Raw genomic sequence first — 57671 nt, 5'->3', positions numbered from 1 at the left:
AGCGGAAAGCAGCTTCGAGTAGATCGCGGGCCAGCTCACGTAATTTTCCAGGCAGCCGATGTTGCCGCAATCGCAGCGCATGCCTGCCCGATCAATCGTCGTATGCCCAAACTCTCCGGCGCCGCCTTTGTAGCCGCGATAAATCGCTCCGTCCATCAACAAGCTCGCGCCCAGCCCGTCGCCAATCGTCACGTACAGCATGTTTTGATAATGCCGGAAATGTCCGAGAGTCTTTTCCGCGAGCAAATAAGCATTCGTATCATTGTCCACCCACGTGTCTACGCCGAACCGCTGCTCAACCATTTCCTTCACAGGAGCGTCCCGCAATCGCAGCTTTGGATTGTAGCGAATCACACCCTTTGCCGAGTCCACGATTCCTTGCGTCACAATCGAGATGCCCATGCAGTTGTCCAAGCTGCCTGCCTGGGACAAAAACCGCTCTATGACGTCCATTAAAAATGCCAGCACGCTGTCGCCTTGATTCAGCTTGATCGGATAAGCTTCCTTTTTCCTGATCTGGGCCTCCAAATTCATCTGGGCAATCGTCAGCCTGGAGCCGGAAATCGAGATTCCGATCAAAAAGCGGCTGTCCGGCGAAAACTGAACCAAAATCGGCTTTCTTCCCCCGTTCGATTCACCGACTCCAACCTCGCTCACCAAAGCGTCGCGGATCAGCTCGCTGACAGCCGAAGTGACCGTTGTCGGGCTTAGCTTGTTCCGCTTCGCGATTTCACTTCGGGAAATGGGGCCGTATTGACGGATGGTGTCCAAAATAATCGATCGATTCAACTCCTGGATCAGCTTCAAGTCGCCCGTCCTTCGCTTGACTCCATCCCTTTTATTCATCGCTATCTCCCCTGCCGCGCATGCCGCTCACAGATGGCACGCGACCAGATGATCGTCTTCGGCCGCCTTTCGCAAATCTGGCGGAGTTGTCCGGCAAATCTCCATCGCGTATGGACAGCGCGTATGAAACAGACAGCCGGACGGCGGATTGACCGGGCTTGGCACATCCCCTTGCAAAATGATGCGCTCCCGCTTGGCACGCGGATCGGGGATCGGCACGGAAGACAGCAACGCTTTCGTGTACGGGTGCTGCGGGTTGGCAAAAAGCGTTTCTTTGGGCGCGGACTCCACGAGGCTGCCCAAATACATCACGCCGATTTTGTCGCTAATATGCTCTACGACACTCAGGTCGTGCGAAATGAACAAATACGTCAGTTGGAACTCTTCCTGCAAATCTTTCAGCAGATTGAGGATTTGCGACTGAATGGACACGTCCAGCGCGGATACCGGCTCATCCGCCACGATCAGCTTCGGTTTCAGGATGAGGGCGCGGGCAATCCCGATGCGCTGGCGCTGCCCCCCGCTGAACTCATGGGCGAACTTTTCCGCGTGGTAGCTGTTCAAACCGACGACTTCTAGCATCTCGGCGACAGTCCGCTCCCGTTCCTTGACAGACAGCTTCGAATGAATGATCAGCGGCTCCGCCACGACATCGCGGATTTTCATCCGTGGGTTCAGTGACGCGTACGGGTCTTGAAACACCATCTGCACTTGCTTGCGCACCTCGCGCAGCTTCGTCTCGTTCATTTGCGAAATCTCTTCGCCGTTGATCCAAATTTTGCCCTCATCCGGGGTCAACAGTCGCGTAACCAGCCGCCCTGTCGTCGACTTGCCGCAGCCGCTTTCGCCGACGAGACTGAATGTCTCGCCCTCCTTGATTTCAAAAGAAACGCGGTTGACCGCCTTCACGCTTTTCTTGCTGGAGAACAGGCCGCTGTCAATCGGAAACGTCTTTTTGATCCCGTCTACCACAACCAGTGGCTTACGCATTCGCCCCCCTCCCTTCCTCGTCGTAGAGCCAGCAACGGCAAAAGCGGTTCTCGCCCACGCCGGCAATCGCAGGCTCCTGCTCCCAGCAGATCGACATGGCCTCCTTGCAGCGCGGGGCAAATTTGCAGCCTTTGGGCATGTTGTTCGGCGTCGGTACGTTGCCTGGAACGGAATCCAGCCTGTCGCGTTTTTGCCCGATTTTCGGCACAGAGCCAATCAATCCTTTTGTGTACGGATGCTTTGGCTCGTCAAACAGGTCGTAAACGGACGCTTCCTCCACTACCCGCCCGGCGTACATGACGACGACGCGATTGCACATCTCCGCCACCACGCCCAGATCGTGCGTAATCAACAGCATCGACATATGCTCATCTGCCTGGAGCTGCTTCATGACGTCCAAAATCTGCGCCTGGATCGTCACGTCGAGCGCCGTCGTCGGCTCGTCGGCAATCAGCAGGTTGGGGCGGCAGGACATCGCCATCGCGATCATGATGCGCTGCCGCATCCCCCCTGACAACTGGTGCGGATACTCTGCCAAAATTTCTTGGGGGCGGGGAATCCCTACTTTGGTCAACATGCTGACCGCGTGCTCCCGCGCCAGCTTATCCGAATAGCCGAGGTGCAGCCGGATCGCTTCTGCCAGCTGCTCGCCGATTTTCATCACCGGATTGAGCGAAGTCATCGGCTCCTGAAAAATCATCGAGATTTCTTTTCCGCGAATCTGCCGCATGTCGTTCTCTGACATGGACAACAGGTTGGTGCCGTTATAAACAATCTCGCCTTGGGTGATCTCGCCCGTCGTATCCTTGAACAAACGCATGATCGAAAGCGAAGTCACGCTTTTGCCGCAGCCCGATTCTCCGACCAGACCGAGCACTTCGCCCTTTTTTATATGAAAGCTGACGTTGTCGAGTACGACCGTCTTGCGGTCATCCCTCGTGAACTGTGTTTGCAGATGCTTAACCTCGATGATGTTTTCACTCATCTGCCCCAACTCCCTCGTTTAGTTCTTCGTTTTCGGGTCCAGAATGTCACGCAGGCCATCCCCTACCAGGTTGAACGCCAGCACAGACAGGAAAATCGCCAGACCGGGAATCATCACCACGTGGGGAGAAGTCGCGAGGTAATCGCGGCCCATGCTGAGCATCGCTCCCCAGTCGGGACTTTCCGGCTTTGCGCCCAGACCGAGAAAACTGAGACTGGAAGCTGCCAGGATAGACGTGCCGATCCTGAGCGAAAAGAAGACGATCATGCTGGATACCGTCTCCGGAAAAATGTGGCGAAAAATGATCCGGCTGCTTTTGGCCCCCATGGAGCGCGCCGCTTCCACAAAGACGGCTTCTTTGGCTGCCAGCGTATTGCCGCGGATCAGCCGGGCAAAAGACGGTATGCTGAACACAGCCACGGCCACCACGACGTTTGTCAAACCGGGGCCGAGAATCGCGACGATGGCAATAGCCAGGAGCAAGTCAGGAAAAGCGAACATGACATCGCTGCCGCGCATGATCAGCCGATCGATCCAGCCGCCGTAGTAGCCGCTGCACAAGCCCAAAATCGTCCCGATGACAGCCCCGACAAAAACAGAGGTAAAGCTGACGCCGAGCGAAAGGCCCGCCCCGACAATAATCCGGCTCAAAATATCGCGCCCGTACTCATCCGTTCCCGCCCAGTGCGCCAGGGAAGGCGTCTGGAGCGTTGCATCGTAGTTTGGCTCGTACGGATCGTAAGGAGCGATCACTGGTCCGAAAATCGCGACCAGCACTAAAAACAGGATAAAAAATCCGGCCCAGAACGCCGTCTTTTGCTTTTTCCACTTTTTCCAAAACTCGCGCGCCCTGGAGCTTTGCTTGTCCAGCGTGACAACAGTCGCCTGGCCGACTTCATTTACTACCTCCATTTCCTTCGCTCCCTTCGCTTAGCTTTCATAACGGATTTTCGGATTGAGCGCCTTGTACAGGATGTCTACCAGCAAGTTCACGAGGATAAACTCCAGCGAAAACAGCAAGATGACAGCCTGCACGACCGGATAGTCGCGAAAAGCGATGGAATCGACCAGTAGCCGCCCCATGCCCGGAATGCTGAACACCGTCTCGACCACGACCGAACCGCCCAACAAAAATCCGAATTGCAAGCCAGCAATCGTCACGACGGGAATCATCGAGTTTTTCAGCGCATGCTTGCGAACGACGACCGACTCCTTCAAGCCTTTCGCCCGACCTGTACGGATAAAATCTTCTTTCAATGTTTCAAGGAGAGACGAGCGGGTAAACCGGGCCAGCATCGACATGATTCCCGCCCCCAGCGTCAGCGAAGGGAGAACGTAGCTTTTCCAGCCATCCACTCCCCCGGTCGGAAACCAGCCGAGCGTGACGGAAAAAATTTGTATGAGAATGAGCCCCAGCCAGAAGCCGGGCAAGGAAATGCCGGAAATCGCGGTCAGCATTCCGACGTAGTCCGGCCATTTGTTGCGAAAGACTGCGGAGACGGTTCCGATGAGCAGCCCCAGAACGAGCGCCCAGCCCAGGCTCATAAATGTCAAATTCATCGTGATGGAAAAACGGTTGGCGAACATGTCGCTGATCGGCAGACCTGTTTTCAAGGAATGGCCCAGGTTGCCCGTGAGCAAGTTCTGCATATAGGTGGCGTACTGGGAAAGGAGCGGCTTGTCCAGCCCAAGCTCCTGACGGACGCGGGTGATCTCTTCCAGCGTAGCGTCTTTTCCAGCCGCCAGACGCACAGGGTCGCCCGGCACGAGATGGATGAAGAAGAAAATCAAGAGAGACACGACGAAAATGATCGGGATGATCTCGATGAGCCTTTTTACGATGTAACGGAACATTGAGCGGTTCCTCCTAATGGATGGGAAAGCCACGCGGCATGCAGCGTCATGGCATTCCTTCTCCCCAAGACTTTTCTTGCAACCAGGACGTAATAGGAAAGCAGCGTTGGGCTGTGAGCAGCGACCCAACGCTGCCAGAAAAACCTTATTGGAATGCCGCTTCCCTCACATAGATGCCGCCGCTTGGCGTGATGTAGACGCCGTTTACGTTGGCGCGTTTGCCGTACAAAATCTCGTCGACAGCCAGGAAGATCCATGGCGCATCTTTGAATACATTTTCCTGAACGGCTCCGTACAGCTCTTTTTGCTTGTTCTGGTCAGACGATTGGGTCGCTTCCTTGATGCTCTTGTCTACGATGTCACTCTTGTAAAAAGCGGTGTTCGCTCCTGCTGGCGGGAAGTTTTCGCTGCTGAACAGAGAGCGCATCGCGTTGTCCGGATCAGCGGAAGACCAGCTTACGTACCACATGTTCATCTTCGCTTCTTCCGGAGACTTGATGCCGTAGATTTCATCCGAGAGCGTCGCTTCCTCCATCGACTTCACCTCGACGGTTACGCCGATTTTTTGCAGCTGTTGCTGAATGAATTGCATGCCTTTCATCGTATCGGAGTTCGTGTTGCCCCAGATTTCCGTGGTGAAGCCATTTTCGTAGCCTGCTTCCTTGAGCAGTTGCTTCGCCTTTTCGATGTTGTACTCATAAACACCCTGCTTGGCGTAATGCGCAATCGTCGGCGACATGATCGATTCGAGCTGCGTGCCGTACCCGGCTTTGACGACTTTGATGAACGCGTCCTTGTCGACGGCGTAGTTGATGGCTTGACGTACACGCAAATCATCGAACGGCTTTTTCAGCATGTTGATCGAAACGTAACGGGTGATCGTGGAAGGCGTGCGCTCTACCTTGACGCCCTCTGCTCCGCCCAGCGTCTCCGCTTGCTGTTCAGGCAACGGATAGATGACGTCTGCTTCGCCCGTTTTCAGCATCGCTACGCGCGAGCCGTTTTCCGGTACGGGCTTGTAGACGATTTTTCCTACTTTGGCTGCACCTTTGTTCCAGTGATCCTGGTTCAGTTCGACGGTCAGATGGTCGCCCTGCACCCATTCCACAAATTTGTAAGGGCCGGTCCCGACCGGATTTTTGGAAATTTCCTTGCCGTACTTCTCCAACGCTGCCGGGCTGATGATCCCTGTCGTGAACTTGTTGATCATCGCGGAAAATGGCTGGTTCAGCGTCACTTTTACCGTGTAGTCGTCCACCACTTCTGTGCTCTTGATGTATTTGTAGTTGCGGTAAGCCCGCAGGTTGTTGTCTTGGTTGCTCATGCGGTCAAAGTTGATTTTGACAGCTTGCGCATTGAACGGCGTCCCGTCATGGAACTTGACGTTTTGACGAAGCTTGAACGTATACTCGGTGGAATCTTCGTTCACCGAATATTCAGTCGACAAACCCGGTATAAGCTTCAAGTCTTTGTCGTAAATCAGGAGTCCTTCAAACATGGCCGACTGCACACCGCTGGACAAGGCGTCTCCGGTGTTTTGCGGGTCCATCGTGATGAAGTTTTCGTTTACGGCGATCACCATCTGATCTTTCTGCGGTGCTCCCGTACTCGCCCCTGAGTCGGGCGACGATGCTGCCGGAGTCCCTCCCCCTCCTGAACTGGAACATCCAAAAAGTAATGCCACTGAAAAAAGTAAGACAGATGCTGCTCGCAAATACGCTGCTTTTTTCATTTCCCTTTTCCCCCTTACAAGGTTCTCCTTATGGTAGCAATCTGGATGTCCGTCATTGGGTACAGCATGGATGCGGTTTCACGATTTACGGCGTGAAAACGACTTCGCGGCCGGTCTGTGCCGACTCGTAAATGCCGCAGAGAATTTTCATCATCTCTACGCCGTGCGCAACTGGGCTGAGCGTCTCTTTTTCGCCCAAAATGTATGCGATAAAATGATCGATTTCATTTTGAAAGCCTTGCTTGAAGTCAAAAGACAGCTTATCCATTTGCGGAGTGACATTGAGGATGGTGTTGTGTTTTTCCGCAATGATGGACAGCTCCGGCTCTACCTCTGCTCCGCCCTTGTCGCCGTACAGCTTGACGGACAGCTCTTCTTTTTTGGCGTGCAGCGTGTAGCTCACATCGACGAACAGGGACGCGCCGTTTTCAAAGCGGATCAAGGCGTTCGCCATGTCTTCCACCGTGTTTTTGCCGGGATCGTAGTCGGCCGCCTTGTAAAAAGACAAATGCTTGACGTTGGCCCGGTTGCCGAGCTTGTTGTATGTATTGCCGCTCACCGTCGCAACTTTTGGACAGCCCATCATGTACCAGCACAGATCAATTACGTGGACACCGAGGTCAATCAGCGGCCCGCCGCCCGATCTTTCCTTGTCCGCGAACCAGCCGCCGGGATTGCCCAATCGGCGAAGGCAAGACGCTTTGGCGTAATAAATCTCGCCCAAATCTCCTGCATCGATGAACTGTTTGAGCAGTTGAGCGTTCGTATCGTATCTTCTGACGAAGCCCACCTGGAGCAGCTTGCCGCTTCGTTTGACCGCTTCTTCAATTCGCAAAGCAGATTCAACCGAGATGCTGAGCGGCTTTTCCAGCAGTACGTGCTTGCCAGCGTCCAGCGCAGAGATGGCGAGGTCTGCGTGTGTGTTGTTCCAGGTGCAGATGCTTACTGCGTCGATTTGCGGATCGGCGAGCGCTGCCTCGATGTTGCTGTAGTAAGTCGCTGCCTGGTACTTTTCCGCTTTTTCCTTGGCGCGCGCTTCGTTGAAGTCGACAACCGCGTGAAGCTGCACGCGTTCATTTTGCTGATACGATTGCAAATGCATGTCCGAAATGGAGCCTGCCCCGATCACCGCAACCTTTACTTTTTCCATGCGGATGTATGCCTCCTTGCGTTAGCAAATTGCTAATTTATTTTTTCAGTGGAGTTATTAATTGAATGATACGAAATAATCTTAATTTTGGCAATACATATTCTGCTAGTAAGCAGGAAGTTTTCCCTCGGACTGCTTCGCTGCAAACAACAGACCTGCTGCCCCGATTGCTCCAGCCTGAATCCCGACTTGCTGCCGCTCGATTCGCACCTGCCGCGCCATGGACTGGATGCCCCGCTCCCTGACGCTGCGCTTGACCTCCCGGAGCAAAATATCCGAAGCGTTCATCACGCCGCCGCCAAAAACAACCACTTCCGGATTGAACAAATGAATCAGACTGGTCGTGCCGATCCCCAGACAATACCCGGCACGCTCGATAATCTCCACGCTGTAGCGATCTCCCGCCAGCGCCGCTTCCCCGATTTCTTTTGCCGTCGGAAAAGCGCCCGCCGCAAGCGAACCGCCTGTCCACTCGCGCTGCTCCTGCTCCAGCTGGTGTTTGACCAGATGTTCGAGCGCCGTACCGGAGGCATACAGTTCGAGACAGCCCCGATTGCCGCAACTGCACAACGGACCGTTCCAATCGATCGAGATGTGTCCGAACTCCCCGGCGCTGCCGTCTTTCCCCTGCACCAGTTGGCCGTCACTGATGATTCCTGCACCAACGCCTGTGCTGACTGTGACGTAAATCATGTTTTGCGCGCCCCGGCCCGCTCCCCACATCCACTCCGCTACTGCCGCGGCATTGGCGTCATTGATGAGCTGCGCCGGAAGAGCGAATTTGTCTTCGATCAGCTTGCCGATCGGAACGTGCTCCCAACCGAGATTGCCGGCGAAAATGACCTCCGCAGCCTTGCTGTCGATGACTCCGGCGGAAGCTATGCCGACTCCGCGCACCTTTTGCCGATCAGCATTCGCTGTCCCAAGCACGCCTTCAATCGCCGCCAACACTCTGTCGATCACGGCCCGCTCGCCGTCTTGCGAGGAAGTGGGCAGCACTGTGCTGTTGATCATTTGCCCGCTCTTGTGCACCAAGCCCGCCAATATTTTCGTCCCGCCCAAATCAAGCCCAACCGCATACTCGTCCTGTTCCACGCGAGTCCACTCCTTTTTGTTGCTGCGTCTGTTGCAAGATGATTGCTGGCACTTTATTATTTTCTCCATTGGCTTTATAAAGTTACTCACCTCTAGTTGTATCACAAGCGAAAAAGAAAATAAAGGATTCGCACTTTTTAAAATATTTTTTGTGCGCAAAAAAACCCCTTCCTGCCAGACCGCAGAAAGGGCTTCCTTCGTTGCTGTTTACTTGAACCAGCCTTTTTCCTTGAAGTGCATGATCGCTTCAATCCGGTTGCTCACGCCGAGCTTGTCGAGAATCACGGAAATGTAGTTGCGCACCGTTCCCGTCGTAATGAACAGCTGGCTGGCGATTTCCTTCGTGTTTTTGCCGTCCGCAATCAGCAAAAGCACTTCCTTTTCCCGCTCTGTCAGCGGGTTTTCCTGCCCATACGCTTCATCGACCAATTCCGGGGCATAAATTCGTCTGCCCGCCATGACGCTGCGGATCGAGCTTGCCAGCTCTTCGCTGGGGCTGTCCTTGAGCAAATAGCCGTTCGCTCCGGCCTTCAAGGCGCGCTCGAAGTATCCCGGACGGGCAAAGGTCGTCAAAATCATCACTTTGCAGCCGCTGCCCTTCAGCTCCTCAGCAGCGTCCAAACCGCTTTTCACAGGCATTTCGATATCCATGATGCAAATATCCGGCTTATGCAGGTGGACGAGCTTGACGGCATCCTCACCGTTGCTCGCCCTGCCGACGACCTGCATATCCTCTTCCAGATCGAGCAGAGAAGCCAGAGCACCAAGCAGCATGCGCTGATCCTCTGCAATGACGATGCGAATCATGCTCACGCCTCCTTTTCCGGTTGTTTGAAGCTGTTGGGCACCCGCAGTACGACTTGTGTCCCGGCCTCCGATGATAAAATGTCCATGCTGCCGTTCACAAATTCCAGCCGCTCACGCATCCCGCGCAGTCCATTTCCGCGGCAAGCCGCTTGCTCCACCATTCCGCTGCCGTTGTCCGCCACGCGCACAATCAGATCCGTACGAGACGGCTCGATGGTGATGGAACACCGGCTGGCGTTGCTGTGCTTGATAACATTTGTCACAGCTTCCTTCAAACACATGCTGAGCACCGTTTCCGTCATCAAGGACGTATTGTTCAAATCCGGGTCGCCTTCCAGCGCAAACTCGATTTCAGCCGCCTTGAGAATTTGCCTGATCCGAAACATTTCCTCGGTCAGCCGCGTCCCGCGCATTTGCGTAACCATTTCCCGCACTTCTTTCAACGCAATTCGCGCCGTCTGCCTGATTTCCTCCAGCTCAGTCTGTGCCCGAGCCGGATTTTTGTAGATCAGCTTGCTGGCGAGATCGCTTTTCAGCCCGATCAAAGACAGCTTTTGTCCCAGCGTATCGTGCAAGTCGCGGGCAATCCGCTGGCGTTCCTCCAGCTTGACCAGTTCGGAAATCCGCTTGTTGGCGTGATTCAGCTCACCTTGCAGCTTCTCCCGCTTGTTCCAGTTGTACGTGGTCACTGGCAGCAAAATGACAGCGATCAGGCTGACGAGCACAAACGGAAGCTGGTTGAAAAGCTGCGCATTTTTCGAAAGGAAGCCCATGTTGATCGTCGCAAAGGTGCTGATCAGATGGATCGTATACAGCGTGATGAACCCGATCTTGTTCTGGATGTTCCCGATGAAAAAGGCCAGGAACAGCGCGAAGTAGACGTAGCCGAACATGACGGTCATCGCGATCGAGATCACGATCTGCAAACTGGTCCAAAAGTAGATCAGCCACCCTTTGGAGAGAAACGACAGGACGTAGCAGACGAAAAACAAAAGAATCATCACGATTCCGCTTGCGACCTCGTACGTAGACGACGAGCGGAAAATGAAGTAAAACGGCAGGATGTAGAAGACAACCCACACATAAGGGCTAAGGCCCGTGTTTTTTTGCAGAATGTGATACCACTTTTGCATGTATGCCCACCTTTTTCTTCGCCACTACTTATCAGTGTATCGGAATGAAGGAGTTTCGGGCAGGCTTATTTTCCTTCCAGACTCGTTTTTTGGCTGTGCAACGCGTCCATAATCGCCCCGGTCGAAGCTTGAATCTGCTTGATTTCCTTGAAGCTCACAAACTGCTTTCTCTCTTCGTCCCACAGGCGGAAGCTCAACGATTTCAGGCTGGAAGACAATGTAATCGTCGTCGCCATTTGCAGCGGCGGCGTCCCGTTATGTGCCTTTTCCAAATTGTAGTTTGGCACCTTTGGACTCAAGTGATGCACATGGTGAAAGCCGATGTTCCCCGTGATCCACTGCAAGACGCGCGGCAGTTTGTAGTACGAGCTGCCTTCCACAGCAGCTTTGACGTAGCTCCACTCTTCTTCGTTTTCAAAATACGAATCCTCGAACTGGTGCTGCACATAGAACAGCCAGATTCCGAGCAACCCCGAGATAAAAAAGACAGGAACCTGTATGAGCAAAAACGCTTGCCAACCGATCGCCCAAGCGAGAAGCGCATACAAGCCGACCAAGAGCACGTTGGTCAAGTACGTGTTCAGCCGCTCTTTGCGGCGTGCCCCTTTGCGATTGAAGCGATATTGCAGCGCGAAGACAAAGAACGGGCCGATCCCGAACATGACGAGCGGATTGCGGTAGATGCGGTACGCGATTTTGCGCCAGAGCGGAGCCGCGAGGTATTCGTCCACGGTCAAAATCCAGATGTCGCCGACACCGCGCTTGTCGAGGTTGCTGCTCGTGGCGTGGTGAATCGAATGGCTTTGCTTCCACTGTTCGTACGGCACGCAAGTAATCACGCCCGTAATCGTGCCGAGAATGTCATTGGCCCGCCGGCTTTTAAAAAAAGACTGATGGCAGCAATCGTGAAAAATGATGAAGGTGCGAATGACAAAACCAGCTGTGATGATGACCAGCGGCAACGTCAGCCAGTACGAGACTGACAGGCTGAGATAGGCACCGTACCAAAGAAAAAGCAAGGGAACAATCGTGTTGATCATTTGGCGAATACTCGATTTCGTATCCGTTTTTTCAAAGGGAGCCACATTCTTTTTCAACTGGGCGATGTTCGATTGATGCATCAATTGGTTCCTCCTCGATATGAAGCGCGTATGACTGGATGACCAGACGCAATTTTCTATCTTTATTGTAGAAAATGCGCTCGGTTCGCTGTAGTCATAAACGTCAAGTCGAGGGTATGACAAATGTCATGGTTGAACAAATCAACTGGAAATTTTAGGATATGTGAACACTCACGAAAAATACTCCAACAAATAAACCGTCTGCTCTTCCGGCTTGAGCAAAGCAAACACCGTTCCGCCGCCGATGACCGACATGAAGCGGAAGCGCTCTGTCGCGCCGCATACCATGCTCTCCTCGATCCCGTAATCGTGGGTGACATTCCACTGCAAGTTCATGAAAAACTCTCCGCTCATCTCCCGGGCTGTCTCCTGATCGATCAGGACGTCGGAATCGTCGTGCCCCCAGTCCTCCGTCAGCTCCGTGATGTGCCGAAACTCGCCAGTCAGCTCGTAATGGTACTTCGTAAACTCATAGCTGTAGAAGCCTTCGACATAATAGTCCACGTCAAAATCAGCCAGCTCGGCCAGCCCGTCCATGATTCGTTCCTTATACGCCTTGAGCGTTACTTTATCCTTCAAATATTCCTGCTTGTTTTGGGCAAAATCAGCCTGCAAATAGGCGTGGACTTCCTCCACATTTCCTCCGCCGAAGACGTCCAGGTCGCCGAGAAATTCGTACTTGCCCGCCACGTAACGGAAGCCGAAAAAGTTGTTCTCGGCGTGTTTGTACTCTTTCTCGCAGTAAAGGCCATCTGTGCCGAGCAGATGAAGCTGGTAGACACTTCCCTCGTGCAGATGAGAAAACGTGAGCAACGGCCGGAAATAGCAAGCGAGCCGCTCATCCACAAAAACCTCGCTCGCTTTCGGATACATGATCACTTTTTGTTCCTGCTGATTTTTCTCCATGTTTCTCTCCTCCACTTCTCTCTTTGGCATTTTTGTCTCTATCTACATCCACTTACCGAAAAGGTCTTGTACTGCCTGCCTGGAATAGCCATCCTCGCCCCGCCAGTTGACTACCGCGAAAAAGTCGTTTTTTCCGCCGCGGCCCGGCCTGTCTTTGGTCGTCGCCAAAATGCCTGCCGACGCGAGAATTTCCATGAATGCGTCCCGCTCATTTTTGCTGGACGGAAAAAGCCCGGCAAGCCGCTTCTCCAGTTGACGTGCAGCATCTGTAGGCTCGCAGCTTTCAATCGCGGCAAGCATCTGGCGCCAGATCGCCACGTCTGCCACTGTGACTTCCAGCTCCAACTCCGGCTCCTTGCTCATGAGCTGCAAATCTTGCAACACATACGGAAGGTAATTCAAACGAACGCCGCCCCACTTGTGTCTTTCAAAATTCAGCACGTTCATATCTTCGTCCGTGTACGATTCCAGACCTGCGATATGATAGCTGTCGCATACATAGCAATCTCCGTACATGGCGTAGGCAACCCCGTTTGCTGGAGCGGTGTAGCGGCCTGCATTGCTTTCAAACGAATGCTGCACAAACTGACGGGTCAATACCCAGCTTGCGAGTGCGCTGCGCAAGTGAATTTTTCGGGTGTACAAGCTGTGCAAAAAGGCTTTCGCCACCTTCTCCTTCGTCACTTGTTCGTGCAATTCCACGATTTGCCGCACCGCCTCATCGTGATGAATCGTGAGCGGATCGAACATCATCCCTTTGCTTTTTGCATAAACAAAATCTTCCCCCTCGTATACATAAGGACGGTCTTTCCAGCCTTGGCTGCTCCAGAATGTCTTCAGCAAAATTTGCTTCGCTTTTTTATCCATAGAAGGTTTCCTCCGATTTCTTTTTCCCTTCCATATTTTAGCGCATAATTTGTTCCTGACTATCAGACTATAAGCCTCATTTTCCAAAATTTATCGTCTGGAACTGCCATCCCCAAAAAAACACAAGACCCCATCCAACTGACGGATGAGGTCTTGTGTTTTTGTTTTGGCTTTAAGCCGCTATTATTTTACGTCGAGGCGCTTCATGATGTCGTCGAGCAACAAGTTGGCTGCTTTGACGCCGCCTGCTGTGTTCCAGATCGTTTCGCTTACTTGGAATACTTGATTGTTTTTCGCCACGTTCAACGATTTGAATACCGGGCTGTCCATCCATTTTTTCGACATTTCGGTGATCGCTGTGTCGCCTTTCGCTTCCGATACCCAGTAGAACAGGACATCCCCGTCCATTACAGACATGCCTTCTTCGGAAACAAATTCCGCGAAGTTGTCTACATTTTGCGAGTCTGGACGCGCTACACCCAACTGGTCGAGCAAAACGCCGCTGAACGTATCTTTTTGATAAATTTGCACGCCTTTTTTCGAGTATTTCACTACAGATACTTTCGTTGCGATCTTGGAACCGAGCTTCTCTTTCGCAGCTGCTACGCGATCGTCGAACTCTTTGAGCACTTTCTCGCCTTCTGCTTGCTTGTTCAACGCTTCTGCGTACAGCTTGAAGTTGGTTTTCCATCTGCCGGACAGCTCTTCGGAGAACACGGTTGGCGCAATTTTGGACAGTTGATCGTACACTTTCTCGTGACGAACTTTGTTACCGATGATCAGATCAGGGTTCAGTCCGACGATGGCTTCGAGGTTCGGTTCATTTTCAAAGCCCAAAGCCTCTACTCCTGCCATCTCATCCTTGATGTGATCGTACCAAGGCTCGCCATCCCACGATTGCACAGCAGCAACTGGTTTCACTCCCAGCGCCAGCAAAGCTTCTGTACCTTCGTTGGTCAGGATGACAACGCGTTGCGGTGTCCCTTTGATTTTGGTAGTACCCATGGCGTGCTTGACTTCGCGCTCAGCGTTGGCATCTGCTGCCGGAGCGGTTTGAGCTGGCGCTGTGCTTGTTTCTGTCGTCGCCGCTGGCTGGGTTTGCGTTTGTTGCGCCTGGTTGGCTCCGCCTCCGCAACCTGCCAGAACAACCAACATGCAAAACGCGAACAAGCTGGTCATAATATGGCGCATGGAACGTGCGCTAGTCTGTCTTTTCATAACGAGATATGCCCCCACTTCTATCGTTCACTTGATTGATAACAATTATCAATTGATAGTATATAGAGACTGCTCGCGCTTTTCCATGCACGCCATTGTCCGTTTTATATGGACGGGATTGCCTTCAAAAAATACGACATGCAATTGTGGATCATGTACTCCCTGCCGAGCGGTCCCCACGGGTCCCAATCTCTTGTTTCCGGATAGTAGACCTGTTTCTCGCGCACGGCGCGCAAGCTTCTCCACAACGGATTGTGCCAGAGACGCTCCACGTGTTCTTTTTCGCTCCAGAACAGGATGATTCTCTCCGGGTCCAGCTCAAGCAGCGTCAGCAGGGCATCGGGTTTGTACGAAGCGTGCGTCACGCGAGGATCGGGCTGGAAGCCGAGCTTGTAGTAAAACAGGTCAGTCAACGCATGGCCTTCCGTTCCGTACAGCCGCACCTCGTCTTCCAGCACTCTCACGATCGTCCAATGACCTTTTCGCGTAACCGGGAGCAGCGCGTCTTTTGCCTGTTTTTCCACTTTGTCTACATGGTGGATCACCCGTTCGGCCTGGCTCTCCTTGTTGAAGACGGTCGCAAGCTGAAGCTGGTACTCGTACCATTTCAAATAGCCGTTGAAAATGACTGCCTCGCCCAGCTTCGACCACTGCCGCTGCTCCTTCTCCGCGCCCGTGTCAATCTGCACGATCACATCCGGCGACAAGGACAAAATATCTTGCGGCGTAATGTTCTGCTCCGCATTGAGCGCCTTCGTGCCGCGCAGACGCTGCTGCAAATAAATCGGGAATCCGGTTCTCGTCGAAAAATAATTTGGAAAAGAAGGAGCCGCAATCGGCTGGATGCCAATCGCCAGAAAATGATCCTGCAAAAACAGCTTGCTCGCCACAGCAACTCGCTGTCCTGCCTGCTTCATGTAGATTTGCGGCGACAAGCCTTCGCGCTTTTTGAACAGGCGGCTGAAATACAGCTCATCCGAGAAGCCGACGCTGCGCGCTACATCCTTGACCCGATTGGCGGAGGAAGATTCGCAGAGCATCGCTTTCGCCTCGTCCATTCTCAGCTGCGTCAAATACTCTCCGGGCGTCATTCCCACCGCCCGTTTGAACGCGCGGCAGTACGAGCTTGGCGTAAGACCAGCCAGCTTTGGCAAAGCGCCAAGATCCAGTGCTTCGCGAAAATGCTTTTTCATATAGTCAATCGTCGCGGCAACAGAGGTGTCGCCTCCCTGCTGGCGAGCTTTTTGCTCCTCGCAGGCGGTTGCAAGCAAATCGCAGAACAGCGCCTGCGCACGCAAATACGAGACGCAATCTTCTTCCGCTTCCTGTCCCAGCCGGAACAGCTCCTCCAGCTTCGCCGCGAACGACACCGCCGAAGAGACAGGGAATACTTCCGCTCCTGTCCACTGTTTGGCTGGATGCGGCTGCTCTGTGTGCAGCGCCACTTCCTCATCCCTGCCAGTGCTCGTGACAGCTCCCAGCGCTCCCGTCCGTGCGTACTGCAATCGGTATATGTGAACCGACCCCGCGTGGAAAACCAGCTCGTCTACGTGCATCGCAGGAGTCAGCATGATGAGCTTGCCTGCTTCCAGCACATGCTTTTTCGCGTTGACGGTAATTTCCCCGCTTCCCTCCGCCACGTAGCACAGGACGTAATCACTCACTCGCAGCTGCTCCAGACGAAACCCTTTTTTCAACCGATGCTTGCGAAAAGCTGTCCATACATATGCATGACAATTCCGGCCATTCCTCATCAGACTCACATCCCTGCTTTCGTCTCAACATCGGTCCTATACAAGAAAAAAGTAGACAAGCATGATTGAAAATCTTTTGCCTGTACTACTTTTTCCCGTTGGATCATGTTGGGTTTCTATTAGCGTATCTTTGCTGCACGAAACATCAAGATGAACAAATACGGCGCTCCCAGCAGCGCAACGACGATGCCGGAAGGGATGTCTTTGGGGATCATCACGACTCTCCCCAACAGATCGGACGCAGCCAGCAATACCGCACCCAATAATGCGGAAACGACGACGGCTTTGCGATGGTGGGCACCAACCAAAAGCCGCGCCGCATGAGGGGCGAGCAGGCCGATAAAGCCGACGGCCCCCACGCTGGCGACTGCCGCAGAAGCGAGCAATACCGCAATCGTTGCTACGGCCAGCCTCGTCTGGCGCACTTTCAGCCCCAAGCCGACTGAACTCTCGTCGTTAAAAGCGAGCAAATCGACACGTCGTCCCAGCCACCACGCGAGCGGCGTCAGGATGACGATTGCAGGGAGCAGCCGACTGATTTCTGTCCAGCCGCGGCCGTATGTACTGCCTGCCATCCAGGCGAGCGCCGGAGCCGCCAAAAGCTGCGCTTTGACAATCAAAATATTAATGAAGGCCGCGCCAGCAGCGGCTACCGCGATACCTACCAATGTAAGAATAACCGGGTTTAACCCTCTGCGCCACGATACTGCGTACACAATCGCAGCGGCGGCGATCCCGCCGAGCATGGCTCCAAGCGGCATCCAGGAAGAAAACTGCGGGAACACAAGTAGCAGCAAAATCGCCCCTACGCCCGCACCGCTCGTCACCCCGACGATTTGCGGGTCTGCCAGCGGGTTGCGCACAGCGCTCTGCATGAGACTGCCGCTGATCGCCAAGGCTACTCCCGCAAGCATCGCTGTCAATAACCGCGGCATTCTCAACTCAAACAACAGCTGGCTGTACATCTCGTTGCCTTGCCCCATGAACACGGCGATAATCTCGGACCACGGCAAATACAGATTGCCGATCGCCAAACCGGACATCCAGACGATAGCAAGCAGCACACAGAGCAAAATTACAATTAGCGGATATGGAACAGAGCGCTGCCAGCCACCTACGCTCATCGATGTCTGCGCCCCGGAGCCAGTGCTGCCGCTCAGCTTGCGAGATACTCGCATAGCCAGCCAAATCAGCCACGGCCCGCCAATCGCTGCCGTCACAGCGCCAGCTGGCAATTCCCCATAGGCGTTGATAAAAGTACGCGAGATCGTATCGGAAGCAACGAGAAGCGCTGCCCCCCAAATCGCGCTGATCGGCAACAGCCAAATGTGCCGTGTCAATCCGCTAAGCCGCACCAAATGCGGAGCTACCAGGCCGATAAAGCCGATCGGCCCGACCACGCTGACGCTGACACACGTAATCAAGATCGCGATGAGCATGGCAAAAAGACGCGTTTTGCCTACTTTTTGCCCAAGCGATTGAGCCGTTTCTTCGTTGAAGCTGAGGACGTCGAGTTGTCTTGCCATCAGACAGCTTAACATAATTCCAAGCATAATCAGCGGCCAACTGAACTGTACCCCTGACCAGTCGTTTTGCTTCAAAGAGCCTGATCCCCAGATGAAGATGCCTTGTGTCGTTTCTTCATTAAATAAAATGATGGCGCTGGTCAACGATGAAAACACGAGAGTCACGATCATCCCGGATAACGCCACGCGTATCGGTGTTCCTTTTCGCCCGCCAGCCATGTAGTACACAGCGGCGGCAGCCAGTATTCCCCCTGCCATGGCAAAAGGCAACGGATACTGGTGCAAAATCGCGGGCCAGAAAACCAGTCCGCAAACGACAAACATGTAGGCACCCGCATTGACGCCCAAAGTCGTTTCCGAAGCAAGCGGGTTTCGCGTCACGGTTTGCATCATCGCTCCGGCGACCGCCAAAGCTGCGCCTGACAAAAGCCCCATCACCGTTCTGGGCAGTCGTACGCCCTGAATCATCTGATGGTCCGCAATATCCTTGGGAGCAGTGATCGCCTCAATGACGGTGCGCACCGAAATATCCGCCAAGCCTTGCGTCAGGCTGACAAACGTGAGCAGTACCAACAGAACGAGGCCGCCAAGCAGCATCCATAACGGCCTCAAGCCTCCTCTTGAAGAAGAAGGGGCTTGATGGACGCCGCTTTGGGCATAGCTTTCACGCTTGGCGAGACTCATTTCGCCAGCAAATCAGCAGCTTTTTTCGCCATGATCTGTGCGGACAACGGACCGCCGTATGGCCACATGTCTCCGCCCAATGCGTAAATGCGGTTTTCTTTTACAAATTTGAGACCGTTCCAGACGGGATTGTTTTTCAGCTGGTTCTCGATGACGTTATCATCATCTTGAATGATGTGTAGGAAGTTCGCATCCTGGAGCGCAGGCAGAGCCTCGACATCCGTCGTGGTCATTCCGTTCATTTCGAATTTCTTAGCTTTGTAAGCGTTGGTCAGACCGACGCGGTTCAAGATTTGAATCGCTGTGGAGTTGTCTGTGGATAGACGAAATTCTACGGCATTCTGGTTGCTGTAGCCCATCGCCAGTACGATTGGCGTTTTGTCCATGCCTGCTTTGACGATGCGCTCTTTTGCTTCGGCATACGTCTTGTCGAGGTCTTGCAATACTTTTTCTGCTTCGGCGTTTTTGCCCAAAATATCCGCGATTTCTTTGAAAGTGTCGATCATGCGGGTATACTGATCGCCCTGGCCTTCAGCCGGATTGGAATCAAACGCGATCGTCGGAGCGATTTTGCTCAATTCGTCGTAGTTGGCTTCCACATTTCGTTTCATCCCGATGATCAGGTCAGGCTTCGCCAGCATGATCGATTCCAGGTTTGGTGCGACGCGGCTGCCGACATCGACTACCTCTGGGGCAATTTCCACAGGGAGTTTCACCCATTTTTTCATATTCGGAATATCTGCAATCCCTACAGGTTGCACGCCGAGAGCCAGCACGTGCTCAGCGCTGCTCCATTCCAGTGCGACAACGCGTTTAGGAACACCTTTGATTGTTGTTTCTCCCATCAAGTGCTTTACCGTACGTACTTGCTCGGCAGATTTGTCTGCTTCCGGCTGCGGCGTTGCCGCGTTTGGCTGTGCCTGTCCGGAACCGGATTGCGTATTTTGGTTAGCGGCTCCTCCGTTCCCGCACGCTGCCAGCAAAAGCATAGCCGACAAAAAGACGAGCAGGATCGGCAATTTCATGAAACGCATGTAATGACTCCCCCTTTTTCTTTGCAAGCATTCTAAAGATGATTACTGGTGATGGTCATGTCTTCCACTATGCATGATAATGATTATCATTTTCCTTGTCAATATTAGAATATGCAAATATGTCTCTCTTTTTGGCCAAGCAAAAAATCCCCCTCGAATGAGGAGGATTTTTCCGGATTTTACGCTTCTTTCGGCAACACAATTCCCCGGTAAAGGCGAACCGTAATCAAATAGTACAACGCGTAGATCACAACGAAGATAGATGTCGGAATCCAGATGTTTTTATACGGCTCAAGCAAAATGATCGAAAACATCTCCATCCCGATCAGCACATGCAACAAACCGATGACAGCCGGGAAGATGAACACGATGAACAGCTCTTTGTAAATGGAGCCGACGAGCATTTCCTTGCGAACGCCGATCTTCCGCAGCATGCTGTAGCGGTCTTTGTCACGAGTCGCCCCGGACAAAATCTTGAACATCAGGCAGCTTGCCATCATCGCCAAGAAGGCTACGCCGAGGAAGAAGCCCATGAACAGCGTTCCGCTTGTGAATGCATACGCTTGCTCATAGACGCTGTATTTAGTCTCAAGCGAAAATTCCTCGTCGTTGTCTGCATCCTTGTCCATATACTCAGGCTTGAGCAGTTCCTTTTGCCGGGCATCCATGGCCTTCAGTTGTTCTTTGTACTTGACAAATTCGTCCAGCTTCACCAAAACAACTTTGTGCTCGCTGCCCTTGACTTGGTTATAAATCGAAGGGTCTACAACTTGCACAGCGTGCGACCTTTCCATTTTGTAGCTGCTCATAAATTCTCGCGAGATTGCCTGGCTCCACTCTTCTGGAAGCTCTTTAGGCTGTTGCTTGTCGTCCTCATCGCGGTACATGATATATGCTTTTTCCGTCAAAGGCTGACTTGCCCGTTTCAAGCTATTTTCCGGCGAGTAGCTCTCCATCGTGTTGGCAGAAATCAGCGGAGGGTGCGCCAGCAAATCATCCTTGAGGTAATAGATGGTTTTTCCGTCTTTTTTGTAGCGGTACTCGTTTTGCTCCAGGACTTGCATGGTAGCAAGCGCCTGAAAATCTTCATGGCCCGGGTCTTGCAGTGTAACGTCGTAGCCGCGTCCGATGCTGGCAACCAGCTCTACGTTTTGCTGGAAAGCCATACCGCCCGCCATCGCTCCGACCCCGAGTGCGATCAGCATGGCGACCGTACCCAAAATTTTCGTCAAATTGTTCACGCGAAAACGCAGTTGGGCAAACGTGAAAGCATTCAGCTGACGGTCGTTCAGCTTTTTGTTGTTTTTCAAAATTTGCACGAATACCGGAAGCAACGAGATGAAGACGAGATAAGTTCCAATCGTCGTCACGACCGCCCCGACAATGAAGCCTGGAGCGACATAATCTCTGAGATGCGTCAGCAAATAGTAGCCGAAAGTGACCAGCAAAATGCCGAGGATCGCAACTACAATCGTCCCGATGCCTTTTGCCTTGACCTGGTCGTTTTGCTGATCGGCGCGAATCAAGTCCAGCTCGGTCGCCCGCGCCAGCCGAATGGCGTTGATCGTCGAGGTGAGCAGAAACAGCACGAGGAAAAAGCCCCATGTCATCAGCAAAGACGGTACGTAAAATGGAAAGTACCCTTCTGTGGAAATATCGAGCAAGCTCATCAGCAATTGCCCGATTCCGCTGGACAGCGCGATGCCGACGAGGCTACCGATCAGCAGGGAGACTATGCCCATCAGCAATGTTTCCCCAAACAACATCTGGCTGATCTTGGCTTTTTTCGCCCCGAGCACCATGTACATCCCGAGTTCTTTACGCCTTAGCGCAAGCAAAAACGAGTTCGCGTAAAAGATGTAGAAGATCGTAATGAACGCCAACAGAAAGGCCCCTACATTGAAAACGATGCCGATAGAGCGGATCATCGAGTTCGCTTTCACATAATCGGAGTTCATGGCTAGCGTCTGAAACATGTAAAAAATCGAGATGGAAACGACCAGACCTACCAGGAGCACCAGGTAGTCTTTCATCATTTTCCGCATACTGGATAACGATAACTTCAACAACATGGATGTTCCCTCCTAGCGCACATCATGAGATGCACCCAGCTCGGCCAGTACATCCAAAATTTGTTTGAAAAATTGCTGACGGTCCCCTGTGCGATGAATCTCGGTGTACAAGCTGCCATCCTGGATGAAGAGGATGCGTTTGCAGTAGCTGGCACTGAAAGCATCGTGTGTGACCATCATGATCGAGACTTGGTGTTTTTCATTCAGATCGGTCATCGTCTCCAGCAGGCTTTTGGCGTTTTTGGAGTCAAGGGCACCTGTCGGCTCGTCGGCAAGCAAAATCGCAGGCTCATGCACGAGCGCGCGAGCAGCGGCAGCACGCTGTTTTTGGCCTCCAGAGATTTGTACTGGGTACTTTTGCAAAATTTCGCTGATGCCCAACGTTTGAGCCACTTTGTCTACTTTTGCGCGGATTTCTTTGGATGCCACTCCTTGCAGCGATAGCGGCAACGCAATATTTTCGTATACACTCAAATTTTCCAGCAGGTTAAAATCCTGAAAAATGAACCCGAGCTTCTGCGAGCGAAAATCGGCAAGCTGGTTTTGTTTCATTTGTGTAATGTTGGTTCCGGCGATCTGGATAAAACCTGACGATGGCCGATCAAGCGTGGAGATCACGTTCAAGAGCGTCGTTTTTCCCGATCCGGACGGCCCCATGATTCCTACAAATTCTCCCTTTTCTATCGTCAGCGATACTCCTTTTAGCGCATGCGATTGACTCTCGCCTTTTGATCCGTATACTTTTTCAACGTCTTTGACTTCCAATACAGCTGTACTCACGCGTTGTTCCTCCATTCGTTTTTCCGCGCCAAGCGGTCTTCCGTGTTGCTCTTCCCTATTAACTGTAACCAGTTTCCAGTTTGAGAGCTATTGAACTACCTTACAGTTTGCTTTCGTTTTTGTAAGGTGGGGGGAGGCAACTGAAAGATTGCACAGACAAAAATGCCGCGGGAGATGGCGCGGGAAAAACGCCACCGCTTTTGGAGTGCCTGTCGAGCGGCTGCACTGGACGCTTGAAAGCACAAAAAGCCATCCGTAGTGGAATGGCTTTTTTGGCTCTTATTTCTTGCTTTTGTTCTCCTGCTCCCTTTTCACGATCATGTCGACGAACAGGTCGATTTGCGCCTTGATCGCGATTGGGTCGTAGCGATAGAAAGTATCGAAATCGTTGTAGAAAATCTGGTTGTTTTTCGCTGCCGGAACGGCTTTCCAGACAGCCGAGTTTTGCAAGTTTTTCAGCGCCTCGCTATTTTTCTCCGGGTCGTAGAAAGTCAGGAACATGTAATCAGCCGCGTACTCTGGCAGTGTCTCCATGGACAACTGGAGAGTCTGGTTTTTGGTGGTGTCCGGGTGCGGCATTTTCAGCTTCAATGCGTTATAGACCGCTTGTCCGCCACGTCCGGCGTTGTCGCCAAATACCCACAAGTCGCCTTTGTTGGTCAGCTCGTACAGACCGACAGTGGCGTTCTCATCCACGATGCCCTTGATCTTCTCACGGCCTTCGGCAGCCTTTTTGTCAAAGTCGGCAATGAACGCCTCTGCCTTTTCCTTTTCACCCACGAGGTCGCCAAACAGCTTCACTGTGTCGTAAATGTTCGTCGTCGTGCCGTAAGGGAGAAAAACGGTCGGCGCGATTTTGGACAGGGCTTCGTAGTTGTCGTCATACATGACGACGATCAGGTCAGGTTGCAGTTCCAAAGCTTTTTCCGGGTTGACCCGCTCGCCTACATCCTGGGCACTTTTCAACTGCTCGATGATGAACGGGTTCTTGAACGCCATCGTTTCCGCTCCGATGACGTTTCCGCCTACTGCCAGCAGTTCGCCTGCATAGTAGTCCGTTACGATTCGTTGCGGCTTTTCAGGAATTTGGATAGCTCCTTTGGATGTACCGAAGCTGCGCGTTTTTTTCTCTGCCGCTTTGTCCGCAGCTTGCTCTCCTGCGGGTTGATTGGCAGCCCCGCTGTTGTTCGAGCTGCCAGTTCCTCCGCATGCTGTCAGCAGCAGCGAGAGCATGAAAACCATGGAGAGGACGGCAATGACCATGTTGTTTTTTCTCACGATGAAACCTCCATTATGTAAGAGTACGCTCAATATTTTGTTAATGATTCTCATTATCATCAAAAATCATAGCAAGTGTAACTTTGACTGTCAATCGTTGCGTACGCCCAACACAAAACAACAACGCACAGGTTCGCCCCATGCGTTGTTTGTTAAGCTTTGCTCAGCAGCTTTCCAATAAAATCAGAACCGACAAACAAATCCTTCAAAAACCAGCCGACACAAGCAGGGGCGGGGCCTGCCGGTTCCATTCATGCCGGAGTCGTTTCGGCCAGCTCGGCAAGCTTTCCTTTTATATCTTTCGTACAGACGCCGCCATGATAGGCAATTACGCTCTCGATATCCAGCTTGGCAAGCTTCGCGATTGATTGCACCGCGGCTGCCCGGTCCGGGGTAAAATCCGGATTGAATGACAGGAGGACGCCATCCTCTGCTGTCAAAGCATCGCCTGAAATCAGCGTTTTGCTCGGGATGTGGTACAAAGAAATGTGGTCCGGGGAGTGGCCAGGTGTGTAAATCACTTGAATCCCGCCTGCATACGGAAGGATCTCTCCATCATGAAGGGCTTGATCCACTTTTACCGGAGTAGCAAAAGCACCGCTTTTCAGCAGAGCAGTTTCCCCTGCCAGATAAGGAATCGCCACTTCATGGGCAAGCACCTGGATTCTTCCCTCGCCGTATGAGACAAGCTCGGACAGACTGCCGATATGGTCGCGATCCTGATGGGTAATGATGATCTTCGTCAGCTTTTCCAGAGGGATATCTGCCTTGGCGAGCGTGTCCCGAATGAGCGGCAGCTGACCTGCCAGCCCTGTATCTATGAGCACCACTTCTTGCTCATCCCACAACACAGCCGTGTGGACGACGAATGGGCTTCCTCCTGCATCCATCTCCAGTTTGATTGTTTGTATTCCTTCGCGTGCAGCCACATCAAACACCTCCCGCATCTAGTCGAATGGAAAAATCTCCTCTTTTATGTTCCCTGACCGCCAGCAAGAATCCTTTTGGCCGCGAGAGTCGGGACGGACATGCTACTTGCATCGGGCGTTAACTGACTATAAAGAAAAATGACCGTCGCTTCATGGACGGCCATTTCTTTTCCTTATTATTTCCCTGCCTTTTGGCTGTACACTTCTTTTCCTTCTACTAACGTCAAAATGACCTTCGCATTCTTGATTTCAGTGGCCGGAATTTCGAACAAGTTTTTGTCCAGAACGATGAGGTCGGCTTTTTTGCCCACTTCGAGCGAGCCTGTAATGTCGTCTACGTGGTTGGCGTAAGCCCCGTCAATCGTAAAGCTGGCGATCATGTCAGGCAAAGTGGCGCGTTCATTCGGGTTGGCGATTTTCGCCGGGTCTGTCACGCCGTCTTCGATCCGGGTGATGCCTTGCTGGATGCCGTGAAGCGGGTTGAACTCCGGCGTCACGATATAGTCGGAAGAAGAAGCGATATGCACGCCTTGATTCAGGAAGCTTTTCATCGGGTATTCTTGTTCTGCGCGCTCATGACCGAGGTATGGCACTTCGATCTCATCGTAGTAGCCTTCCTCTTGCATGAACCAGAACGGTTGAACGATGCCGACAGCACCGAGCTTTTTAAAGCGGGCGATATCATCGCTGTTGACGAGCTGCAAATGAACGAGAGAGTGGCGAGCATCGTGCTTGCCGTTTTGTTTTTCGGCATATTCCATGCCATCGAGCGCGACCCGTGTGGAAGCATCACCAATCGAGTGCACATGCAACTGGAAGCCTGCCTTGTCGACAGCCGCTGCTGTTTTGTTGTAGACGTCCGGCTTCCAGATCAGTTCGCCGTTTGTATGTTTATGCTCATACGGCTTTTCCAGATAGGCCGTAGCACCTTCGACAACGCCGTCCATAAAGATTTTGACCGCGTTCACCTGGAACAACGGGTTTTGATTGCGTTCACGGATTTTGACAAACTCGGCAATCTGCTCCGGCCCTTTGTCCGGGTTAGCCGTGATCGCATTGCGGAAACGGATGGTCAGCTTGTTTTCGCGGGACAGTTCCTCGTATGCTTCCAGCACGTTTGGATAGCGCAGCATGTCCGGGTCGCGAACCGTTGTAACTCCGCGTTCAACCGCTTTGTGCTGATATTCCTCGATCCCTGCTTTGTACTGCTGCACGGTGTAGCCGCCGATTTTGGACAGGACCAAATCCATTGCTTTTTCGCGCAGTGTCCCGGATGGCTCGCCCGTTTTCGGGTCGCGCTCGATGATGCCGCCTTCCGGATTTTTCGTTTCTTTTGTAATGCCAGCAAGCTTCAGCGCAGCCGTATTGACCCACAACGAGTGGCCGTCATCGGAAGTCAAGGCAATCGGAATCGCAGGGACGATCGCATCCAGCACTTCTTTGCGCGGCCCGATGCCAGGTGCTACCGGATTGCTCCAGCCACGGCCCTGGAAAGCGACTTCTTTCGGATGCGCTTTGGCAAACCCGGAAATCACTTGGGTGTATTCCTCCATCGTACCTGCGTCAAACAGGTCGATGGAATAGATCAGTCCTGTTGTCTTGCTCGCATGGGTATGGCTGTCGATGAAGCCTGGCAGCACCATTTGCCCTTTCAAATCGGTCACTTTCGTCGTTTTTCCGATGTACGACTTGGCGCCTTCGTTCGTGCCGACATAGACGATTTCGTTTCCACGAATGGCGACAGCCTCTGCCCAGTTTCTGTTTCTGTCTACCGTATATACGGCACCGCCCGACAGGACGACATCCGCTGGCTGTACCGCCGCTTTTTGCACAGGAGCACCCGCTTGTCCGGCTCCCTGGCTTGTCCCTTGGGCAGCAAAAGCAGGCAGTGGCAGCATCAATGCCGTTGCCAGCAATGCGCTGGTCCATTTTTTTGCAAACAACACAATCCCCACCTATCTCTTTATCTTTGGTAAAAAACACGACAAACCTGATTGTAGCATCGCAACTCAGAAAATTCCATGAAATCCCTTGTGAAAACTCGTATTTTTCCCCGATTTTTGCCGAAATTGCTCGACTTTCATCGAAATCGCTCGCCAATTGGAAAAAGGTTGCTTTGACATCGCACGAAGGAACATTTACACTAATTAATGTTTCATGTGATTAATTATTAACTAACGATACTATTAACCATGGAAAGCAGGAGCGATAAACATGTCCAGTCAGTCTTCCCTTACCGATTTCGAACAGCTCTACATCCAGGTGCAGCGAAGTGTATCCGCCAATTGGCACAAGCGCCTGGACCCGCTCGTATCCGCTTCCCAAGCCATGATTTTGCGCATGCTCGACAAAAACGGCCCGCAAAAAGCTTCCACTCTGGCAGAGCAGCTGCGCATTACTCCCGGAGCCGTCACCAGTCTTTCCGATAAATTGATCGCCTGTGGCTATGCCAGCCGAAGTCGTGTCAGCCATGACCGTCGGGTGGTCTATCTGGAAATAACCGAGCGAGGCAGCGAGGTTTTGCAGCAGTACAAAATCGAGCTGAAGCGGACAGTGGCAGATTTGTTTGCTGGATTGTCAGACGAAGATCTGGCGCATCTGAACCGTATCTACCGCCAAGTTTTGCATAACATCGAAAGCGCAAGAGAGGAGAATCAAGCATGAGTGAGTTAACGGACAAGAAGAAAATTACGATCATGATTGCGATCATTACCGCCATGTTTTTTTCAGCTATCAACCAAACGATTATCGGTGTCGCCATGCCGCGCATCATCGCCAAGCTGGGCGGGATGGATTACTACTCGTGGGCGATCACGATTTACTTGCTGACGTCAACAGTCGCCTCCGTACTGGTCGGAAAGCTGTCGGACATTTATGGACGAAAGCCGTTTTTATTGGCCGGGATTGGACTGTTTAGCATCGGGGCCTTGCTGTCTGGCTTCTCGGGAACGATTTTTCAATTGATCACCTATCGGGCGATTCAAGGCGCTGGTGCCGGGATTATTATGTCGACCGCTTTTACCGCCATGGGCGATTTGTACGAACCACGGGAAAGAGCCAAATGGACAGGGGTCATGAGCGCTGTGTTCGGCGTCTCCAGTGTGGCTGGCCCGCTCTTGGGCGGGTATATCGTCGATCATCTGGACTGGCATTGGGTGTTCTGGATTTTCTTGCCGATTGGCGTGATCGCTTTTACTTTGATCCTGCTTCACTTCCCGCGCGTGGAAAAACGTCAGGGTGAATCGGTGGACTACTTCGGCTCCCTGTTTTTGACGACGACCATCGTGCCGATGCTGCTTGCTTTTTCCTGGGCAGGAGACGGTCCGAACAAATACGCCTGGGGCTCCTGGCAAATCATCAGTCTGCTCGCTGTCACCGTCGTCTCTTTGGGCATCTTCCTGTGGACAGAGACAAAAGTAAAAACGCCCGTCCTGCCGCTTGGCTTGTTTAAAAACAGCGTGTTTACCGTCTCCAACCTGGTCGGCTTCTTCCTGAACGCCGGGATGATGGGTGCGATCATTTACGTACCGTTCTTCGTCCAAGGGGTAAAAGGCATCTCGCCAACCATGGCCGGCTACGTCGCCATGCCGATGTCGATTGCCATGCTCGTGACCTCGGCACTCGCCGGTCAATTGATGACGAAGACAGGCAAGTACAAAAAAATGGCGATCAGCGGACTGCTCGTCATGACAGCCGGGATGGTGCTGATGTACTTCATGGTGCCAAGCACCCCGATTTATTTGCTCGTCCTGTACATGATCATTCTCGGACTGGGCATGGGGATCGCCATGCCAGTATTCTCCCTGACGGTGCAAAATGCCGTCGCTCCGAAAGAGCTTGGGGTCGCGACCGCCACTTCCCAGCTGTTCCGCAACCTCGGCGGTACGATCGGGATTGCAGTCATGGGCAGCGTCATGAGCGCCAGCATGACCACGAAAATGACCCAGCTCTCCGCTGGAATGGGGCAAACAGGCGCGATGCCGAACGATCCGGCCTTGGCCGAGAAGCTGGCGCTGTTTAGCAATCCGCAAAATCTGCTCGATCAGCCGAAGATCGAAGCAGCTCTGCACAGCTTGTCGCCGGAATCGCAAGCCGCCTTTGTTCACGTGCTGGATATGATCCGCGATGCCATGAGCTACGGCATTACCACGACCTTTTTGACAGGAGCAATCGTGGCTGGCTTCGCTGTCGTGATCGCTCTGTTCCTGAAAGAAATCCCGCTGCGCGGCCAAAGCCAGAAGCAACCGGAAAAACGCGCAGCTGACAACAGCAGTGAGTGGGACGGCGTTCAGCCTGGAAAAGCTTGATCATTGATCATAAACATGGATCATTCGCCGCGTTTTTCGGAAACGGAGACGCCAAAAAGACGCCAGTATCGTGCTGGCGTCTTTTTGCGTTGCATCGCGCTCCTCAACCACAAGCGCCAGCCCCTCGTCGCACCGCTTGCTCCCTTACAACTCGGCTCGCCCGGTACGAATGGCATGGGCGTAATCCATCCAGCCCGCCGCTTCCGCTTTTTGGGCCGCTTGTTCACAGTCGTACGGAAGCAACACCTGCTCCAACTTCCACCCCTCATCCTGCTGCTGCAAAACGGCGTATTTGGCATGCGGCGTCATCGATTCCATCGAGTGGGGATAAGGCGTCTCCTCAAAATAAGCTGGCAGCCCCACGCTTCCCGGATTGACGATCCACTTTCCATCCGGCAGCCACATGGACCGCTGCACATGCGTATGCCCGCAAACGATGATCTTTTGCGGCACAGCAGCAAGCTCAATCATCAACTCAGTCACGCTTTTGTCGTCAGTCCCGTACGGCGCCACCCTTTCCATCAAGTAGGCATCGTCGGCAAAAGGCGTTCCGTGGCAAAACAGAGCATCCTCGTACACATATGACTTTTGAAATGTCCGCAGCCAATCCAGCACCTCCTGACCAAGCAGCGGCTTCACATACTCATAGGTGGGAGATTCGAAATGATCCTGCAACAAATACCGATCGCAATTGCCCATGATGGAAACGATTGAAGGGCGGTTCATCAAAAGCTGTGCCGTTTCGACCGGAGCAATCGGGCCGAACAGCGTGTCCCCCAGATCGACGATAACTTGAATCCCCCGTGAATCGATGTCCTGGAGTACAGCTTCGAGCGCATAAACGTTGCTATGTATGTCAGAGATAACGGCTATGGAATGATGGTGCTTCAAGACAGATCGCTCCTTCTCACATAGTGCTTATCATCCATCATACCGCTCCACACCTGGATGCTCCAGCAAAATGAAGAGAACAGCCGGGTATTCAAACTTTCTGTAAATAGTATGTCACTTTCGTTAAATAGATTGATTAAATTCCGAAATTAGCTAATATTAGTATAACGCATTTAAAGAACCTGGCTCGGACGAACCTTTTGCAACAGGAGGCTGCTGTCATGAACTATGTCAAATCGGTGCTCAAGCAATTCTCGATTCCGTCTTTGCTTCAGTTGATTTTGAACATCTCTCTGATTGTTTTGGCCGTCATCCTCTGCGTCCTGCTCGTCAAGGAATTGATCCACTTTGGCAAAATGATGCTTTCTGCCGATTCGACCTTGAACGAATTTCTGGAAGCCATCATCGCCTTTTTTCTCTACTTCGAATTTATCGCCATGATCGTGAAGTATTTTCGCGAAAACTATCATTTTCCCCTGCGCTACTTTTTGTACATCGGCATCACGGCGATGGTTCGCCTGATCATCGTCGATCACCACAATCCGCTCAACACACTGATTTACTCCGGCGTGATTCTGATTTTGATCGTCAGCTATTACATCATCAACAAAACTCCGGTCGAGCGGCCAGGAAAATAAATAACGCATCATGCCTGCAAATCGGGGATGTCTTTTTCACGGAAAAGGCATCCTCTTTTTTCTTTTTCAAAAAAAGTTTGAGAGGGGGCACTGCTGCTGATCGTCTATAGTAATGTAAGCAAGCAAAACGGTCATGAACGTTTTGCCGAGTGCTGCGCAGCACCTTTTTTGCAAGGAGGATTGCATCATGCAGGACGATCGGGAGGTCATTGCGGAGGTTCTTGCAGGCAATAAAGAAGCTTATGCTCTGATCGTCAACAAATACAAAGGAAAAATCGCATCGATACTCCGGCGAAACTTGAGCCCTTCCCTTGAAGTTGAAGATATTGTCCAGGAAGTATTTATCAAGGCGTACTACAGCTTGCCCGACTATCGCCCGGGCCACTCGTTCCCGGCCTGGTTGTACCGGATTGCCATCAACCGGGGAATTGACGAGTTGCGCAAACGAAAGCGCACGCCTGCTGTAACGGAAATGAACATGGAGCTACAGGACGAATGCCCTGTCCCGCTGGAAGAGTATTTGGCAAAAGAAGAACGCCACACTTTATGGCAGCAACTGAAGAGACTGGATCAGTCGTACAGGACGATCCTTGATTTGCACTATCTCCAGCACCTCAGCTACAAGGAAATTGGCAGCAAGCTGTCGTTATCGCCAGATGCCGTACGAATGCGCTTGTCCTACGCCCGCAAAAAGCTGCGGGAACAGCTTGAAAAGCAGGAGAAAAAAGGGGGTGCCCCGCTGTGAATTGCCTTTCGCCGCAAGAACTGGAAGCTTATCTGGACGACCGTTTAGCGCAAACCGACAGACAAAAGTGGGAGCAGCATCTCGATCATTGCCCCCGCTGCCAGCAACAGCTTGAAGCGTACATCGACTGTCTCGCCCAAGCGAATGAACCATGGGCTGAAACAATCAGTGCGGACTTGGAGCAAAAAGTTATCCAGTCACTCTCGCCGCATCCTGTGAGCATTTTAAGCCGCACTGCCGATGCCCGTGCAGCTACACCCGCTCGCCAGAAAAAAAGGAGTATGACCGTCATGAAAAATGTATCCATTGCCGCTGCGGCATTAGCGCTTGTCGTTTCAGGAGGAATGCTCGTTTCTCCTACTTTTTCCAGCTATGTCAATGCTGCCTTTGCAAGCAAGCCGCTAAACAATCAAGCTCCTGCGCCTGCTGTCTCCAAAACCATCCTGGGTCAATTTGGCGACGACGGAATACGCCAGGCAGTCCAAAACGGATTCACGCAATTCCCGCAGGCACAAGTGACTGATCAAGGAATCACTTTTGCCGTTCAAGAGGTAATCGCAGACCCGCTTCGCATTCAACTGGCAGCCTCCATCACCGATCAAGCGGGAAAACCGCTGGAAGTATTCTGGCAGGATATGTATCAGCAAGGAGCAAAAAAACCCGTCGTGACGTTGAAAGACAAACAAGGAAACATTTTGCAGCCTGCTGATCTCGCTGAGGCAGGACGCTGGGAAAACCCGAACGACGAGTGGAAAAGCCAGCGAAACATGGCTGGACAACTTTTCCTGGAACGCGAGCTGAAAACGTATTTCCCGGATGCAAGCAAGATTCCTGACGAACTTGTTGTCGAGTTCTCCATCCAGCAAATGGACGAGACAAAAGGAAACTGGAAGCTGTCCATTCCTGTGAATATGCAAAAAGCAAAAGCAGCGACGCGCTCACAGGCGATTCACAAAAGCTACACGACGCCGCAAGGAATTACTTTTACGTTGCAAGAGATGACGTTTGCCCCAACAGGGGTCGAGCTGGTCATTGACCGGAGCGCAAACACCGACAAATCGGCCAGCTACAGCTACGAGCTTGTGGATGATCGCGGCACTGTTATTGCCGCTCGCGATCCCCAGATGTTTACCGCGAGAGTGAACAAGTCACAAAACGACATTCGTTCCATGTCAGACGTCCCGTTCCAGTCGATTGAGGGGGGCTACCGAAACTTCCACTACTTCCAGCCGATCGATCCCAAAACGAAGCTGTCTTTCAAGCTAGGCTCCGTCTACACGGAGGAACCGACTGATTTTCGCGTCAAAATCGACCTGGGACAACTCGAACAACAGCCTGTGCTCGCCGCGGATCACGAAGACCGCTTCACCTTCAAAAAATTTGTGAAGGCCCCTGATCGAGCCGTTGATGTGAAAGGATACGACGATGGCGCATACAAGGTAAACCCGGATGGCACTACAACGAAAATAGAAGGGCACCATATCGCCTATGACATCACGCTAGGCAAAAATACCGCGCCGCTCTTAACAGCTCCTGCGTATTGGACAATCACAGATGAAACCGGAAAAGAGCATGACACAGACTTCTACACGGACAAATCCGAACTCGTAAACGGCCTGGCGCATTTTGCTGGAACGATGCTGGTGAAGGACAGCGAACCACTTCCGAAAGAGCTGATCATTACTTCGACGAAGCGCATGGTCAAACATGACGATGCTGAGTGGCAAGTGCGGATTTTGAATGGTAAGTAAGTAAACATTCATACGAAAAAGGCTGGCAGTTCAGCGGACTGTCAGCCTTTTTCTATGGAAGTGTCCCGGCGTTGTTCATGAAAGTGGCTGCGGGCACTTACGGTCTTTTGATTGAAAGAAATTTGCGATGAAAAGCGATGCAGAATGCCTTCTTTTTATGCCTATTTGACTTGATCGCGGATCACAAACGACACCGTCGTCCCTTCCCCCGGCTTGCTCTGGATGGACAAGCCTTTGCCGTACATTTGCGTCAGTCTGCGGTGCGTATTGGACACGCCGATTCCGCCTTTTTCCTTCGTGGCGAGGTCCAGGATTCGCTCCACGATTTCCTTGTTCATTCCGACACCGTCGTCCTGCACTTCAAACCGGGTAGCGTCTTCCTGCCGCACAATTCGTATCCGCAAGGTTCCGCCCTCGATCTGGCTCAAAAGGCCGTGGTTGACGGCGTTTTCGACCAATGGCTGGATGGTGAGCGGCGGGATGAGCACGGTTTCGCAGCCAGGGTCGACCTCCCACTCGATGGACAAGCGCTCGCCGAAGCGTTCCTTTTCGATGTACAAGTACGACTCGACCAGTTCCAGCTCGTGGGAGAGCGGCACCCGTTCGCCTGTGTTCAGGAAGTCGAAGCTGATCCGCAAAAACGAAGTAAACGCGTCTCCGAGATTGCGCATCTTTTCTGTATCGATGTCACTCAAAGCCAAGATGGAGCTGAGTGTGTTAAACAAAAAATGAGGGTGAATTTGCGCCTGCAAATACGCTGCCTCCATGCGCAAGCGCTCATCGACGGTTTGTTTCAGCGTCGTCAGCGACCAGACCCGGTATTTCAGCTCCATGCCGTCGACAGGTTTGCAAATATAATCGTTGGCCCCGGCCAAATACCCGGTGTATATGTCTTCCGGCTGGCTTCGCGCGGTCAAAAGCAAGATCGGCAGTTCAGACAGTGTGAAGTGCTCCCGGATTTTCTGCGTCAGCTCATAGCCCGACATGTGCGGCATCATGACATCCATAATGATCAAGTCCCACTGCTTGGCGAAAAGCAGATCAAGCGCGTCTCTCGCTGACGTGCACGTCGTAATCTGATACGGCGACAAAATTCGCTCCAGCACTTTGAGATTGACCGGATCGTCATCCACAGCCAAAATGTTGGCACCTCGTTCGGCAAATGAACGGGCCGCCGTGTGCAGGGAAGACCAGGAAGGGTAAAACTCGTTGCGCGCGGACTTGGTTAATACAGGCACCTGGTACACCTTTTCGCCCGAACGCTCCCGCTCCCGGTTGTTCTCCACGCTTGCCATGCTTTCCGGCTCTGCCACCACCGGAAGTAGAAAGCTGAAATGCGAGCCTTTGCCTGGCTCGGAATGCACATGCAGCTTGCTGTCGTGCAATTCTACCAGCTGTGCGCAGATGGCAAGCCCCAGGCCAATTCCTCCGCCGTTGTTCACTCTTTGGCCGCCTTGCTCATACGGCTTGAATATTCGCGCCTGCGTCTCCTCATCCATTCCGATTCCCGTGTCAGACACGCGAATTTCCACCTGATTGCCTACTGCCTCGGCAAAAACGGTGATCGCTCCTTGTTCCGTAAACTTCAAGGCGTTGTGAATCAGGTTGAACAAGATTTGCACGAGACGCTTTTCATCTGCGAGAATCGGCGGCGTCGAATCGGGAACTTCCATCTGCAACTGGATTGGCCTGCCCTCGGCCATATAGGCAAGCATGCTGATCACACCGGAAGTGACCGCCTGAATGCGCAGCGGCTTTTTGTCCAGCACAATATGCTTGTCCTGCAAGCGGACAACATCCAGCAAATCGTCCAGCAGGTGGGACATTCTGCGGCTGATCGTGATGAGCAGCTCCATGTCTTGTGTGCTGCGGCTGCCCATGACGTGTCTTTCGCTCATGACGACCGTCTCCGCAATATTCATGATGCCGTGCAAAGGCGTTCGCAGCTCGTGAGATGTATGCGCGAGAAACTGGTCTTTTTGCTTGTCGGCTTTCTTCAATTGCTCGGTCAGCATCGCCCGCTCTTCGGCATGGCGGAAATACCCTCTGAACCAGTACGCCGAGAAGCTGACGAGAGCGGCGATCAGGTCAACAGGATAATAGACGTTTTTCATGTCGATCAGCTGATACTGCTGCAACACGCCCCAAATCACGTTGGAATACACACTGACAGCGGCGATGAGCAAAAACATCGCATCCTGCTGACTGCGCATCAGCATGCGGACAATGATAAAAGCAAAAAGCAGCAACGGCCCTAAATAATACAAGGAAAGCAGCTTGGAAGAAAGGTACACCCACTCGGACGATGCCAGTACAGGCTGAGCAAGAACAGGTAAACCCGGAACAGCCTGGAGGTTGTCTCTCCTCCCGCATTGGACAGTCTTCTCACCAGCAAGATCATGAGCAAAGGCTGCCAGATGTAAGACAGCAGTTCGATTTTGAGCGCCCACGCGTACGGAATCGGGAACCAGAGCAGCATCAGGTTGTCGTAGTCAATCACTGTCTTGATCGCGACGCAAAACAACAACAGTAAGAAGAATAAAAATTCCTTTTGGCGCGGCTTGAAAACAAACAGGATACCCGCATACAACCCGTGCAGCAGCAAAATCAGAAAGGTCGCCATTTGCAGGCCAATCGAATACCACCGTTCCGTATCAACCGCCGCCTGCGAGCCGAAGTAAATGTCTTTGATGATTCCTCCGTTATGCGGCCGCTGAAAATTGGCGCTCTGGATCAGCAGTTCAATGACCTTGGCGTCTCCTGCCGTATACGTGGCTGTGTAGGAAGCCTTCCACGGCTTGGTCGTCTCTGCTGTTGTAGCAGGCACGCCAAGTCCACCGATATGCTCTCCGTTAATCTCAATACGGGAAGCTGCCTCGATTTCCTGAATCCAGAACGTATACGGTTGCTCCAACTGCTGATCGACCAAAATTCGCAGCCGATACGTTCCATAGCCGTACGAATCAGCAGCATTCGGAAAAGCGCTGCTCCAGTCACCGGGTACTTGAACGTATTGCCGCTCCCTTTCCGGCACTTGCTTCAAATCTTTTTGGCTCAGAAAAGCATTCGGGTAAAACTCCCACTGCCCTTTTAACGAAATGGAAGGAGAACGCTCAAAGTCCCATCCACGCATGTCCAGGACACCGTGCTCTACATCAGGATGCTTTGGGTCTGCATTGAGCGAGTACCACATCCAGCGCAGTCCCAAAAGCAGCGCAAGAAAAAAAGTCAGGATGATTGCATACTTCCAGAGAGGCGCTGCTGCGTAATGAGGTATGGTTCGGCTATGTCGTTTCATCATAGTTGCATATTTTCGACATCAACATGTTTATCCCTTTATCCGCCTACGCAAACCGCTCCCCCGAAAAATAGGCGACAAGCGTCCCAAAAGCGAGCCACGGTGCAAAAGGCAGCTTTGACTGACAGCTCGCCCGCCCGGCTATGAGCAGCGCCAAACCGTACAATCCCCCCGAAACAGACGAGTAGATCATCGCCCACACAAGCAAATCCGGCGGAAGAAACAGGCCGATCACCCCGTACAGCTTGACGTCTCCTCCTCCGATTGCGCCATCCGTCACGACTGCGATCAGCAACAACAGCAGAAACACGCCTGCCGCTCCGATCAGCTGAGCGCTAAAATCGCTGCCCTGATAAGGAAACAAGCCGCGCAGCAAAAGAACGGACAGGCAAAAAGGAAGCAGCACGCCATTGGGAATGCGGCGGTCAGCCAAGTCTGCCACCGTGACGAGCACGAGGAAAGAAACAAGCGATAGGCCGAGCAGCAATTCCGCTGTCCAGCCGTATTTCCAGTACGTAAGGGGAAAACACAGCCCTGTCACTGCTTTCATAAACCAAGCGCCTCTCTTGAATCGCTCGCGATCTTTTTGGTCACGCATGCCAACCGCCCGCATCCCGAGCGCTATGCAAGCAGAACCAATCAGCAGACCGCTCCAGCCCAAGCCAAGCGCAAGCAAGATTGCAAACATCTCATCTCATCACCTCACTCCACAGAATCCGGAATCATTTCCCTCATTTTAGCTTTGCAAGTTGAGACAAAAAAAGCCGCTCGCTCCCCTCTCTTCCATGCGCAAGCTGATAGCGGTGATACCTTTTCTTTCTCCCGTGGTTTATAGTAAGAATGGAAATGCACTGTACACCCTTCATGAAAAAGGATGCGAACCATGCGAAAAATCATTGTTGTAGGTGCCGGAATTGTTGGCGCTTCGACGGCGTATCAGTTGGCAAAAAGAGGCGCAGAAGTAATGATTGTCGATCGAAAAGATAAAGGACAGGCAACCGATGCCGCAGCCGGGATCATTTGCCCGTGGCTGTCGCAAAGACGCAATCAAGCCTGGTACAGGTTGGCCAAGGAGGGGGCGCGTTTCTATCCCTCGCTGATTGCCGAGCTGGAACAAAGCGGAGAAACGCACACCGGGTATGCCCGGGTGGGAGCGCTCAGCATCCATACAGACAAAGACAAGCTGCTGACTTTGGAAAAACGGGCACTCACGCGCAAAGATGATGCACCGGAGCTGGGGGATGTCTCCACGCTTTCAGCTGACGAAACAAAAGCGCTGTTCCCGCCCCTGGACGAAAGCTATGCTTCTGTCCATGTCACAGGAGCCGCTCGCGTGGATGGCCGCGCCTTGCGGGATGCTTTGCTGCGCGCCGCGCAAAAACACGGAGCGTCCCTTTTATACGAAAGCGCTGAACTCGTTTACGACGGGAACCGGATCGCAGGGGTAAAGGCTGGAACGGAGAGCATCACAGCCGACTCTGTCGTGATCTGCGCCGGAGCGTGGGCCAATCACATTTTGCAGCCGCTGGGCGTAAACTTCCAGGTCACCTTCCAAAAAGGGCAAATTGTTCATCTGGAATACGCGGACAGGCAGACAGACAACTGGCCTGTTGTCATCCCTCCAAACGACCAATATTTGCTGGCATTCGATGAACATAAAATGGTGATCGGCGCCACACACGAGAACGATGTGCCAAGCTTCGATACACGCCTTACGCCAGGCGGCTTGCACGAAGTTTTTGCCAAAGCACTGGACATCGCTCCCGAGCTTGCCAACAGTACATTCGTCGAAGCGAGAGTGGGATTCCGTCCGTTCACGCCAGGGTTTCTGCCTGTCATCGGCCCGCTGCCCGGCTGGGAAGGCATTTTTGTTGCCAACGGCCTCGGCGCATCCGGCCTGACGATGGGTCCTTATATCGGCTATCAGATGGCGAAGCTCGCTCTCGGTCTGGAAGTGGACATACCGTTAGAGCATTACGACGTGTCAGGTGCCATTGCGGCACAATCCTAGCTAACAGCAACGAGGTCTTATCCTGTAAAGGGATAAGACCTCGCTTCATTTCATACCGCTCAGCTTTATACAAACTGCCTGCTGTCATTGTTTTTCCCGAACCGATAAACCGCGATCAGGGCAAACACAAGGGCAAATCCTCCGAGAATGAGCAAATTCACATACAAGCTTCCCAAGCTCTGGCCTTGCTGTAGCTGATCGATGCTGTCCAAAAGCCAATGCTGCGGCAAAAAGCTCGATATTTTGCGCACGGTCTCAGGCATGATGTTCACCGGGAAATAACAACCTGCGAGCAGGCAGCTCGGGGTAATGATCATATTGCGCATGGCTCCTGCTGCCGATGTGCTTTTGGCAAATGCGACAATCGTCAGCGCAAGCCCGATTGCCGTGAGAGCAAACAGCAGCAGGACAACAATCAACGGGAAGGTCGGCATCCCCGCATCGATATGAAAAATCAGCTTCATCGCCACCAGCGTGACAACAATCTGCAAAAAGATCAGCAGCAAACTGACGACGACATTGGACAGCACGTACGCTCTCGCTGACATCGGCGAGGAAAGCAAGCGCAAGAACGTCCGGTTCTCTTTTTCCTTGAGGATGATCTCGGACAAGTTGGCCGCAGAAAACATCATGAACGTGATCAAGTAGCCAATCGTTTGGTACGACATCATTTTCTCATTCGAGGTGTCAGGCTGCGCCGTCGCTTTAAGCTTGAAAGGATGTTGGCTGTAGCTGTCGTAAATGCGGGCAAAAGCCGCTTCATCGCCTTTTGTCTCCTTGCCGATCGCAGCCACGTTGCCAATATAGCTTTGCAGCATCGCTTTGATGTATGCCGTGACCGACTCGCCTTTGACGGAAACGATGCGGATGTGCCCTGGCTCGCCTGCCTTCACACGATCCGCAAAGCCTTGCTCGAAAATGATGCCGCAGTCCAGATCGCCCGAAGCGATGCGTGCACGCAGCGTCTCCTCATCCAATGGAGTTACCTGAACTTGACCAAGCCCCTCCAAGTAACGGATGACTCCGCTCGTGACCACCTGACTGCCATCTTGATTGACTACCCCGGCCCGGATCGTTCCTGTACTTGCATTGCTGTAAAAAAACAGCGAGATCAAAATCCCGACAATCGGCAGACCAAAGTACAAGAACCAGTTCTTTTTCTTGCGGAACGTATCTTTCAGCGTTTTGCGAATGAGCCACACCATTTCATCCATGTTAAAATGCCTCCCGTCTGCGAATGGAGATGACCGTCAAGACCAGAAACACAGCTGCGATTCCAAGATTCAGTCCGATCACTTTCCAGACGGCGACGATATTGTCCATGTAGATCAGCTCCAACAAAGCCGTATTGATCCAACGCAAAGGAGACAAGTTGGTCAGAAGCGTCAAGATGCCCTCCGTGTTCTCAATCGGAAAATACGCGCCGCCAAAAAACGAAGCGCACTGCAAGAAAATCATCACTACCATGTACGAGCCTTCCTGTTTGGTCAGCAGAAACCCGATGCCAAGTCCCAGGCTCACCGCCAAGAGTACCTCTGTCAACAAAGCAAGCAGAACCAGCCAAAAATGATTGCCCCAGTAAGCATGATAGACAAATTTGCTAAACAGCACGACGACCAGCACACAGAGTGTATTGATGAACACATTGCCGATCATTTTGCCAACCAGAATTTCTCCCTTGCTGATCGGCGCTGCCATCAGGCGGATTGCCGTCTTCCGCGCCCGTTCCGCACCGAACAAATAGTTGGCGGAAATGATCGAGAACAGGGCGATCATCGTTGTCATCGACACGGCGTAGTAATCGATGGAGCCTGGTTTTCTGTCTGCTACAAGCGTTGTTTCCTGAATAAAATCTTTGCTTTCCGCTGCATGTTTCAAGATGTTTGTGCCGACACCCGGACTCGCCTGAAAGGCGGCCGTGCCGAGTGCATAACGATCGGCAAAGGCGACCAGCATCCCTTGCAAAATGCCGCTTTCCACTGTATTTTTGCTGCTGCCGAAAAACGCAATGCCGTCCTTGTCAATCGTCGCATAAGCCGTATAGCGCCCGGAGCTGACTTCCTGGCGCCAATCCATCCCCGGCCTGATCGGGACGACTTCCACCCCTTCTTTTCCGATCGCTTTCGTAAAGCTGTCCCAGTACGCAGACATGTCGTTTTCCGAAAATGTCGCTTTGTACAGCAGGCGAACCTCCCCGACCGAATGCTTTGACGAAAAAGCATTGGACAAGCCCGCACCCAAAATCAGCATCAGGATGATCGGCAGGGCGAGCATGAAGAGAAACGTTTGCCGATTTCTCACGCTGGAAAGAATCTCTTTTAACGCAATTCTCCAAATAGCCATCTGGCATCTCCCTTTCTCTAGTCCCGCAAGTTTCTGCCTGTCAATGTCAGAAACACCGATTCCAGATTAGGGGCTTGCTCTTCGACAGAGCGAATCTCTACCTGGTCTTTAATCAACTGCTGGATAATCCGGTTCAAATTGTTGACTTCCGACTTCGACACGATCTTGAGCGTGTTTTCTTCCTGGCGCACGGCAGTGACCCCAGCGATTCCTTGCAGCGATTCGATGGAGATCGCTCCATCCGCGCGAAAGCCAATCCAGATTTCTTTCGTGTCTGTAATGATCGATGTCAGTTGCTCTTTTGTGCCTTCCGCAATGATTTTGCCGTGATCCACGATGGCAATGCGGGTACAAATCTCTTCGACTTCTTCCATGTAGTGACTCGTGTAAATGATCGTGCAGCCCATCTCGTTGAGCTTGCGAACCGACTGTAAAATGTAGTTGCGCGACTGCGGATCGATCCCGACTGTCGGCTCATCCATAATGATCAGCTTGGGAAGGTGAGCGATGGCACAAGCGATGTTGAGCCGCCGCTTCATCCCGCCGGAAAAATTTTTCGGGAAGCTCTGGTGCTTGTCGCCCAATCCGACGAACGCGAGCGCTTCTTCCGTCCGCTCCCGCAGCATCGCTCCCCGCAGACCGTACAAGCCGGCAAAAAAGCTGACGTTTTCATACGCGGTCATGTCTTCGTAAATCGCCAACTCCTGGGGGACGATGCCCGTATTCATTTTGGCGAACTTGCTGTCCTTCACGATGTTTTTGCCGAGCAGAACGATTTCTCCTTTTGTCGGCCGCAACAAGGACGCAATCATGTTAATCGTCGTGCTTTTGCCCGCTCCATTCGCCCCCAAAAAGCCAAAAATCTCTCCTTCGCCGATGTTCAACGTCATATTGTCCACAGCGATAAAATCGCCGAATTTTTTGGTCAAGTTGCGGATTTCGAGTACATGGCTCATCCGACTCAGTCCCTTCGTGGTTATGCCAGTATTGTAATCAAAGAGGATGCCCCTATGTCAGTGCATAAGTTCATCCCCTCGCCGTGAGATTTTTCACTTGTTTTCATGAGAAACATCATTCGTTTCTGTGCGGCAAAAGGGTCGTGACGCGAAAGCCTTTCGTCCCGTCAACGATGACCGTGCCTCCCGCAGAAGCGGCCCGCTCCTCCATCCCCAAGATGCCCAGTCCCTTGACGACCTTTGCCGTGCCGACTCCGTTGTCCTCGACAACAGCCTTGATGAACTTGTTCAGCACCCGCACCTCGATGGAGATGGCTGTCGCCTTGGCGTATTTGAGCGAGTTGGTTACAGCCTCGGTCGCGTTTTGCTGGATGATTTTCCACTGAATCGGAGTGACAGCGTCAATATCTCCTTCAAACGTGAGCGTAGCTGCCACCGTTCCTTTTGCCGACAGTTCGTCCACGAACAGTCTGAGCCGATTGATCCCAAGCTCCTCCGGCCTCGGCTTCACTTCCTTGAGCGTCAGCCTGATGCGCTCCAGCCCTTCTTTGGAAATCGCAATCGCATTGCCCAACAGCTCATTGGCCTTTTCCTGGTCGGTAGCAAGCATCATGCGCGCCGCCCCCATCTGGATCAAAGCGCCAGCCACCGCATGTCCGACATCGTCGTGAATTTGCTGGGAAAGACGATTGCGCTCCTCCAGCTTGATCGTATATTCGGATTGCCTGATGTATTCGTTGTTTTCGCTCAATGAACGCGACAGCCGCTGCAAATCCGCCCGCAGCCGCTCCCGCTCGCCCTCCAGGGAACGAATTTTTTCCGACAGCATGCTGCTGCATGTGAACAACAAATAGCTGAGCAAGCCGCTTAAAAGGTATACAGGAACCAGTTCCAGCGGGAGCAAAAATCCGCCTGCTCCGATCAGGACAATGCCTAATCCCTTGCCAACGGTTGACGAAGGAAGCAGTTCACATATGTTCATCGGCAAAAGCAGCCAGAGTAAAGGCTCCCAAAAAACCGCACCTGCCGCCACGAGCACCAGAGACAAAGCGGACAGCAAACGCTTGAACTGCGGCTTTTTGAAAATCAGCAAGGAAATGTTGAGCGCAACGTACAGCAAATAGATCAGGATGAGCCACGGGTTCACTTCGGAAGCAAGATGGGCGAGAAACGAAGCGATCATGATATAGCCAAGCACCGTTGCCTTATTTCCAATCGTCCAACGATCCATCGATGAATCTTCTCCTATTCTCCAGACATTCTCGTCTCGCCTGTCAGATAGTAAATGGCGATCTGTGTCCTGTGCTCCAGGCCTGTTTTATTCAGGATGGAAGTAATGTAATTCGCGACTGTTCCTTCCGAAATGAACAGCTTTTTGGCGATTGCCTTGTTCGACAGTCCCTTGGCAATCTGCTCGATGACTCCCAGCTCCCGTTCCCACCACTTCAAAATCGGAAAAGCTCGTCAAAATGATTTTCATGCCTTCTCGTATAAAAGAGTTGTCGTCCGCGATCAACACCTTGATCTTCATCGTGGGCTGCCCCCTGTCCTTCAAGCCCCTCACCGCACTGGCTGCCGATTCCGGCGTCTGTATGATTGGATGAAGCCGCATTTTTAGCAAAACTATTATAACAAAAAAAGTAAATGCAGATGCCATGCATTGGAAATGTATGACGGTTCGAACGAAAAAAACAATTGCTTATAGACTGACGGTCAGTCATATGGTAATTTACAACCAACTACCGTCCGTTTTCCAAAAGGAGGCACTCATGAGACGCATCGTCAAAGACCCCGTTACTCGTCGCACCGAGATACTCGAAGCAGCCGGAGAGCTTTTTCGGCAGCAAGGCTATGTCCATACAACCGTGAACGCCATCATCCTGAAAGCTGGCGTAGCGAAAGGAACGTTCTACTACTACTTCAAGTCGAAAGAAGAGATTTTGGAAGCTTTCGTCCAAGGAATGGTCGATCGGCTCGCTGCCGCATATCAGACACTGGCAGACGATCCAAAGCAGACTGCCCTGGAAAAGCTGCGGCAGATGCTGCGGGGGCACAGCCGGATCGCGCAGCACGAACAGGAATGGATGGACAGCTTGCATCGTCCGGAAAACAGAGAACTGCACGAGCGGCTGAATGTGGCGATCGTGCAAAAGATCGCCCCTGTCTTCGCGCAGGTCATTGAACAGGGCAACAAGGAGTCCGTGTTTGATGTAGCAGCCCCTCTGGAAACGATCCAGTTTTTGCTCGCAGGCTCGCAGTTTCTCCTGGAATCGAATATTTTCGGCTGGGATCGGGAAGAACAGCTCGCGCGCAGCCGGGCCATGCAGACGATCATTGAGCGAGCATTGGGTGCCGAGCCGGGCGCGTTTGCTTTTTTGGGAGGTGCCATTTGAGCGCCCAAACCAAAGCATTTCGGCAATTTCTCGTCGTCTGGTCCGGGCAGTTTTTGTCGGCGGTCGGAAGCGGGCTGACCGCTTTTGCCCTGGGTGTCTACGTCTTTCAGACGACCCATTCCAGCACGAGCTTCTCGCTGGTCATCCTCTTTTCCTTTTTGCCGAGCTTTCTGCTCCTGCCCTTTGGCGGGGTGCTGGCAGACCGATTCGATCGCACCCGGATGATGATCATCGGTGACATCGGCTCGATTATCGGCATTATGTTCATCTGGTTTGTCATCTGGACCGGACAAATGGAGCTGTGGCATATATACACAGGCGTCGGCATCAGCTCAATCTCGACTGCGCTCCAGACGCCCGCCTATAAAGCGGCGGTGACGGACATGGTTTCGGAAGAGCAATACTCGCAGGCGAGCGGCCTGATTCAACTGGCAGGTTCTGCCCAATATCTCCTGTCGCCGATCCTCGCAGGCTTTTTGCTTGGCTTCTTTGACATCCAGATGGTGCTGCTGATCGATATGCTTACGTTTTTGCTGGCGGTTGTGGCGGTGCTGCTGGTCATGAACAAGGGCAGCAAACCACAGCCCGCGGATGAAAGCCGCGATTTTTTCGGCGAGCTGTCCGAGTCGTTCCGATATCTGCTCTCGCAAAAAGGCGTGTTTTTGCTCGTCCTGCTCATGTCTGTCGTTTGCTTTTACATCGGGCTTCTGCAATCGCTGTTCAGTCCGATGATGCTGACGCTGACCGACTCCAAAGTGCTGGGAATCTCGCTTTCCCTGGCGGCGTCCGGGATGCTCGCCAGCAGTCTGTTCATCGGGGTGAAAGGACTTGGCAACAACAAGCCGAAGATTCTTTCCTTTTCACTGGCGCTTGCCGGGCTGTTTTATGCACTGATGGGTACGTTTCCGGCAGTCGTTCCGATCGTCGTGTTCGGCTTCCTCTTTTTCGCCACGCTGCCTTTCGTCAACACCAGTCTGGAAGTGTTGATCCGAACGAATATCGACAATGAGAAGCAAGGGCGCGTCTGGTCGATGGTGTCAGCCATTTCCCAAGTAGGCTTGCTGCTCGCTTTCGGTTCGGCAGGCTTTCTCGCCGACCATTTTTTCTCTCCCCTTCTCGCGCAAAATGGCGCACTTGCTGACACGATTGGACAGCTCATCGGAACAGGAGCAGGCAGAGGGATCGGCTTTTTGTTCATGCTTTCCGGTGTGATGGTTTTTGTACTCGCTATCGTGATCGGGCGGGTGCAAAAAATCCGGGAGCTGAAGCTGGGAACGGTAGAAGAAAAAGCATAGCAGACAATGGAACGCAAAAAGCCGGACCCCCACTTGAGGCGGTTTCCGGCTCGTTTCTTTTTACGGCTGACTACCAAAAATACAATTCCTCTGGCAAAACTTCGTCGAATTGTGGACTATCGCTCTCGTCTATCTCCACCTGGATGCCTTTTTTGGCCAAAGTGGCCAGCTCCTGCTTCGTTTTGGCACTGGCTTTTTCCAGCAGTGGATTCATCGACAAGCATATATAACCTTTGGGGGCAAAGCCGCCTTTCTGTACATTGAGCAGCAGTCCATCCAGGTTTTGGACCCGGTTCTGTTTCAGATTCAGCCAGATCAGCTTCGTCATGGATTGCAGCGGTGCCATCCATGAGCGCCTTCAAATTGCGCAGCCCTGCCAGCGGCTTTACTGTTTGATCATGTAGCGGATTGTCTATGACGAGTTGCAGCACCTCCAGATTTTTCATCTGACCAAGCGGCTGCAGGTTCGTCACTTCGTTGTCAATTACGTGGATTTCCTTCATTCGTGTGCTGTTTTGCAGGCGTTCCAGCAGTTGGCTGACATCGGTCGCTCCGCTATATCTGTATATGAACAGCTTTTGCAGTTGCTTCAATTGTTTGAGTGAATCGATATTTTTTACCTCCGCGTAGTGCATGCTCAAATCCTCAATACGCTGGAGTGGACTGACATCGGCAATCGCCACAACACTGAATGATGCCTTTTTCAGCTTCGGCAATTTGGCAAGCGGCTCCAGATCGAGAGCTTGAAATCCTTGCAGATCAATCTCGGTTTGACGTTGCCATCCCCGTTTTCTTCACTCCTTTTTGAGAAAAAAACAGCCGCCGCAACAAACGCTCTGTGCGACGACTGTGGAGCTGGCTTCATCCTATTCGTTTTGGCTAAATCCATATGTTTCGTACACGTTTTCACAGGGCTTGCCCGGCGTCAATTCCATCGTGCCCGCCGTCAAATTCATCACAATCGAAAATAGCGTGCAATCTACCATCTCGTCTGACTCGCTTGTTGTTGCTTCCCCGTGACGGCATATTCCTTCGGGGGTTCCGGCGTGATCTTGAAAAATATGTTTGAAGCAGGCGGCATCTATGCTTCCTTGTCTGGCTGCCAGCAGCTTGGAGGCGCGGCCCAACCGCAAATACGTGTCAGCCGCCCCCATGCGGACGCAATCCTCTGCTTGCATGCGCGCTGCGACAAAATGATTGGTGTGGACGATATGGCCGTCTGGCGGATAAAACACCTCGTAACGAACCGGGGCAGTCTCGACTCCGACCGTCTCGCCCTCCCGATGGGCGATCAAATAGTTGGCTGCTGTCCCTCGCGGCAGCCTTGTCACTTGGCGAATGGCCTGCGGCAGCGTGCGGCTGTTTAAAATGCCCCGCAAAACGATGTGGATCGGCACTCCGAGCGCTTTTTCATTCGTTCGCAAAAAATTCAGGCACACGCCGATCCCGTCTGCGTTCATGCCGATTTTCCCGACTATTCCCGCTTCGGTGATCATCAAAATGGTTGGGCGCGGCGGCTGCTCGATCTCTACCACGACAAGCCCGGCGCCCACGAGATTGATCCAATCCCAGTTTTGTCCGAGCAGCGTCTCCCGGTTCTGCGTAGCTGGCGCAACAGCCGCGATGCACGTACAACCGTCCGCCTTGTGTGAGGTTGAGGTGTCTCCCAGATTCGTTATAATCTCGCTGCGCACGTTCAACGCCAGCACGTCGAGCAAATCAAGCTCGGCCCCTTCGCTGATGCCCCTGATTTCCTCCATAATTTCCTGATCGTACTGCTCGATCCAGGGGATGAACTGCGCCGCATACGCTGTGGCGTCTTTCCATTGGATCGCGGCTCCCTCGCGAAAAGCACGCTCGTACGCCCGAACGTTGCTCCTGATTTGCTCACTCGCCAGTTGGCCGAATTGCCGCCCGCGCTCGCGCGGCGTACCGCTGATCCGAAAGACAGGAAATCTGTTCATGGACAGTGCTCCCCCTTTTACAAGCTCTTTTCCATATAGTAGCGATCGTTTCCGCTGCCATATTCGGCAATGCGTGTCTCCACAATTTGAAAACCCGCCTTTTGATACAGCGCAACCGCGCCTTTGTTGTCCGGGCTGACCGTCAGGCACACTTTGGCAAATCCATCCTTGCGCAGCCGATCCAGTATTTGCTCCAAGAAAGCAAAGCCGTACCCCAAGCCTTTTTTATCCGAGCGAATCAAATATCCGTACATGTAGGCATGATCCGGGTTGCGAAAATCACGCATCAGCTCGCAGACACCGACAGGCTTCGCATCTCCTTCTTCCTGAAACAGGACGAGGCAGCCGTGTCTCGCCAGTGGGACCAGCACCCATTCGTCGATCGCTCCGTGCACGCCAAACGCTTCCTGCTCCAGCTCCTTCAGCATGGTCAGCTGCTGCTCTGTCAATGTCTCTACAATCGCAAGCGTTGTCGCTCTTGTTGTATGCATAGCGCCGATCTCTCCTTTTCCCTGGACATGAGGGGCGATTTTATGAAACCGTTTCTTGGCGGACTGTCAATTGTGTCAATACGGCTTCGTCAAGCTCCACCCCGAATCCTGGCTTGTCGGACAGCAAAATTTGATTTCCCTGGCAGGTCAAGTTAGCGACGTCTTTGGCAAAAATGAACGGTCCGGCCAGCTCGTTGGAAACAATATTTTTCTTCGCGATCGACAGGTGCGCCCCCGCCGCGCTCCCGATAGACGATTCCGGCATCGACCCGATCTGGCACTCCATCCCGGCCATCTCCGCCTGATGAACCAGCTTGGCCGCTGGGTAAATCCCGCCGCACTTCATCAGCTTGATGTTCACTTTATCGGCTGCTTTTTTCGCGATCACCTCGCGCATTTCGCTCGCTCCCAGTAATCCTTCGTCGACCATGATCGGGATGGATGTCTGTCTGCGAATGTCGGCCAATGCGTCCAGATCGTGGGCGACGACAGGCTGCTCCATCCAGTCAATCCGGCAATCTTCTACTTGCTTGAGAGCCGTCAATGTATTCGTCCGATTTTCCCATCCCTGATTGGCGTCTACCCGCAGTCTTATATCAGGACCGACGGCTTCACGAACGGCACGAATGCGCTCGATGTCCGTCGCCAAGTCGGAGCCTACTTTTATTTTGATCGAGTCAAAGCCATCCGCCACAGCCTGCTTCGCTTCTGCCGCCATCGTTTCAGGCTGCAAAATGCTGAGCACGTACGGAAGAGTGAGCACGCTGTGGTACTTGCCCCCGAGCAACTGATAAACAGGCTGACCTGTCGCTTTTCCCATCAAGTCATAGCACGCCAGGTCAATCGCTGCTTTCGCTGCTGGCGCTTTGTACACGCATTGATCGAGCAAATGGTGAATGCGTTCCAGAGCAAACGGATTTTCTCCGATGATCGCCGGAGCCAGGCTGTGAACGAGCATGGCGTACGTGCTTTCCCATGTCTCCCCCGTCACATGCTGATCCGGCACGGATTCGCCATAGCCGACCAAGCCTTGATCAGTCTCTACTTTTACAATAATGGAAGGCATCTCGTTGTAAGAAGCGTACGCCACAATAAACGGGCGCACCAGCGGCAACGTAATGGCATGTATATGGACAGACGTAATTTTCATGTTCTTCTTACACCTCCGGCTTGGTTAAGGAAACTCTCGGGATTTGCCGGTAACCGACGGAGACGGCTTTTGCCTGTCCATCTGCCTGGTTCGCAAATCCAACGGTCAGCTCGCTGCCATCCATCTGTGCCAGGAAATAATTCTCGGCAATCGGCAGCAGCGGGTACTTTAAGCCTTTTTCATTCGGGAAAAGAGCGGTATGATTCGTCAGCACAAGCGCGCCTTCCTCGACGGTCACACTCACGTTCATCCCTTCGCCGGAAGCATAGTCGCCGACATACGCCTGGAAACGCTCCGGGGATACACAATAATCCTCGTACTTGGTCAAAGGCTCTGCGGCTTCTCTTCCCTCGATCAGGTTCAGCGCAGTCAATGTCAGCTTTTCGACAGGCGTGCCGATTAGATTAGCCAAGACGACTGCTGTCAGCCCTCTTTCCGGGACAATCGCCAGATGCGCCGCCACTCCTTTGATCGCCCCGCCGTGCTTCAACAGCGTGCCCCCGTAATAATTCGGCTCCACCATCAAGCCGTAGCCGTAATGCTTTTTATAGTTGCAGACCACATGCGGAAGCGTCATTTGCCTTACGCTTTCGGCCGACAAAATCCGTTCCTTGCCCACGCATCCTCCCGTGCGGAAAATTTCCGCGTAATTCAACATGTCGCGGACGGTCGAGTTCAAATGTCCCGCAGCCATCACCGCTGGCCCTTCTTCCCAATCAAAGTCGGGGTACACTTCCAGCTTCCCGTGATTGTCCCTTTTGTGATAGATCGTGGTGACCTCCGGGAACCGCGGCAGATCGCCGAGCCAAAAGGTACTGCTTCGCATATCGGCAGGTGCGAGGATGTGCTCCTTGACGTAGACGTCATACGGTTTTCCGCTCACTCGCTCGACAATCGCCCCGAGCAGGGCATAGCACTCGTTCGAGTAGCTGAAATGCTGGCCCGGCTCGCCCAAAAGCTCATATTGCACGTGGGCTAACACCTCCAGCAAATCGGCATGCGTGCGGATCGGCTTTTGCTGCTCCTTTTTGAGAAAACGGTGAATCGGGTTGTCTTCCTCCGGGATCGTATCAAACAAAGAGTTTTTGACGGCAAGCATATCGACAGGCAGCGGCGGGATTCCCGCTGAATGCGTCATGAAATGATGAATCGTCATCCGTTCGGTACACGCCTGATCCGGTGTCCGAAACTCGGGCAAATAAGCGACAACCGGGTCGTGAACGGACAGCTTGCCCGCTTCTTGCAGCTGCATGATCGCCATGCACGTAAACGATTTGGTGACCGAAGCCAGCCCCATGACCGTGTCTGGCGTTATCGCCCATTTGCGCTCCGCATCCCGATAGCCGTATGCTTTTCGGTACAGACTGTCGCCATGTTGATTGATGCCGATGATCACCCCCGGAGCCTGGCTCTCTTGGACCGTCTGTTCGGCGAGCGTCTCGTATGCGCTTACCCAATCTGGTTGATGCATGGTTCACACCTCCTTCGGCAAGCGGACGACGCCTACGGACAGACTCGTTACCTGGCCGCTCTGATCGCGGTGGAACCGGATCGCCTGCTCCTCGATATCTTGTTTCATGACGAAATAATCGTCCCCGATTGGGCGCAAGGCAAGCTGCTTGCCACCCAGGCCGAGCGTCAGCACATCGCTGTCAACCGTCACTGGCAGCTTGCGGTCGACTGTGACCCGATACGTCCCGGTGTACGCCTGCAAATCAGCCGCAGCGACTGGTTGCTCCGCGCCAAAAGGAACAGACGGTGCGTCAGCAGGGCGACCTTCCTGCGTGTTGATGGCAAAATTCAGCAGCTCGACAATCGGTGTCTCCGCCAAATTGGCGATCGCAATCGTTGTAATGCCGCGCTCTGGCAAGATGACCATCTGCGATGCGACTCCTTTCAACCCGCCGCTGTGCTCCAGCTTGGTCGTTCCGTAGTAGTCCGGCGTGACGAACAAGCCGTAGCCGTAATACTGACCGTATCCCATGCGAACATGCGGGTAAGTCATCTGCTCCACGCTCGCTTTGGACAGAATCCGCTCCTCGCCGACCAATCCACCAGTCCGGTATATGTCCATGTAGCGCAGCATGTCGTTGACCGTCGTATTCAAATGGCCGGATGCGAGCACGACTGGCCCTTCCTCCCACTGCGGATCAGGGTACACTTCCGGCCCTCCCTCTTTTTCCGCCAAACGGTAAATCGTCGTCACTTCTTTGTACTTGGACAGCTCCTGCAAGGCAAAGGAGCTATTCGCCATGCCCGCAGGCAGCAAAATGTGGTCGATGATGTACTGCTCGTACGTTTTCCCGCTGACTCGCTCAATGATCGCGCCCAAAAGGGTATAAGCGTCGTTGGAGTAACTGAATTGCGCTCCGGGCGGCCCCAACAGCTGGTAGTCGATGTGGCTCATGACCTCCATGAAGTCTTCGGGGGTGTTCACCCATTTTTGCTGTTCTTTTTTGATTTGCTTGTGAATCGGATGATTCTCGTCTGCAATGTCGACGTCCGGCAGCCCCTTGATCGCCAAATAATCGGTGGGCAGCAGCGGGAATCCGGCTGTATGGGTCATGAAATGATGAATCGTCATCCGCTCGGTGCACGCCTGATCCGGTGTAACAAGCTCCGGCAAGTAGGCCAAAACCGGATCGTGCACCTCCAGTTTTCCAGCCTCTTGCAACTGCATGATCGCCACGCATGTAAACGACTTGGTAATCGAGGCGACACCCATTACCGTGTCAGGCGTAATCTCCCAGTGGCGCTCTTTGTCCCGATAACCGAATCCGCGGCGATACATGCTCTTCCCGTCCTGGTTCAAGCCCACGCATACGCCCGGTACCTGGCACTGGTCGATAATCGGCTGCGCTGCCTGTTCAAATTGCTCTTGCCAATCCATTTTCTCCACCCCGTTCCCTCCTGTTTACGGCTGCACCCAACTGTCTCCCAGCATGATTCCGTATAGCGAATCGAGCTTGACGCCATGTACCCGCTTGTTTACGGCAAGGAATGTCTTTTCTTCCGAGTAAGGAATCCAGTAGGCTTGTTCCACCGCGATTTTTTGGATCTCGGCAAAAATTTGCTTCCGCTTCTCCTGATCGCCGACAGTGCGGCTCTGTTCGAGCAGCGTATCCAGTTGCTCGTTTTTGATCTGGGCGTGATTCAATCCGCCGATCTGGCTGGAATGCATGAACAAATACAAAATGTCCGGATCAAAGTCGGTGTAGCCGAGCACATTCAAGTCAAACTGCCCTTTTGCCGACAAATCCAGTACGCTGCCCAGCTCCGCGTTTTGCACCTTGATCTCGACGCCGATTTCCTTGAACATGCTTTGCATCAGCGGAATGCTTTGCGAGCTCATTGCTGTGAGCAATTGCAGGCTCAAAGGCTGCCCGTCCTTTTCCCGGATGCCTTGTCCGCTTTCCTTCCATCCGGCCTCTTCCAGCAGCTTTTTGGCTTCCTCGATATTGAACGGGTAGCCGTATGTTTCCACAGCGGGATCGTAGCCGAACATTTTCCGCGGCAATGGCCCGAAAGCACTCTCTCCCTCGCCTTGCAGGTCAGCCTGGATGATCGCTTTTTTGTTCAAGGCCATGTTCAGCGCCTGACGCACACGCAGGTCGCCGAGAATCGGGTTTTCCAGGTTCATTTGAATAAAATTCACCCCCAGCTTCGTCGCTTCCAGCACTGCGAATTTGTCGCTTTGCTTGTACCCGGCTGCTTCCCGCGGCGAGATGGAAGCGATGTCGATCGAGCCGCTTTCCAGCGCGGCAATCGTCGTCTGGGCGTCTTTGATGAATTTGAACACGATTTTGTCCGGCATCGGCGGCCCTTGTGTTTGGACAAAAGGCTCTGCCCACTGGTACGCTTCATTGCGCACGAGCGTGATCGACTCTCCGGTCTTCCAGCTCTCGAATTTCCACGGCCCTACCCCGACCGGGTGCCGTCCATATTCGTTGCCGTATTTTTGCACCGCCTCCATGGACAGCGGCTGCGTCACGTTCGCTTGCACGAAGTAGGACAGCAGCGGAGCAGACGGTTCTTTGAGCTGGATGACGAGTGTCAGCTCATCCGGGGTAGTGATGGAGGCAATCACACTGAGCAGTGGTCCCACTCCTGGCGATGCGGTCTCTGGCGCCATCGCCCGCTCGAACGTCTCTTTGAAAGAAGCAGCCGTCAGCGCCGTGCCATCGTGGAATTTCACCCCCGGACGAATTTTGAAGGTCCAAGTTTTTTGATCGGCGGAGATGTTGTACGACTCCGCCAAATACGGCTTGATTTCGTTTGTTTGCGGATCGAGCGACAGCAGGGAACCGCCAATTAACCTCGACACGACTCCGCTCACGTCCATGTTTGTTTTGTGCACGTCGAGCGTATCCGGCTCTGCCGAAAGCCCCAGCGTAATCGTTCCCCCTGCCTGCGGCGCGCCCTCCGCCTTTGGTCCGGTTGCTTCCGGCGGCTTCGACGGAGTCGCTGACTGGCTGCAACCGATGACAAAGCTGATTAGCATGCAAAAGGTGAACAGGCACCCGATGCACCTGGCAACTGCTTTTCTTTTCCCCACAATGATCCCTCCCTCATGAACAATGGCTATTCGTTTACCCACATATCCTGGATCGTCAACGTTCCCAGCGGATTGGCTTCCACGCCTTGAATGCGGTTGCTTACGACCTGGAACGTTTTTGCCGAATACAGCGGAATCCAGTACGCCTGATCAACGACCAGTTTTTGAATGGCGGCGTACGCTTTCTTTCGCTCACCCGCGTCCGTTGCTGTGGAGCCTTTTTCCAGGAAATAGTCCAGCTCCTTGTTTTTGATGCGGAAAAAGTTCAATCCGCCGATCTGGTTCGAGTTCATGAACAAGTCCAAAATGTTCGGATCGATGCTGCCATGATCAGTTGCCATCAAGTCAAAAGAGCCTTTCACCGCTTGGGCATGCGCTGTCGCGGATTCGTAATTTTGAATATTCAGTTCTATTCCGATCTCTTTGAACATGCTCTGGATGAGCTGATGACCAGGCTTGGGATCATCGACGATCATCGTGAGGCTGAGTGTTTTGCCGTTCTTTTCGCGGATACCTTGTCCGTTCGGCTTCCAGCCCGCTTCCTCCAAAAGCCGGATCGCCTCTTCCTTGTTGTACTTGTAGCCATACTGCTCCACTGCCTGATCGTAGCCAAACATCGTGGGCGGGATCGGTCCGTAAACAGGCACGCCTTCTCCCTGCAAATCGGCAATGACGAGCGCTTCCTTGTTGATCGCCAGATTGAGTGCTTTGCGCACCTCCAATTCCCGTAAAATCTCATTCTCCATGTTCATGCCGATGAAGCTCTCCACTGGCTGCATTCCTTCCAGCACGGTGAAGTCTTTGTCGTCCTTGTACTTCTTCACGTCTTTGGCAGGAACGCCGGCAATATCAATCGTGCCGCTGTCCAGTGCAGCGATCAGCGTCTGGTTGTCCTTGATAAATTTGATGACGAGCTTGTCAGGACGGACTGGCCCCTGGTTTTTGACGAACGGGGCTGCCCATTGGTAGTCATCGTTGCGGACAAGCGTGATCGATTCTCCTGTCTTCCAGCTCTCAAACTTCCACGGCCCAACCCCTACAGGATTTCGTCCGAAGTCGCTGCCGAATTTTTGCAGCGCCGCAGGCAAAATCGGCTGCTGATAGCCTGCGTACGACAAGGAACCAAGCAGTGGCGCGGTCGGCTGATCCAATTGCAGAACCAAAGTTGACTCGTCGGGAGCAGAAATCGAGCGAATCGTGGTCAGCTCCTGTCCGGTTACCGGAGACGCTGTTTTCGGGTCGATGGCCCGTTCCATGCTTTCTTTGAAAATGGCAGCGGTCAGCGGCGTCCCGTCGTGAAACTTCACGCCTTTTCGCAGCTTGAACGTCCACGTTTTCCCGTCCTCCGAGATCGCATACGACTCGGCCAAATGCGGCTTCAGTTCAAACGTGTACGGATCGAGCACCATCAAGGCTCCGCCGAGCAAACCGCCGACAAAATTGCCTGCGGAGAGCGCGGTCTTTTGAGGGTCGAGCGTGTCTGGCTCCACCTGATAACCGATCGTGATGGTGCCGCCCGTTTTCGGAGTTAGGCTGGCGGTCGGTTTTGGCTGTTCCGCACTGCCTTGTTCAACTGGAGCTGTGGCAGAACTGCATCCGACTGCCGACAAAGCGAGTAAACAGACAAGCAACAAATACGACATGCGGCGATCCAAAAGCTTCTGTAGCATGGGTGCCCCCTTTTATGGCCTTGGCCAAATTTTCATTGTCGCTATATAGTCGCTAATTGCCGCTGAGATTTCCCTGTTGAGCTGGCGGACAGGAAACTAGCAGCCTGACAATCGCTCCGGCTTTCGCACATTTCGCATAGGAAAACCGGAGCCTGTCGGGTGTACGCTTACTGGTAATTCAACCGATAGACAGCGCGAGGACGTCCTTGTTGATACGGCTGTTCTTCGCCGATGACTTCCACTACCTGGTGGTCGATCAGCTTTTTCAAGGTGCGCTCCGAGCTGCGGCGGCTGATCTGCAAATAATCCGCCAGGTCGGTAGCTGTAAAGCGATTGTCGCGGCGCAGCCTGACATACTGGACGAGCTTGTTGATCGTCGCCACGCTCGACCCTGTTTTCTCGGCGATTTCCAAAATGGTCTTGTTCTCGCTTTTGAGCTGGAACGTCTTCGCCTGGGCGTTGACCGGGCCGATCACTTCTTTTTCATCCGTGACCAAATAGGCGCTGTTCTCATTCTGCTTCCGGGCGTGGTAAATCGCAATTCGCGCATTCGCCTCCGCTTCCTTCGCCGTCAGGCCAAACCCGAAGCCCATCGTCACTGTTACTTTGCTCAGTTGTTCGACGTTTTCCAACACTTGCACGATCTTGCCGTACTCGATCATTTGCTCGATGCTGCCGCGCGTGCCGTATATGATGAACTGATCCATCCCCAGCTTTTGGATCGAAGCATCTGTCTCCTTGACCAGTTCGAGCAGCTCTTGCAGCAAAATGATCGCTGCGTCCTGCATCTGGCTTTCCGTCTCGTAGCTTGCCCGTTCCTGCTGATGAAAAGTCGCGATCCCGACGGCAATTTGCGAGTTTTTGCTGATTTTCAGCTGACCGAATGCGACGGCCTGATTGATCGCGTCCCGGATGTTCTTGTCCGGAACGATCAGCGGCGCACACGGTATGCCCAGCTCGCGCAGCCGAACGTGCACATAGTCAACGCCAGTCAACGCGAACTTGCTCTCTTGTTTCTCCCAATGCTCCCGATGAAACCGGATCACTTCCTCGACGTCGAACCTCGTGCCTCCGTCTTCCACAATCTCGCTGTAATCCGTCACATGCCAGGAAGTCGGCTGCAAGTCCAGTTCTTCTGCCACTTTTGCGATATACGCAGCTTTTGGCATGTCGATGGAAATATGCTCCAATCCCCCCTCGACATTGAGCATGGTATGAAACAACGACAGTGAGATCGTGTATTCATCAAAAGGAATGTACACCGCTGGCCATTTTTTTTGCTCGATCTTGTCTCTGGCGAAAAAATACGGCAGCGGCCCGGCAAACAGCAGCACATCGCAATCGTCAACAAGATCGAGTATAGCTGCACTCTCTTTTGGATTCTGGTACGTATACGATTTCATCTGGATATTCGCGTCTGCGTTGACGTTTTTCAAGATTCTTGGCAGAAATTCTTCCGAAGAGATTGCCGCTATTTTAATGAGCATAAGTCCATTCCCTTTTCTGTCTTATTTCCAGACTTCCCGATAGACTCTGAGGAAGTTTTTCGCCATGATCAGCTCGATTGCCTCGTCCGTATACCCTCTGCTGGCAAGACCGCGCAAGATTTCCGGCACCTGGATATGTCCTTTCACGACGTCAAAATCTTTGCGCGTCAGCGAAGTGAGTGCATCCGGCGACTCGTATTTCATAAAAGGCTCGATAATATCAAGGCCGATTCCGACGTGCTCGACCCCGACAAGCTTGGTAATGTGGTCCACGTGGTTCAGCAAATGTTCGAGATCAGACTGTTCATCCCGATCCGCGACAAAAATGTTGACCCCATTCATCCCGATGACTCCGTTCGTGGCAGCAATCGCCTTGATTTGCTCGTCGGTCAGATTGCGCATGGAGCTGGCGAGTGCCCGACAGTTGGAATGGGAAGCGATGATCGGCTTTTTCGCGATTTCCACGACATCCCAAAAGCCTTCGTCGTTCAGATGGCTCACATCTATAATCATCCCCATCGCTTCCGCTGCTTCAATCAGCCGCACGCCGAACTCGGTAATCCCGCCTTTTCGCCCTTCACGCACAGGTGTAAAATGACTGCCGTCGCCCACGAAATTGCGCCTGCTCCAGACGAGTCCCAGAAACCGGACCCCCAGCTCGTAAAAGACGCGCAGCATACTCAAATCATTGTACAGCGGCTCTGCCCCTTCCAGCGAGAGGACGAAGCCGACTTTCCCCGCTTTTTTTGCCGTCTCGATATCCGCCACGCTTTTGCATACCATCACTTTGTCCGCAGACTCGTCCGCTTCTGCATGCAGGGCGCTGATTTGCTGAAGCGCTTTGCGCAAGCCCAGCTCAGGCAAAAACTTGCTGTCGATATAAATCGCGGAAACAACCGTCTGTACCCCGCCTGCGATAAAATCCGGCCAATAATCCGCTGCAATGACTTGTTTTCTGCCTAGCT

General features: G+C 52.9%; 48 protein-coding genes and 1 pseudogene (2 of these 49 running past the window's edge). 8 read left to right on the top strand and 41 right to left on the bottom strand.

Annotated features, from left to right (window positions below):
* The 22 genes from HP435_RS04240 to HP435_RS04135 form a co-directional block, all read right to left on the bottom strand.
* Positions 1–846: the 5' portion of an ROK family transcriptional regulator gene (locus tag HP435_RS04240; RefSeq protein WP_173598686.1), read on the bottom strand. It extends 378 nt beyond the left edge of the window; only the first 846 of its 1224 coding nucleotides appear in the window; its start codon is at positions 844–846; its stop codon lies off the left edge, out of view.
* A 27-nt stretch (positions 847–873) separates the two neighbouring features.
* Positions 874–1836, bottom strand: a complete 963-nt coding sequence (locus tag HP435_RS04235) for an ABC transporter ATP-binding protein (protein WP_122966311.1) — start codon at positions 1834–1836, stop codon at positions 874–876.
* Positions 1829–2821, bottom strand: a complete 993-nt coding sequence (locus tag HP435_RS04230; protein WP_173598687.1) for an ABC transporter ATP-binding protein — start codon at positions 2819–2821, stop codon at positions 1829–1831. The genes HP435_RS04235 and HP435_RS04230 overlap by 8 nt, the downstream gene beginning before the upstream one ends.
* Before the next feature lie 18 nt (positions 2822–2839).
* Positions 2840–3733 carry an ABC transporter permease subunit gene (locus HP435_RS04225; protein ID WP_173598688.1) on the bottom strand — a complete coding sequence of 298 codons (894 nt, stop codon included), beginning with the start codon at positions 3731–3733 and terminating at the stop codon, positions 2840–2842.
* A gap of 18 nt (positions 3734–3751) precedes the next feature.
* The gene (nikB, locus tag HP435_RS04220) at positions 3752–4675 is read right to left on the bottom strand and encodes a nickel ABC transporter permease (protein ID WP_122966313.1); all 924 of its coding nucleotides are present in this window, start codon (positions 4673–4675) and stop codon (positions 3752–3754) included.
* Between the two features lie 145 nt (positions 4676–4820).
* Positions 4821–6407 carry a glutathione ABC transporter substrate-binding protein gene (locus HP435_RS04215; RefSeq protein WP_122966314.1) on the bottom strand — a complete coding sequence of 529 codons (1587 nt, stop codon included), beginning with the start codon at positions 6405–6407 and terminating at the stop codon, positions 4821–4823.
* 85 nt (positions 6408–6492) lie between these two features.
* Positions 6493–7557, bottom strand: coding sequence for a Gfo/Idh/MocA family protein (locus tag HP435_RS04210; protein WP_173598689.1), 1065 nt, complete (start codon positions 7555–7557; stop codon positions 6493–6495).
* 105 nt (positions 7558–7662) lie between these two features.
* Entirely contained in the window at positions 7663–8652 is a 990-nt protein-coding gene (locus HP435_RS04205) for an ROK family protein (RefSeq protein ID WP_173598690.1), read from the bottom strand.
* Positions 8653–8859: 207 nt separating this feature from the next.
* Positions 8860–9459, bottom strand: a complete 600-nt coding sequence (locus tag HP435_RS04200) for a response regulator transcription factor (protein WP_063230618.1) — start codon at positions 9457–9459, stop codon at positions 8860–8862.
* A 2-nt stretch (positions 9460–9461) separates the two neighbouring features.
* Positions 9462–10592 (bottom strand): sensor histidine kinase, encoded by a 1131-nt coding sequence (locus tag HP435_RS04195; RefSeq protein ID WP_122966317.1) that lies wholly within the window; start codon positions 10590–10592, stop codon positions 9462–9464.
* A gap of 65 nt (positions 10593–10657) precedes the next feature.
* A complete protein-coding gene (locus HP435_RS04190; protein WP_122966318.1) occupies positions 10658–11713 on the bottom strand; it encodes a Delta(5) desaturase DesA in 1056 nt (351 codons plus the stop codon).
* A 171-nt stretch (positions 11714–11884) separates the two neighbouring features.
* Positions 11885–12619, bottom strand: a complete 735-nt coding sequence (locus HP435_RS04185) for a hypothetical protein (RefSeq protein WP_173598691.1) — start codon at positions 12617–12619, stop codon at positions 11885–11887.
* A 42-nt stretch (positions 12620–12661) separates the two neighbouring features.
* Positions 12662–13486: a hypothetical protein gene (locus HP435_RS04180; protein WP_173598692.1), complete on the bottom strand. Its 825-nt coding sequence runs from the start codon at positions 13484–13486 to the stop codon at positions 12662–12664.
* A gap of 183 nt (positions 13487–13669) precedes the next feature.
* Positions 13670–14704, bottom strand: a complete 1035-nt coding sequence (locus HP435_RS04175; RefSeq protein WP_173598693.1) for an ABC transporter substrate-binding protein — start codon at positions 14702–14704, stop codon at positions 13670–13672.
* A 104-nt stretch (positions 14705–14808) separates the two neighbouring features.
* A complete protein-coding gene (locus tag HP435_RS04170; protein WP_173598694.1) occupies positions 14809–16458 on the bottom strand; it encodes an AraC family transcriptional regulator in 1650 nt (549 codons plus the stop codon).
* A 119-nt stretch (positions 16459–16577) separates the two neighbouring features.
* A complete protein-coding gene (gene fhuB / locus HP435_RS04165) occupies positions 16578–18668 on the bottom strand; it encodes a Fe(3+)-hydroxamate ABC transporter permease FhuB (RefSeq protein WP_122966323.1) in 2091 nt (696 codons plus the stop codon).
* Positions 18665–19702: an ABC transporter substrate-binding protein gene (locus HP435_RS04160; RefSeq protein WP_122966324.1), complete on the bottom strand. Its 1038-nt coding sequence runs from the start codon at positions 19700–19702 to the stop codon at positions 18665–18667. The genes fhuB and HP435_RS04160 overlap by 4 nt, the downstream gene beginning before the upstream one ends.
* Positions 19703–19881: 179 nt before the next feature.
* Entirely contained in the window at positions 19882–21774 is a 1893-nt protein-coding gene (locus HP435_RS04155; RefSeq protein ID WP_122966327.1) for an ABC transporter permease, read from the bottom strand.
* Positions 21775–21786: 12 nt separating this feature from the next.
* Positions 21787–22554, bottom strand: a complete 768-nt coding sequence (locus HP435_RS04150) for an ABC transporter ATP-binding protein (RefSeq protein WP_122966328.1) — start codon at positions 22552–22554, stop codon at positions 21787–21789.
* A 279-nt stretch (positions 22555–22833) separates the two neighbouring features.
* The gene (locus HP435_RS04145) at positions 22834–23832 is read right to left on the bottom strand and encodes an ABC transporter substrate-binding protein (protein WP_370641093.1); all 999 of its coding nucleotides are present in this window, start codon (positions 23830–23832) and stop codon (positions 22834–22836) included.
* Positions 23833–24083: 251 nt separating this feature from the next.
* Positions 24084–24761, bottom strand: a complete 678-nt coding sequence (locus HP435_RS04140; protein WP_173598696.1) for an MBL fold metallo-hydrolase — start codon at positions 24759–24761, stop codon at positions 24084–24086.
* 176 nt (positions 24762–24937) lie between these two features.
* A complete protein-coding gene (locus HP435_RS04135; protein WP_173598697.1) occupies positions 24938–26704 on the bottom strand; it encodes an amidohydrolase in 1767 nt (588 codons plus the stop codon).
* A gap of 271 nt (positions 26705–26975) precedes the next feature.
* On the opposite strand from HP435_RS04135, the gene HP435_RS04130 reads away from it, so the two are divergent.
* Positions 26976–27425 carry a MarR family winged helix-turn-helix transcriptional regulator gene (locus HP435_RS04130; protein WP_122966329.1) on the top strand — a complete coding sequence of 150 codons (450 nt, stop codon included), beginning with the start codon at positions 26976–26978 and terminating at the stop codon, positions 27423–27425.
* Positions 27422–29068 carry an MDR family MFS transporter gene (locus tag HP435_RS04125; RefSeq protein ID WP_122966330.1) on the top strand — a complete coding sequence of 549 codons (1647 nt, stop codon included), beginning with the start codon at positions 27422–27424 and terminating at the stop codon, positions 29066–29068. The genes HP435_RS04130 and HP435_RS04125 overlap by 4 nt, the downstream gene beginning before the upstream one ends.
* Before the next feature lie 144 nt (positions 29069–29212).
* Here HP435_RS04125 and HP435_RS04120 read toward each other — a convergent pair whose 3' ends face one another.
* Complete coding sequence (locus HP435_RS04120; protein ID WP_173598698.1) at positions 29213–29959, bottom strand: metallophosphoesterase family protein; 747 nt, start codon at positions 29957–29959, stop codon at positions 29213–29215.
* A 221-nt stretch (positions 29960–30180) separates the two neighbouring features.
* Here HP435_RS04120 and psiE point away from each other — a divergent pair, with 221 nt between their 5' ends.
* The 3 genes from psiE (at position 30181) to HP435_RS04105 (ending at position 33093) form a co-directional block, all read left to right on the top strand.
* The gene (gene psiE / locus HP435_RS04115) at positions 30181–30597 is read left to right on the top strand and encodes a phosphate-starvation-inducible protein PsiE (protein ID WP_122966332.1); all 417 of its coding nucleotides are present in this window, start codon (positions 30181–30183) and stop codon (positions 30595–30597) included.
* A gap of 187 nt (positions 30598–30784) precedes the next feature.
* Positions 30785–31342, top strand: coding sequence for an RNA polymerase sigma factor (locus HP435_RS04110; protein ID WP_122966333.1), 558 nt, complete (start codon positions 30785–30787; stop codon positions 31340–31342).
* Complete coding sequence (locus tag HP435_RS04105) at positions 31339–33093, top strand: DUF4179 domain-containing protein (protein WP_173598699.1); 1755 nt, start codon at positions 31339–31341, stop codon at positions 33091–33093. The genes HP435_RS04110 and HP435_RS04105 overlap by 4 nt, the downstream gene beginning before the upstream one ends.
* Positions 33094–33254: 161 nt before the next feature.
* Here HP435_RS04105 and HP435_RS04100 read toward each other — a convergent pair whose 3' ends face one another.
* From HP435_RS04100 to HP435_RS04095, 3 genes are read right to left on the bottom strand one after another with little or no spacing between them, the layout of a single operon-like run.
* Positions 33255–35360, bottom strand: a complete 2106-nt coding sequence (locus HP435_RS04100) for an ATP-binding response regulator (RefSeq protein WP_367304800.1) — start codon at positions 35358–35360, stop codon at positions 33255–33257.
* Positions 35348–36394, bottom strand: a complete 1047-nt coding sequence (locus HP435_RS29225; RefSeq protein WP_370641092.1) for a hypothetical protein — start codon at positions 36392–36394, stop codon at positions 35348–35350. Before HP435_RS29225 ends, HP435_RS04100 begins: the two co-directional genes overlap by 13 nt.
* Positions 36395–36437: 43 nt before the next feature.
* Positions 36438–37079, bottom strand: coding sequence for a prepilin peptidase (locus HP435_RS04095; RefSeq protein ID WP_173598700.1), 642 nt, complete (start codon positions 37077–37079; stop codon positions 36438–36440).
* 195 nt (positions 37080–37274) lie between these two features.
* Here HP435_RS04095 and HP435_RS04090 point away from each other — a divergent pair, with 195 nt between their 5' ends.
* A complete protein-coding gene (locus HP435_RS04090; protein ID WP_173598701.1) occupies positions 37275–38402 on the top strand; it encodes an NAD(P)/FAD-dependent oxidoreductase in 1128 nt (375 codons plus the stop codon).
* A 65-nt stretch (positions 38403–38467) separates the two neighbouring features.
* Here the strand turns inward: HP435_RS04090 and HP435_RS04085 are convergent, their stop codons facing one another.
* The 5 genes and pseudogenes from HP435_RS04085 to HP435_RS04065 all read right to left on the bottom strand — a co-directional run.
* Complete coding sequence (locus tag HP435_RS04085; RefSeq protein ID WP_173598702.1) at positions 38468–39616, bottom strand: ABC transporter permease; 1149 nt, start codon at positions 39614–39616, stop codon at positions 38468–38470.
* A gap of 1 nt (position 39617) precedes the next feature.
* Positions 39618–40745 (bottom strand): ABC transporter permease, encoded by a 1128-nt coding sequence (locus HP435_RS04080; RefSeq protein WP_173598703.1) that lies wholly within the window; start codon positions 40743–40745, stop codon positions 39618–39620.
* A gap of 17 nt (positions 40746–40762) precedes the next feature.
* Entirely contained in the window at positions 40763–41701 is a 939-nt protein-coding gene (locus HP435_RS04075) for an ABC transporter ATP-binding protein (RefSeq protein ID WP_122966340.1), read from the bottom strand.
* A 115-nt stretch (positions 41702–41816) separates the two neighbouring features.
* Positions 41817–42932: a sensor histidine kinase gene (locus HP435_RS04070; protein ID WP_173598704.1), complete on the bottom strand. Its 1116-nt coding sequence runs from the start codon at positions 42930–42932 to the stop codon at positions 41817–41819.
* Between the two features lie 14 nt (positions 42933–42946).
* A pseudogene (locus tag HP435_RS04065) lies at positions 42947–43138 on the bottom strand (response regulator transcription factor); the annotation flags it as partial.
* Positions 43139–43470: 332 nt separating this feature from the next.
* On the opposite strand from HP435_RS04065, the gene HP435_RS04060 reads away from it, so the two are divergent.
* Both HP435_RS04060 and HP435_RS04055 read left to right on the top strand, forming a co-directional pair.
* A complete protein-coding gene (locus HP435_RS04060) occupies positions 43471–44094 on the top strand; it encodes a TetR/AcrR family transcriptional regulator (protein ID WP_173598705.1) in 624 nt (207 codons plus the stop codon).
* Positions 44091–45389 (top strand): MFS transporter, encoded by a 1299-nt coding sequence (locus HP435_RS04055; RefSeq protein WP_173598706.1) that lies wholly within the window; start codon positions 44091–44093, stop codon positions 45387–45389. Before HP435_RS04060 ends, HP435_RS04055 begins: the two co-directional genes overlap by 4 nt.
* 116 nt (positions 45390–45505) lie before the next feature.
* Here HP435_RS04055 and HP435_RS04050 read toward each other — a convergent pair whose 3' ends face one another.
* From HP435_RS04050 to HP435_RS04005, 10 genes are all read right to left on the bottom strand, one after another.
* Positions 45506–46105 carry a leucine-rich repeat domain-containing protein gene (locus HP435_RS04050; protein WP_173598707.1) on the bottom strand — a complete coding sequence of 200 codons (600 nt, stop codon included), beginning with the start codon at positions 46103–46105 and terminating at the stop codon, positions 45506–45508.
* Between the two features lie 150 nt (positions 46106–46255).
* Positions 46256–47353 (bottom strand): C45 family autoproteolytic acyltransferase/hydrolase, encoded by a 1098-nt coding sequence (locus HP435_RS04045; protein ID WP_173598708.1) that lies wholly within the window; start codon positions 47351–47353, stop codon positions 46256–46258.
* Between the two features lie 17 nt (positions 47354–47370).
* Positions 47371–47844, bottom strand: coding sequence for a GNAT family N-acetyltransferase (locus tag HP435_RS04040; protein WP_173598709.1), 474 nt, complete (start codon positions 47842–47844; stop codon positions 47371–47373).
* A 40-nt stretch (positions 47845–47884) separates the two neighbouring features.
* Positions 47885–48994 (bottom strand): mandelate racemase/muconate lactonizing enzyme family protein, encoded by a 1110-nt coding sequence (locus HP435_RS04035; protein ID WP_173598710.1) that lies wholly within the window; start codon positions 48992–48994, stop codon positions 47885–47887.
* A gap of 7 nt (positions 48995–49001) precedes the next feature.
* Positions 49002–50465: a serine hydrolase domain-containing protein gene (locus tag HP435_RS04030; protein WP_173598711.1), complete on the bottom strand. Its 1464-nt coding sequence runs from the start codon at positions 50463–50465 to the stop codon at positions 49002–49004.
* Between the two features lie 3 nt (positions 50466–50468).
* Positions 50469–51884: a serine hydrolase gene (locus tag HP435_RS04025; protein ID WP_173598724.1), complete on the bottom strand. Its 1416-nt coding sequence runs from the start codon at positions 51882–51884 to the stop codon at positions 50469–50471.
* A gap of 24 nt (positions 51885–51908) precedes the next feature.
* Complete coding sequence (locus HP435_RS04020; protein WP_229049819.1) at positions 51909–53549, bottom strand: ABC transporter substrate-binding protein; 1641 nt, start codon at positions 53547–53549, stop codon at positions 51909–51911.
* 26 nt (positions 53550–53575) lie between these two features.
* Positions 53576–55219, bottom strand: coding sequence for an ABC transporter substrate-binding protein (locus HP435_RS04015; RefSeq protein ID WP_173598712.1), 1644 nt, complete (start codon positions 55217–55219; stop codon positions 53576–53578).
* A 167-nt stretch (positions 55220–55386) separates the two neighbouring features.
* The gene (locus HP435_RS04010; protein ID WP_173598713.1) at positions 55387–56706 is read right to left on the bottom strand and encodes a helix-turn-helix domain-containing protein; all 1320 of its coding nucleotides are present in this window, start codon (positions 56704–56706) and stop codon (positions 55387–55389) included.
* 21 nt (positions 56707–56727) lie between these two features.
* A protein-coding gene (locus tag HP435_RS04005; protein WP_173598714.1) for a dipeptidase crosses the window boundary here: on the bottom strand, positions 56728–57671 show its 3' portion. Its footprint extends 58 nt past the window's final position; 944 of the gene's 1002 nt are visible here — the last part of the coding sequence; its start codon lies off the right edge, out of view; it ends in the stop codon at positions 56728–56730.

Source organism: Brevibacillus sp. HD3.3A, assembly GCF_013284375.2.
Lineage (GTDB): Bacteria > Bacillota > Bacilli > Brevibacillales > Brevibacillaceae > Brevibacillus > Brevibacillus parabrevis.
The sequence above is the reverse complement of the archived record's forward strand: the minus strand, read 5'-3'. Positions and strand labels throughout refer to the sequence as shown.

What these genes read in the sequence shown, in the direction of transcription:
- HP435_RS04045 (WP_173598708.1), bottom strand. Translation starts at nt 47,353, where the DNA reads ATGAACAGATTTCCTGTCTTTCGGATCAGCGGTACGCCGCGCGAGCGC.
- HP435_RS04125 (WP_122966330.1), top strand. Translation starts at nt 27,422, where the DNA reads ATGAGTGAGTTAACGGACAAGAAGAAAATTACGATCATGATTGCGATC.
- HP435_RS04235 (WP_122966311.1), bottom strand. Translation starts at nt 1,836, where the DNA reads ATGCGTAAGCCACTGGTTGTGGTAGACGGGATCAAAAAGACGTTTCCG.
- HP435_RS04210 (WP_173598689.1), bottom strand. Translation starts at nt 7,557, where the DNA reads ATGGAAAAAGTAAAGGTTGCGGTGATCGGGGCAGGCTCCATTTCGGAC.
- HP435_RS04030 (WP_173598711.1), bottom strand. Translation starts at nt 50,465, where the DNA reads ATGCATCAACCAGATTGGGTAAGCGCATACGAGACGCTCGCCGAACAG.
- HP435_RS04090 (WP_173598701.1), top strand. Translation starts at nt 37,275, where the DNA reads ATGCGAAAAATCATTGTTGTAGGTGCCGGAATTGTTGGCGCTTCGACG.
- psiE (WP_122966332.1), top strand. Translation starts at nt 30,181, where the DNA reads ATGAACTATGTCAAATCGGTGCTCAAGCAATTCTCGATTCCGTCTTTG.
- HP435_RS04190 (WP_122966318.1), bottom strand. Translation starts at nt 11,713, where the DNA reads ATGCATCAATCGAACATCGCCCAGTTGAAAAAGAATGTGGCTCCCTTT.
- HP435_RS04035 (WP_173598710.1), bottom strand. Translation starts at nt 48,994, where the DNA reads ATGAAAATTACGTCTGTCCATATACATGCCATTACGTTGCCGCTGGTG.
- nikB (WP_122966313.1), bottom strand. Translation starts at nt 4,675, where the DNA reads ATGTTCCGTTACATCGTAAAAAGGCTCATCGAGATCATCCCGATCATT.
- HP435_RS04155 (WP_122966327.1), bottom strand. Translation starts at nt 21,774, where the DNA reads ATGTTGTTGAAGTTATCGTTATCCAGTATGCGGAAAATGATGAAAGAC.
- HP435_RS04085 (WP_173598702.1), bottom strand. Translation starts at nt 39,616, where the DNA reads ATGGATGAAATGGTGTGGCTCATTCGCAAAACGCTGAAAGATACGTTC.
- fhuB (WP_122966323.1), bottom strand. Translation starts at nt 18,668, where the DNA reads ATGAGTCTCGCCAAGCGTGAAAGCTATGCCCAAAGCGGCGTCCATCAA.
- HP435_RS29225 (WP_370641092.1), bottom strand. Translation starts at nt 36,394, where the DNA reads ATGATGAAACGACATAGCCGAACCATACCTCATTACGCAGCAGCGCCT.
- HP435_RS04230 (WP_173598687.1), bottom strand. Translation starts at nt 2,821, where the DNA reads ATGAGTGAAAACATCATCGAGGTTAAGCATCTGCAAACACAGTTCACG.
- HP435_RS04185 (WP_173598691.1), bottom strand. Translation starts at nt 12,619, where the DNA reads ATGGAGAAAAATCAGCAGGAACAAAAAGTGATCATGTATCCGAAAGCG.
- HP435_RS04170 (WP_173598694.1), bottom strand. Translation starts at nt 16,458, where the DNA reads ATGAGGAATGGCCGGAATTGTCATGCATATGTATGGACAGCTTTTCGC.
- HP435_RS04200 (WP_063230618.1), bottom strand. Translation starts at nt 9,459, where the DNA reads ATGATTCGCATCGTCATTGCAGAGGATCAGCGCATGCTGCTTGGTGCT.
- HP435_RS04095 (WP_173598700.1), bottom strand. Translation starts at nt 37,079, where the DNA reads ATGTTTGCAATCTTGCTTGCGCTTGGCTTGGGCTGGAGCGGTCTGCTG.
- HP435_RS04180 (WP_173598692.1), bottom strand. Translation starts at nt 13,486, where the DNA reads ATGGATAAAAAAGCGAAGCAAATTTTGCTGAAGACATTCTGGAGCAGC.
- HP435_RS04040 (WP_173598709.1), bottom strand. Translation starts at nt 47,844, where the DNA reads ATGCATACAACAAGAGCGACAACGCTTGCGATTGTAGAGACATTGACA.
- HP435_RS04160 (WP_122966324.1), bottom strand. Translation starts at nt 19,702, where the DNA reads ATGCGTTTCATGAAATTGCCGATCCTGCTCGTCTTTTTGTCGGCTATG.
- HP435_RS04070 (WP_173598704.1), bottom strand. Translation starts at nt 42,932, where the DNA reads ATGGATCGTTGGACGATTGGAAATAAGGCAACGGTGCTTGGCTATATC.
- HP435_RS04080 (WP_173598703.1), bottom strand. Translation starts at nt 40,745, where the DNA reads ATGGCTATTTGGAGAATTGCGTTAAAAGAGATTCTTTCCAGCGTGAGA.
- HP435_RS04010 (WP_173598713.1), bottom strand. Translation starts at nt 56,706, where the DNA reads ATGCTCATTAAAATAGCGGCAATCTCTTCGGAAGAATTTCTGCCAAGA.
- HP435_RS04075 (WP_122966340.1), bottom strand. Translation starts at nt 41,701, where the DNA reads ATGAGCCATGTACTCGAAATCCGCAACTTGACCAAAAAATTCGGCGAT.
- HP435_RS04025 (WP_173598724.1), bottom strand. Translation starts at nt 51,884, where the DNA reads ATGGATTGGCAAGAGCAATTTGAACAGGCAGCGCAGCCGATTATCGAC.
- HP435_RS04110 (WP_122966333.1), top strand. Translation starts at nt 30,785, where the DNA reads ATGCAGGACGATCGGGAGGTCATTGCGGAGGTTCTTGCAGGCAATAAA.
- HP435_RS04015 (WP_173598712.1), bottom strand. Translation starts at nt 55,219, where the DNA reads ATGCTACAGAAGCTTTTGGATCGCCGCATGTCGTATTTGTTGCTTGTC.
- HP435_RS04130 (WP_122966329.1), top strand. Translation starts at nt 26,976, where the DNA reads ATGTCCAGTCAGTCTTCCCTTACCGATTTCGAACAGCTCTACATCCAG.
- HP435_RS04175 (WP_173598693.1), bottom strand. Translation starts at nt 14,704, where the DNA reads ATGAAAAGACAGACTAGCGCACGTTCCATGCGCCATATTATGACCAGC.
- HP435_RS04225 (WP_173598688.1), bottom strand. Translation starts at nt 3,733, where the DNA reads ATGGAGGTAGTAAATGAAGTCGGCCAGGCGACTGTTGTCACGCTGGAC.
- HP435_RS04215 (WP_122966314.1), bottom strand. Translation starts at nt 6,407, where the DNA reads ATGAAAAAAGCAGCGTATTTGCGAGCAGCATCTGTCTTACTTTTTTCA.
- HP435_RS04060 (WP_173598705.1), top strand. Translation starts at nt 43,471, where the DNA reads ATGAGACGCATCGTCAAAGACCCCGTTACTCGTCGCACCGAGATACTC.
- HP435_RS04195 (WP_122966317.1), bottom strand. Translation starts at nt 10,592, where the DNA reads ATGCAAAAGTGGTATCACATTCTGCAAAAAAACACGGGCCTTAGCCCT.